The sequence below is a fragment of the Paraburkholderia sp. A1RI_3L genome, from assembly GCF_048957895.1.
GTDB classification, from domain to species: Bacteria; Pseudomonadota; Gammaproteobacteria; order Burkholderiales; family Burkholderiaceae; genus Paraburkholderia; species Paraburkholderia kururiensis.
This window is the reverse complement of record NZ_JARCHA010000004.1, coordinates 287155-344825: the sequence shown is the minus strand read 5'-3', so window position 1 is coordinate 344825 and position 57671 is coordinate 287155. Positions and strand designations below refer to the sequence as shown.

42 protein-coding genes (2 of these 42 only partly in view) are annotated in these 57671 nt (G+C 65.2%); 17 read left to right on the top strand and 25 right to left on the bottom strand.

Annotated features, from left to right (window positions below; all coding sequences use genetic code 11):
• Window positions 1-198, bottom strand: partial view of a glycolate oxidase subunit GlcE gene (glcE, locus tag PXJ20_RS14215; protein ID WP_421031360.1) — the start only. Its footprint begins 909 nt before the window's first position; 198 of the gene's 1107 nt are visible here — the first part of the coding sequence; its start codon is at window positions 196-198; its stop codon lies beyond the left edge, outside the window.
• Complete coding sequence (gene glcD / locus PXJ20_RS14210) at window positions 198-1697, bottom strand: glycolate oxidase subunit GlcD (RefSeq protein ID WP_421031361.1); 1500 nt, start codon at window positions 1695-1697, stop codon at window positions 198-200. The genes glcE and glcD overlap by 1 nt, the downstream gene beginning before the upstream one ends.
• Window positions 1698-1918: 221 nt before the next feature.
• Here glcD and glcC point away from each other — a divergent pair, with 221 nt between their 5' ends.
• Window positions 1919-2689: a transcriptional regulator GlcC gene (gene glcC, locus PXJ20_RS14205; protein ID WP_126876055.1), complete on the top strand. Its 771-nt coding sequence runs from the start codon at window positions 1919-1921 to the stop codon at window positions 2687-2689.
• Window positions 2690-2774: 85 nt separating this feature from the next.
• Here the strand turns inward: glcC and PXJ20_RS14200 are convergent, their stop codons facing one another.
• From PXJ20_RS14200 to PXJ20_RS14190, 3 genes are all read right to left on the bottom strand, one after another.
• Window positions 2775-3353: a hypothetical protein gene (locus tag PXJ20_RS14200; protein WP_421031362.1), complete on the bottom strand. Its 579-nt coding sequence runs from the start codon at window positions 3351-3353 to the stop codon at window positions 2775-2777.
• A gap of 113 nt (window positions 3354-3466) precedes the next feature.
• Window positions 3467-4198: a transporter substrate-binding domain-containing protein gene (locus tag PXJ20_RS14195; RefSeq protein WP_421032608.1), complete on the bottom strand. Its 732-nt coding sequence runs from the start codon at window positions 4196-4198 to the stop codon at window positions 3467-3469.
• Window positions 4199-4252: 54 nt separating this feature from the next.
• The gene (locus PXJ20_RS14190; protein WP_421031363.1) at window positions 4253-5218 is read right to left on the bottom strand and encodes a LysR family transcriptional regulator; all 966 of its coding nucleotides are present in this window, start codon (window positions 5216-5218) and stop codon (window positions 4253-4255) included.
• A gap of 106 nt (window positions 5219-5324) precedes the next feature.
• Here PXJ20_RS14190 and PXJ20_RS14185 point away from each other — a divergent pair, with 106 nt between their 5' ends.
• The 3 genes from PXJ20_RS14185 to PXJ20_RS14175 are packed head-to-tail and all read left to right on the top strand — an operon-like array spanning window position 5325 to window position 7465.
• Entirely contained in the window at window positions 5325-6059 is a 735-nt protein-coding gene (locus PXJ20_RS14185; RefSeq protein ID WP_199542089.1) for an SDR family NAD(P)-dependent oxidoreductase, read from the top strand.
• 14 nt (window positions 6060-6073) lie between these two features.
• Window positions 6074-6841: an SDR family NAD(P)-dependent oxidoreductase gene (locus tag PXJ20_RS14180; RefSeq protein ID WP_421031364.1), complete on the top strand. Its 768-nt coding sequence runs from the start codon at window positions 6074-6076 to the stop codon at window positions 6839-6841.
• 27 nt (window positions 6842-6868) lie between these two features.
• Window positions 6869-7465, top strand: coding sequence for an NADPH-dependent F420 reductase (locus tag PXJ20_RS14175; RefSeq protein ID WP_421031365.1), 597 nt, complete (start codon window positions 6869-6871; stop codon window positions 7463-7465).
• Between the two features lie 101 nt (window positions 7466-7566).
• On the opposite strand, the gene PXJ20_RS14170 is transcribed toward PXJ20_RS14175, so the two are convergent.
• Window positions 7567-8295 (bottom strand): FadR/GntR family transcriptional regulator, encoded by a 729-nt coding sequence (locus tag PXJ20_RS14170; protein WP_421031366.1) that lies wholly within the window; start codon window positions 8293-8295, stop codon window positions 7567-7569.
• Between the two features lie 424 nt (window positions 8296-8719).
• On the opposite strand from PXJ20_RS14170, the gene PXJ20_RS14165 reads away from it, so the two are divergent.
• From PXJ20_RS14165 to PXJ20_RS14150, 4 genes are all read left to right on the top strand, one after another.
• Entirely contained in the window at window positions 8720-9847 is a 1128-nt protein-coding gene (locus tag PXJ20_RS14165) for a sugar ABC transporter substrate-binding protein (protein ID WP_026121165.1), read from the top strand.
• A 112-nt stretch (window positions 9848-9959) separates the two neighbouring features.
• On the top strand, window positions 9960-11522 hold the full coding sequence (locus PXJ20_RS14160; protein ID WP_421032609.1) for a sugar ABC transporter ATP-binding protein: 1563 nt from the start codon (window positions 9960-9962) through the stop codon (window positions 11520-11522).
• The gene (locus PXJ20_RS14155; protein ID WP_421031367.1) at window positions 11519-12499 is read left to right on the top strand and encodes an ABC transporter permease; all 981 of its coding nucleotides are present in this window, start codon (window positions 11519-11521) and stop codon (window positions 12497-12499) included. Before PXJ20_RS14160 ends, PXJ20_RS14155 begins: the two co-directional genes overlap by 4 nt.
• Entirely contained in the window at window positions 12496-13482 is a 987-nt protein-coding gene (locus tag PXJ20_RS14150; protein ID WP_126876061.1) for an ABC transporter permease, read from the top strand. The genes PXJ20_RS14155 and PXJ20_RS14150 overlap by 4 nt, the downstream gene beginning before the upstream one ends.
• 14 nt (window positions 13483-13496) lie before the next feature.
• Here PXJ20_RS14150 and PXJ20_RS14145 read toward each other — a convergent pair whose 3' ends face one another.
• From PXJ20_RS14145 to PXJ20_RS14120, 6 genes are all read right to left on the bottom strand, one after another.
• A complete protein-coding gene (locus PXJ20_RS14145; RefSeq protein ID WP_421031368.1) occupies window positions 13497-13838 on the bottom strand; it encodes a DHCW motif cupin fold protein in 342 nt (113 codons plus the stop codon).
• Window positions 13839-14217: 379 nt separating this feature from the next.
• Complete coding sequence (locus tag PXJ20_RS14140; protein WP_017773401.1) at window positions 14218-15366, bottom strand: porin; 1149 nt, start codon at window positions 15364-15366, stop codon at window positions 14218-14220.
• A 215-nt stretch (window positions 15367-15581) separates the two neighbouring features.
• Entirely contained in the window at window positions 15582-17282 is a 1701-nt protein-coding gene (locus PXJ20_RS14135; RefSeq protein WP_421031369.1) for a tannase/feruloyl esterase family alpha/beta hydrolase, read from the bottom strand.
• A 229-nt stretch (window positions 17283-17511) separates the two neighbouring features.
• Window positions 17512-19023: an aldehyde dehydrogenase gene (locus PXJ20_RS14130; protein WP_421031370.1), complete on the bottom strand. Its 1512-nt coding sequence runs from the start codon at window positions 19021-19023 to the stop codon at window positions 17512-17514.
• 22 nt (window positions 19024-19045) lie between these two features.
• A complete protein-coding gene (locus PXJ20_RS14125) occupies window positions 19046-20446 on the bottom strand; it encodes an MFS transporter (RefSeq protein ID WP_277599181.1) in 1401 nt (466 codons plus the stop codon).
• 91 nt (window positions 20447-20537) lie between these two features.
• Window positions 20538-21269: an enoyl-CoA hydratase/isomerase family protein gene (locus PXJ20_RS14120; protein WP_421031371.1), complete on the bottom strand. Its 732-nt coding sequence runs from the start codon at window positions 21267-21269 to the stop codon at window positions 20538-20540.
• 56 nt (window positions 21270-21325) lie between these two features.
• On the opposite strand from PXJ20_RS14120, the gene PXJ20_RS14115 reads away from it, so the two are divergent.
• Window positions 21326-22150, top strand: a complete 825-nt coding sequence (locus PXJ20_RS14115) for a GntR family transcriptional regulator (protein ID WP_421031372.1) — start codon at window positions 21326-21328, stop codon at window positions 22148-22150.
• Window positions 22151-22177: 27 nt separating this feature from the next.
• Here the strand turns inward: PXJ20_RS14115 and PXJ20_RS14110 are convergent, their stop codons facing one another.
• Window positions 22178-23095 carry a DMT family transporter gene (locus PXJ20_RS14110; RefSeq protein WP_421032610.1) on the bottom strand — a complete coding sequence of 306 codons (918 nt, stop codon included), beginning with the start codon at window positions 23093-23095 and terminating at the stop codon, window positions 22178-22180.
• Between the two features lie 84 nt (window positions 23096-23179).
• Between PXJ20_RS14110 and PXJ20_RS14105 the strand changes: the two genes are divergently transcribed.
• The 6 genes from PXJ20_RS14105 to PXJ20_RS14080 are packed head-to-tail and all read left to right on the top strand — an operon-like array spanning window position 23180 to window position 29303.
• Complete coding sequence (locus tag PXJ20_RS14105; protein WP_421031373.1) at window positions 23180-24049, top strand: LysR family transcriptional regulator; 870 nt, start codon at window positions 23180-23182, stop codon at window positions 24047-24049.
• Between the two features lie 44 nt (window positions 24050-24093).
• Window positions 24094-25098, top strand: coding sequence for an HlyD family secretion protein (locus tag PXJ20_RS14100; protein ID WP_421031374.1), 1005 nt, complete (start codon window positions 24094-24096; stop codon window positions 25096-25098).
• Window positions 25095-26033 (top strand): ABC transporter ATP-binding protein, encoded by a 939-nt coding sequence (locus tag PXJ20_RS14095; protein WP_421031375.1) that lies wholly within the window; start codon window positions 25095-25097, stop codon window positions 26031-26033. The genes PXJ20_RS14100 and PXJ20_RS14095 overlap by 4 nt, the downstream gene beginning before the upstream one ends.
• Window positions 26030-27025 (top strand): ABC transporter ATP-binding protein, encoded by a 996-nt coding sequence (locus PXJ20_RS14090; protein ID WP_277599176.1) that lies wholly within the window; start codon window positions 26030-26032, stop codon window positions 27023-27025. Before PXJ20_RS14095 ends, PXJ20_RS14090 begins: the two co-directional genes overlap by 4 nt.
• Window positions 27022-28158, top strand: coding sequence for an ABC transporter permease (locus PXJ20_RS14085; protein WP_199542074.1), 1137 nt, complete (start codon window positions 27022-27024; stop codon window positions 28156-28158). The genes PXJ20_RS14090 and PXJ20_RS14085 overlap by 4 nt, the downstream gene beginning before the upstream one ends.
• Window positions 28159-28172: 14 nt before the next feature.
• On the top strand, window positions 28173-29303 hold the full coding sequence (locus PXJ20_RS14080; RefSeq protein WP_421031376.1) for an ABC transporter permease: 1131 nt from the start codon (window positions 28173-28175) through the stop codon (window positions 29301-29303).
• A 144-nt stretch (window positions 29304-29447) separates the two neighbouring features.
• Here the strand turns inward: PXJ20_RS14080 and PXJ20_RS14075 are convergent, their stop codons facing one another.
• The 5 genes from PXJ20_RS14075 to PXJ20_RS14055 all read right to left on the bottom strand — a co-directional run bounded on the left by PXJ20_RS14075 (window position 29448) and on the right by PXJ20_RS14055 (window position 33614).
• Window positions 29448-30080: a hypothetical protein gene (locus tag PXJ20_RS14075; protein WP_017773389.1), complete on the bottom strand. Its 633-nt coding sequence runs from the start codon at window positions 30078-30080 to the stop codon at window positions 29448-29450.
• Between the two features lie 26 nt (window positions 30081-30106).
• On the bottom strand, window positions 30107-31501 hold the full coding sequence (locus PXJ20_RS14070; protein ID WP_421031377.1) for a selenium-binding family protein: 1395 nt from the start codon (window positions 31499-31501) through the stop codon (window positions 30107-30109).
• Window positions 31502-31592: 91 nt separating this feature from the next.
• The gene (locus tag PXJ20_RS14065) at window positions 31593-31787 is read right to left on the bottom strand and encodes a hypothetical protein (RefSeq protein WP_421031378.1); all 195 of its coding nucleotides are present in this window, start codon (window positions 31785-31787) and stop codon (window positions 31593-31595) included.
• Window positions 31788-31800: 13 nt separating this feature from the next.
• The gene (locus PXJ20_RS14060; RefSeq protein WP_199542220.1) at window positions 31801-32370 is read right to left on the bottom strand and encodes a YdeI/OmpD-associated family protein; all 570 of its coding nucleotides are present in this window, start codon (window positions 32368-32370) and stop codon (window positions 31801-31803) included.
• Window positions 32371-32576: 206 nt separating this feature from the next.
• The gene (locus tag PXJ20_RS14055) at window positions 32577-33614 is read right to left on the bottom strand and encodes an SDR family oxidoreductase (RefSeq protein WP_421032611.1); all 1038 of its coding nucleotides are present in this window, start codon (window positions 33612-33614) and stop codon (window positions 32577-32579) included.
• Window positions 33615-33718: 104 nt separating this feature from the next.
• Between PXJ20_RS14055 and PXJ20_RS14050 the strand changes: the two genes are divergently transcribed.
• Window positions 33719-34726 carry an AraC family transcriptional regulator gene (locus tag PXJ20_RS14050; RefSeq protein WP_421031379.1) on the top strand — a complete coding sequence of 336 codons (1008 nt, stop codon included), beginning with the start codon at window positions 33719-33721 and terminating at the stop codon, window positions 34724-34726.
• A 350-nt stretch (window positions 34727-35076) separates the two neighbouring features.
• On the opposite strand, the gene PXJ20_RS14045 is transcribed toward PXJ20_RS14050, so the two are convergent.
• Entirely contained in the window at window positions 35077-35781 is a 705-nt protein-coding gene (locus PXJ20_RS14045) for an SDR family oxidoreductase (protein ID WP_421031380.1), read from the bottom strand.
• Window positions 35782-35912: 131 nt separating this feature from the next.
• Here PXJ20_RS14045 and gcvA point away from each other — a divergent pair, with 131 nt between their 5' ends.
• Complete coding sequence (gene gcvA / locus PXJ20_RS14040) at window positions 35913-36842, top strand: transcriptional regulator GcvA (RefSeq protein WP_421031381.1); 930 nt, start codon at window positions 35913-35915, stop codon at window positions 36840-36842.
• Between the two features lie 84 nt (window positions 36843-36926).
• On the opposite strand, the gene PXJ20_RS14035 is transcribed toward gcvA, so the two are convergent.
• The 6 genes from PXJ20_RS14035 to PXJ20_RS14010 all read right to left on the bottom strand — a co-directional run.
• Entirely contained in the window at window positions 36927-37880 is a 954-nt protein-coding gene (locus tag PXJ20_RS14035) for a 4'-phosphopantetheinyl transferase superfamily protein (protein WP_421031382.1), read from the bottom strand.
• 77 nt (window positions 37881-37957) lie between these two features.
• A complete protein-coding gene (gene fhuB / locus PXJ20_RS14030; RefSeq protein ID WP_421031383.1) occupies window positions 37958-39952 on the bottom strand; it encodes a Fe(3+)-hydroxamate ABC transporter permease FhuB in 1995 nt (664 codons plus the stop codon).
• The gene (locus PXJ20_RS14025; protein WP_421057424.1) at window positions 39949-40917 is read right to left on the bottom strand and encodes an ABC transporter substrate-binding protein; all 969 of its coding nucleotides are present in this window, start codon (window positions 40915-40917) and stop codon (window positions 39949-39951) included. The genes fhuB and PXJ20_RS14025 overlap by 4 nt, the downstream gene beginning before the upstream one ends.
• A gap of 23 nt (window positions 40918-40940) precedes the next feature.
• Window positions 40941-43058 (bottom strand): TonB-dependent siderophore receptor, encoded by a 2118-nt coding sequence (locus PXJ20_RS14020; RefSeq protein ID WP_421031385.1) that lies wholly within the window; start codon window positions 43056-43058, stop codon window positions 40941-40943.
• Window positions 43059-43314: 256 nt separating this feature from the next.
• Window positions 43315-49008, bottom strand: a complete 5694-nt coding sequence (locus PXJ20_RS14015; RefSeq protein ID WP_421031386.1) for an amino acid adenylation domain-containing protein — start codon at window positions 49006-49008, stop codon at window positions 43315-43317.
• Window positions 48995-57671, bottom strand: the 3' portion of a protein-coding gene (locus PXJ20_RS14010; protein ID WP_421031387.1) for an amino acid adenylation domain-containing protein. It continues 7538 nt past the right edge of the window; the window shows 8677 of its 16215 coding nt (coding positions 7539-16215); its start codon lies off the right edge, out of view — the gene reads right to left on this strand; its stop codon occupies window positions 48995-48997. Before PXJ20_RS14010 ends, PXJ20_RS14015 begins: the two co-directional genes overlap by 14 nt.

Sequence of the window (57671 nt, the reverse complement as noted above, 5' to 3'; positions counted from 1 at the left end):
GACGATGCCGCGATGGCCGCGCGTGTCGATCTCGCGCACTTCATGCACGTGCGACGCGTCCGGCGCACTGACCGTGCGCCCGAGCCATGCCTTGCTGTTGCCGCCACGAATGCGCACCGGCGTGCGGGCGGCAAGCGCCGCTTCCACCTGGGCGATCAGCGCGGCGCTGTTGTCCATCGAATCCAGTTCGCGCCGCATCAGAACCGCTCCAGTTCGGGAAAGGGCAGGCCGCCGCGGTGCACGTGCATGGCGCCGAATTCGGCACAGCGGTGCAGCGTGGGGATGTTCTTGCCGGGATTGAGCAGGCCTGACGGATCGAACGCTGCCTTCACGGCGTGGAAATATTCGATCTCGTCGCGCTTGAACTGCACGCACATCTGGTTGATCTTCTCGCGGCCCACGCCGTGTTCGCCCGTGATGCTGCCGCCCACTTCGACGCACAGCTCGAGAATGCGGCCGCCCAGCGCCTCGGCGCGGTCCATTTCGCCGGGCTGGTTCGCATCGAACAGGATCAGCGGATGCATGTTGCCGTCGCCCGCATGAAACACGTTCGCGACCTTGAGCCCGTAGTGCTCCGACAATGCGGCGATGCCCTTGAGCACGCGTGGCAGTTCGCGCCGCGGGATGGTGCCGTCCATGCAGTAGTAGTCCGGCGAGATGCGCCCCACCGCCGGGAACGCGTTCTTGCGGCCGGCCCAGAAGCGCTGCCGCTCGGCCTCGTCGCGCGCCACGCGCAGGTCGCTCGCGCCGGCCTCGCGCAGCAGCGCGCCCACCAGTTCGGCGTCTTCCGCCACGTCGTCGCACGCGCCGTCGAGTTCGCACAGCAGGATCGCCTCGGCGTCCACGGGATAGTCCGCGTGAATGAAGTCTTCGGCCGCGCGGATGGCGAGGTTGTCCATCATCTCGAGGCCGCCCGGGATCACCCCCGCGCCGATGATCTTCGCCACCGCGCCGCCCGCGCGTTCGACATCGTCGAAACTGGCCATCAAGACCTTCACGCTCTGCGGCTTCGGCAACAGCTTCACGGTGACTTCCACCACCACGCCGAGCATGCCCTCCGAGCCGGTGAAGAGCGCGAGCAGGTCGAAGCCGGGGCTGTCGAGCGCCTCGGAGCCGAGTGTGACCAGTTCGCCGTCGATGGTCAGCACGTCGACCTTCAGGATGTTGTGGACCGTGAGACCGTATTTGAGGCAGTGCACGCCGCCGGCGTTCTCGGCGACGTTGCCGCCGATCGAGCAGGCAATCTGCGACGACGGATCGGGCGCGTAGTAGAGGCCATGCGGCGCGGCGGCCTGCGAGATGGCGAGATTGCGCACGCCCGGCTGCACGCGCGCGGTGCCCGCGTCGGGGTCGATGTCCAGAATGCGGTTGAACTTCGCCATCACGAGCAGGATGCCTTTTTCGAGCGGCATCGCGCCGCCCGAAAGCCCGGTGCCCGCGCCGCGCGCCACCACGGGCACGCCGCGCGCCGTGGCCTCCATGAGCACCGCGCGCACTTCCTCGATGGTGGACGGCAGCGCGACGAGCAGCGGCACCGTCCGATAGGCGGCAAGGCCGTCGCATTCGAAGGGCCGCAGATCTTCGCGGTCAGTCAGGATTTCCAGCGCGGGCGCGCGGACGCGCAGCGCCGCGGCGAGTTCGGCGCGGTCCACCGTCGGCAGCGGGCCGTCGATCGCCTCGTCGTAGGTAAAGCTCATTGCATTGTCTCCATCGCGGGTGCCTCCCCTTGCCGCACCCCGGCGTCTCGAATGCCCGCGATTCTTGGGGCTGGGCGCGCCGCTGTCTACCCCCTTCCGTACTGGTCACACCAGTTCTTTTTCAAGCGCCCTTGCAGGGGCTCCATGATTTCCATCTATTCCAATAAATTCATGCACTTATGAGATAATCAGGCTATCCCTTAAAAAGTGGTCATACCAGCATGAATAGCAAGGAACAGACGGCCGGTGCCCGGCGCGTTGCCGACGTGGTGGCCGAGCGCATCGAGAAACTGATCGTCGACGGCGTGCTCAAGGTGGGCCAGGCGCTGCCCTCGGAGCGCCGCCTCACGGAAAAGCTGGGGGTCTCGCGCACCGCGCTGCGCGAAGGCATGAAGGTGCTGCGCGCACGCGGCATCATCGAAACGCAGCACGGCAAGGGGTCGTTCGTCGCCAACCTCACGCCGCAGGAGCACATCACGCCGATGATGCATCTGCTCGCGTCGCAGCCACGCACGCTCTACGACCTGTTCGAGGTGCGCGGCATGCTGGAGGCCGAAGCCGCCAGACTGGCGGCGCTGCGCGGCACGGAAGCGGACTTCATCCTCATCACGAGGCGCTATGAGGAAATGAACGCGCCTGAGGCTCAGAATCTACCGCCCGCCGAACGGGCCAGGCTCGATCACGCGTTTCACCGGGCGATCTACGAGGCGTCGCACAACCCCGTTCTCGTCAATACGTTGCAGTCGCTTACCGACCTGCTGCTGAGTTCGGTGTTCGCGTCGGTCAACAACCTCTACCACCGGGAGCCGCTGAAGAAGCAGATCGACCGTCAACACGCGCGCTTCTATAACGCCGTAACAGGACGGTTGCCCGAGCAGGCTCGCCGGGCGGCGAGCGAGCACATCCGCAACGTCGTTGATTATCTTCACGAGATTGAGAACGAAGAGCAGAGGCTCGTGCGGGCAACGCTGCGGCTCGAGGGGTGGACTTGAGGGGTGGTGGGTCTTGTCGCGAGGCCGGTCGTTTTGGGAGTGCTGCGCGTTCCGAAGTAAACAATCTGCGCTCACACCCCCGGATTCAACGTACGCCCCTCGCCGCATCCCATAGATCTCGATCGCCCAGGCTCGCATGCCATGTTTCAAACTGGGAGCGCCATTGTTCAAAGGGAGCCGTAAGTGGGCGCCGCGGGTCGCCGCTCAAGGAGTACGCCATGCCTTCGATCAGCCACCTTGGCCTGGTTGCGACGGCCAGATTTCCCATTGATTCCACTTGCCGGTAGTGGATCAGCTCGTGCGCAAGATAAAACGCCTTCCAGCCACGAGGCGCGATAACCAGTCCCAAATTCCCTACGGCTTCTGCCGCGCGCTGCCCCAGTCCAAATAAATCGGCACAGGATGAGGTCGTACAAAACACGACCTGGGGCACCTGCCGAAACGGACCGACCGCAGCCGCTGCCGTAGAGATTCCGCTTTCGTACAGTCGTTGCGCGTCTTCAAGTCGAGCGACGCTGTCGGTGCAGATGTTCGGACGCGGACACGATATCCCCGGCATGAGCGATGGCACGACAACGCGAAGTGGTTTCACAAAAGCGAGAGCAGCAAGCGGCAGCATCAGCACTGCAAGCATCGACACAAGAAACACGCGTTTCAGATTCATCTCGTTTGCCGTCCTGGTTGAATCATTGAATAGCCTTTCCAGCCATCACCACGCATCGGACGCGTAAGCGTCACCCATGAGACCGCCCGAAGTTGGCCAAACCCGCCCCACACTCACCCGGCGAGAACGGGATCGATCTCATTGCGTGTCAAACCGAATTTCGACATGCGCGCGCGATGGTCCGGCGAACCCAGATATACCCGAAGCTGCGCGTTTACCGCATTGAGCAAATCGCTGTTTCCTCGATTAAACGAGAACGCGCCGAACGGAAGCGCCCGTTGCGTGCCATTCGTGCCCGGCTCATGCTCCACGGCCTCGAGCATCGAACTGCCCATACGCTGCGCCACGATGCGATTTCCCAGGGCTGTGCTCGCATACGCGTCGATCTCCCCCGAGCGAACGGCAGCAATAGCATCGGCCTGATGCTCGAAGACGACTATCTGATCTTCGCTTACACCCGACGCTCTCGCCGAGTCATGCTGCACCTGTCCCGAAATGATGCCCAGGCGCGCATCGTCGCGTTGGGCGAGTGACGCATAGCTGTCGAGCGCTTTCGGATTTCCCGCCCGAACCAGAAACCCGTCCCCTATCGCCCATACCGGCACGCTGAAGGCGACCAGATTGGCACGTTCGGGTGTCACAAACAGCGGAACATTCATATCCCAGCGGCCGGCTTCAACGCCGGGCAACAGTTCACTGAACGTCGTCAGGCGATGCTCTATGCGGGTCACTCCGATTGCCCGAAGAATCACTTCGGCCAGGTCAATGTCCGCGCCCGTTGCAGCACGGTCTGCTTTCGTCCAACCGAACGGCGGTTCTTCGATATACGCAATCGTTACCTTCATCGCTGTTTCTCGCGAAATGGAAGCGGCCATCACATCAGCCGATGGTCGACAATTTTATTTGCCTGCGCGGGCATCGCTTTTCCTGCCTTTGCCAGAGACGGCGCGCCGGCTGGCATCCTTCACCAAGCGCTGAGGATTGGCAAGCAGTTCGACCAGCCGTGTCTCGCATCCAGAAAACGAGTACCCACGCCGCTGCGAGACCATGAATGTGAGCGCGCGCATGTGCCATGCACGCCGTCGGAGTTCGACAAGTGTTCCACTCGCAAGGTCGTCCGCAACCATATGACGCGGCATGTGCCCCCAGCACAAGCCGCCCCTGAGCAGATCGTGCTTCGCGCCGAGATCATTCACCCACCACTGGCGTTCGCTGGCGACCCCTTGTTGTGTCTTTTCCGCATCGGGCTGATTGTCGGTGACGACGAGCTGGATGTGCCGGCCAAATTCCTCCCGTGGGATGGGCCCCGCGATTGCGGCCAGCGGATGCGATGGCGCGCAGACGGTCACCATTTGCGCGTCACATAAATGCTGCCGTTCCATGGTGCCTGGGCTCAGTTCCGGCACGTCCATGATTGTCACCGCCAATGCACACGTGCCTTCGAGAACCAGACGCTCGCCGCCCTGCATGGTCGTCATGCGCAGATTGATGGCAACTGTCGGAAAGTCCGCCTGCACGGTGCGCAGGCATTCAATCAGGTGTGCGCGCGGGAAATAGGTATCCACGGCAATGGAGACCTGGGGGACGCCGGCTTCGGCAATCGCCACCGCGCGCATCTTCATTTCCTCGGTGCGTGAGATCACCCCGCGAGCATCGGGCAGGAGACTGCGGCCCGCAGCCGTAAGCGTCGCTTTGCGCGTGTTGCGCTCGAACAGCATCACATCGAAGGCACGCTCGAGCGCGTTGACCGCGTGACTGATCGCCGACTGCGCTCGCCTCAGTTCCCGCGCAGCCCCCGAAAAGCTTCCCTCATCACACACGGCAACGAAGGCCCGAAGTTGATTGATGGTGACGTTGTCGAGCATGGGTATCCAAAAAGTAGATGGCAGCTATAGATATTTAGTCAATTGGCTTCATGAATCAAGAGCGCCAGAATCGTGTTTCCCGCTGTTGTTTCGAAGGATGCACGACATGAACAGACTGAATGGAAAGACCGCTGTGATCACCGGCGGCGCAACCGGCATCGGCCGCGCCGCAGCAAAGCGCTTCATCGAGGAAGGCGCGTTCGTCTTCATCTTCGGCCGCCGGCAGGACGCGCTCGATGCTGCTGTCGCCGAACTCGGGCCCCATGCCCGCGCGGTGAAAGGCTCGGTCTCCGATCTGGCCGACCTCGACCGGCTCTACGCGGCAGTGAAGGCCGAGCGCGCAACCCTCGACATCGTCTTCGCCAATGCCGGGACGGGAAGCCCGCTTCCGCTCGGCCAGATCACCGCCGAACACATCGACGAGACTTTCGACACCAACGTGAAGGGCACGATCTTCACGGTCCAGAAGGCGCTGCCGCTGATGGGCCAGGGCGGTTCGATCATCCTGACCGGATCGAGTGCGGGCACCACGGGCGCCCCAGGATTCACGGCCTACAGCGCGAGCAAGGCAGCGGTGCGCAACCTCGCGCGAACCTGGGCGGAGGACCTGAAGGGCACCGGTATCCGGGTGAACGTGCTGTCGCCCGGAGCGACGGCGACCGAACTGGCGAAAGAGGCGCTAGGGGAAGAGGGCCAGAAGGCCTACGGTGCAATGACGCCGCTCCAGCGTATGGCCGATCCCGCGGAGATCGGCGCGGTGGCCGCCTTTCTTGCGTCGTCGGACAGCAGCTTCATGACCGCGAGCGAGGTCGCCGTCGACGGTGGCCTGGCACAACTCTGAGGAGACGGAATCAAATGACGCAATCGCTAGAAGGCAAAACAGCGCTCGTTACCGGGGCATCACGGGGCATTGGCCGCGCCATCGCCGAACGTCTTGCAAAAGACGGTGCAATGGTCGCGCTAACCTACAACGCCAGCAGATCCAGCGCAGACGAGGCGATCGCCGCCATAGAGAAAGCGGGAGGCACCGCGTTCGCGATCCATGCGGATCTTGTTGATGCGGCGACCATCCCGGCTTTGTTCGAGACACTCGACGGCGAGTTCACCAGGCGCAACGGCAGCAAAACGCTCGACATTCTGGTCAACAACGCGGGCAATTCCGGCTGGGTGGGCTTCAAGGACGCGACGCCGGAAAGCTGGGATACCCTGATGGCGGTCTACGCCCGCGCGCCCTTCTTCATCATTCAGGCCGCGCTCGATCGTCTCGCCGATGGTGGACGCATCATCAACATTTCTTCCGCTGCCGCCACGAAGCCCGTGACGGCAGCGCCCGTCTACTCGATGGCGAAGGCGGCCATCAACACCCTGACCCATACGCTCGCAATCGAGCTGGGGCCACGTGGCATCACGGCGAACGCCGTAGCGCCAGGCTACACGCGAACGGATGCGAACGCGGAGTTTCGGAAGCGTCCGGAACTCGTCAAAGCGGTCGAGGCGCAAATCGCGCTGGGCCGCTTTGGCGAGCCTTCGGAAATCGCCGCCGTCGTGGCGTTCCTGGCCTCCGATGAAGGCCACTGGGTGACCGGCCAGACGATTGAAGCGAGCGGTGGTTACAAGCTCTGAGCGCGCCGGGAAACGAAGGAGAAACAGATGAGTTACGCAATCGTTGGCTTCGGCAAGATCGGCCACGCACTGGCCAGAGCGTTCGCCCGCAAGGGCATCGAAGTATCCGTTGCAACCACGCGCGACCCGGCAAGTTTTGCGTCCGATGCAGCAGCCATCGGACCTACGATCATTCCCCAAACCCTGGCGCAAGCCGTCAAGGCGGACGTCATCTTTCTGGCAATCCGTTTCGAGTCGCACCCGGAGGTCGCGAAGGCGCTGCCCAGCTGGAAAGAAAAGACCATCATCGACGCGATGAACACGTTCGCGCCGCCAGAGGAACTGGACGGTCTTCCGTCCTCGGCTTTCGTCGCGAAAGCGTTCACTGGAGCGAGGCTCGTGAAGGGCTTCAACCATCTGGGCGCCTCCGTCCTTGCCCAGGATCCAGCCGTACACGGTGGCAGGCGAGTCGTGTTCCTCGCGAGCGACGACGACGGCGCCGCAGCGGAGGTTGGCGCGCTCGCGGAAGACCTGGGTTTCGCGTCGGTCAAGCTTGGCGGGCTGTCGGAAGGTGGACTGCTTGTACACGCGCGCGGAGAGAGCTGGGGGCACCTGATCTTCAAGGACCTGGTCAAGTTCGACTGATGAAGAGACGCATCGACGCCTGGCGCCGCCGGCAGTCGTGACGGGATTCGATGCTCCCAACAACGGCAACGGCGGCACGCGCCCCACCCGCAAGACACCGTCTACCGCCACGCCTGCGTAAATTCTTCGATCACACGTGCCAGATGGGCCTGCATCGCGGTGCGCGCGCCGGTCGCGTCGCGCGCCAGAATGGCCGAGAAAATACGCTGATGGTCGTCCTGCGAAGCCGCGCGCAGCGCAGGCGTATGGAAATGCTCCTCGATCTTTTGCCACAGAGGGTCTGCGCGCGAGTTGTCCCACATCGCCGTCACCACGCCTTGCAGCATGCCGTTGCCCGTCGCCTGCGCAATCGCGAGATGGAACTCGCGATCCGCAGCCTCGTTCGCGGCCTTGTCGTCCATGTTCTCGCGCATTGCCCGCATGGCGGCGAAGAGCCGGTCCAGATCGGCATCCCTGCGCTCGGTGGCGGCGAGCGCCGCGATTTCGCTTTCGATCACCGCGCGTGCTCGCAGCGTCTCTATGGGACCCGATCCACGCGGCAGTTCGAACCCGATCGATCGCGCTTGCGCCGCCTCGGCCACGTAGATGCCCGAGCCCACGCGCACCTCGACCACGCCCTGCACTTCCAGCGCGATGATCGCTTCGCGCACCTGCGTGCGGCTCACGCCGAAGCGCTCGGCCAGCGTGCGCTCAGAAGGCAGACGCGCACGCGGCCCCACGTCGCCGGCCACGATCAGATCGTAGATCTGGCTCGCCAGTCCGACGTACGAACGGTCGGCCGCTTCCGCATCGGCGACGCGGCCGTTTGGCGTTTGCGAAACATCGGCCATCCAGTCTTCCCGTAGTCATGGGTGCCGCCAGGCCGGCAGCACAAGTTCGTCAAAATGGTATACCACTTCCCACGGCACGCCGAGTCCGTCAGCCCGCGCGGCGGCGATCCGCAAGGCATGGCATCACCGCGCGGACAGCGGCCCGAAAGGAGGCGCCGGGCGCCGTGGTAAACCACTATCGCGCCTGGATTGGTATGCCAGTGACAATCCGTTGTGTCAGATGGGGAGGCGTTTGCGCAGGCCCTTCTAGTCGCTTCGAGGGAACGCCTTTGAAGAATCCTTTTCGCCGGTTCGGTGCATCCGATCCGGTCCCGCTGTAGCACTTCCGCAAGATTCCCTGCATCACGCACACCGTCCCGGCCATCCGGGCAAGCCGTGCGCCCGCAACCGGTCAACAGGTTCAATCCAACAAACTGGAGACAACATGCTTTCAGGAATCCACGTGCTACGCGCGGCAGCGACCGCGGCATTGGCGCTGTACGCAGGCGCGTCTTTCGCGCAGGCATCCATCGTGTCCGGGCCGTCCAGCGACCCCACCTGCATGGTCCCCTGGAAGAGCGACACGAAGTTCGTCAAATATCCGAAGAAGAACGGGCCCTACCGGGTCGCGCTGGTGAACGGCTATATCGCGAACACCTGGCGTATCCAGATGATCAAGACGGCGAAGGCCTATACGGCGCAACCGGCCGTCGCCTCGAAGCTCAAGGAGTTCAAGGTCGTGTCGACCGGCGAGGACGTGCCCGCGCAGATCTCGGCGGTCAATAACTTCATCGACGCCGGCTACGACGCGATCATCGTGGACGCGCAGAATCCTGCCTCGTTCGGCCCGGCGATCCGCCGCGCGAAGAAAGCGGGCGTCGTGCTGGTCGCCTTCGACAACACGCTCGACAGCGAAGACGCGATCAACGTGGACGTCGATCAGTACGGCCTCGGCGTGCTGTGGGCGAAGTGGCTCGCCGGGCACCTGCCGAACGGCGGCAAGGTGCTCGAAGTGCGCGGCGTGGCGGGCACCTCCGTGGACACCGACCGGCACAACGGCTTCCAGAAAACGCTCGACGCCACCGGCAAGAAGTGGAACGTGGTGCAGGTCTACGGCAAATGGGACGACGGTGTCGCGCAGAAAGCCACCGCCGACGCGATTGCCGTGCAGGGCCATTTCGACGGCATTTCGGCGCAGGGCGGCGACACGGGCGTCGTGCGCGCGATGATCGACGCGAAGCATCCGTTCGTGCCGTTCGGCGGTGAAACGGAGAACGGCTTTCGCAAGTTCTGCGCGCAATACGGCGCCCAGGGGCTGAAGTGCACGTCCGCCGGCAGCGGTCCCGCGCAGGTCGCGGTGGCAATCAAGACGGCGCTCGCCGCGCTCGACGGCCAGACCATTCCCGTGGCAATCAAGCTGCCGCTCGACGTGACCGACGACTCGAAGCTCAAGGCGGGCGTCAACTATTTCCCGAACGAGTCCGACAACTTCTTCGTCGGCAATTCGTTTCCCACGTGCGGCATCAATTTCTCCGCACAGGAAATCATGAAGCAGAGCCAGGGCAACCAGTAATCCGGTCGGCCCACGACATGACGGGAGACGCAGCATGCCGCAGGATGCGCAGCAGCGGGAGCGACTGGAACGACAGGAACAATCGGAGCAACCCGAGCAGCTGCTCTTTCAGATGTCGGGCGTATCGAAGAGCTACGGCGGCGCCGTTGCGCTGGACCATGCGCAACTCGCCGTGCGTCGCGGACGCATCCACGCGATTCTCGGCGAGAACGGCGCGGGCAAGTCCACGCTGCTGAAGGTGATGTCCGGCGTCGTGCAGCCGGACGAAGGCACCATGCGGCTCGACGGCCGCGAAGTCGCGTTCGGCTCGCCTGCCGAGGCGAACGCGGCCGGCATCGTCTGCGTGTATCAGGAGCTTTCGCTGATTCCCGACCTGAGCGTGGCGGACAACATCTTCGCGTCGAACCCGCCGCGCCGCTTCGGCATGATCGACCGCAAGGCTCAACGTCGCCAGGCCGAGGCCGCGCTCGCGCGTGCCGGCGCGCCGGACATCAACCCGCTCGCCAAAGTGCGCGACCTGCCGCTCTCGCGCCAGCAGATGGTCGAACTCGCGAAAGGGCTCGCGCACGAGCCGCGCATCCTGATTCTCGACGAGGCCACGTCCGCGCTGACCGCCGCCGACGTGGCGCGCGTGATCGAAGTGCTCAAACGCCTGCGTGACGAAGGGCTCGCGCTGCTCTTCATCTCGCACCGCATGCACGAGGTGAAGGCGCTCGCGGACGAATGCACGGTCTATCGCAACGGTCGTCACGTGATGAGCTTCGAAGCCGGCACGCGCACCGACAACGAGGTTGTCGAAATGATGATCGGCAGGACGTATCAGCATGCTTTCCCGGCGAAACCCGCGGATCACGCTGGCGGTGAAGCCGCCGACGAACCAGCGGAGCCTGGACAGCGCCAAACCGCGGCCCCGGTGCTGGCCTGCCGCGACCTCTCGTGGAGCGACACGCTGCGAGGCATCAGCTTCTCGCTCACGCGCGGCGAAATTCTGGGTCTGGGCGGCCTCGACGGACAAGGCCAGCGCGAACTGCTGCTCGCGCTGTTCGGCGTATTGCGCGGTTGCGCCGGCACGATCGAGATCGACGGCAAGGCCGTGTCGATCGGCAGCCCGATGGCCGCGCGCGCGAAAGGCATCGGCATGGCGCTGATTCCCGAAGACCGCAAGACCGAAGGCCTGATGCTGCCCATGTCGGTGCGCGAAAATCTGTCGTTCGCCGCGCTCGACCGCATGTCCATCGCGGGCGTGATCGACCGCGAGCGCCAGCAGGCGCTGGTCGACCAGATGACCACGCTGCTCGCCATCAAGTCGGCAAGCGTCGACGCGGCTGTGGGGTCGCTCTCGGGCGGCAACCAGCAGAAAGTGGTGATCGCCAAGTGGCTCGCGCGCAAGCCACGCATCCTGCTGCTGAGCGACCCCACGCGCGGCATCGACGTCGGCACCAAGCAGGAAATCTATCAACTGCTGCGGCGCCTTGCCGACGAAGGCGCGGCCATCCTGTTCTATTCGACCGACTACGACGAGCTGATCGGCTGCTGCGACCGCGTGCTCGTGCTGTACGAAGGCCGCATCAAGAAAGAACTCGTCGGGACGGAGATCACCGAGCAGAACCTGATCGCGAGCGCGCTCGACCTGCCGGTCGGGCAGCTCTCGCCTTCCACGGGAGTTGCATCATGAGCGGTCTGCGTTACTGGTATGCGGAAAATCGCGGCACGAGCTTCGCGTTCGGCCTGTTCGTGCTGATGTTCGCGATCTATCTGTTCAACTATCCGTCCGCGCTTTCGGCGAACGTGTTCCAGACGGCGGCGAACAAGGCCGTGCTGCTCGCGCTCGTTTCGATGGCCCAGGCGCTCGTGGTGCTGACGGCCGGCATCGATCTTTCCGTGGGCATGATTCTGGTGCTGACGAACTGCATCGGCTCGTGGCTCGTCGTGGGCGACGCGTTGCACAGCGCGCTCGGCATTGCCGGCGTGCTTGCGGCCGGCGCACTGTGCGGCGCGCTCAACGGCGTGATCATCATCTTCGGCCGGCTGCAGCCCATCGTCACGACCATCGCGACGGGCGCGCTGTACTACGGCTTCGCGCTGCTGCTGCGCCCGGTTCCAGGCGGCACGATCAACGACGATCTAGGCGACGCGCTGACCGGCAAGGTAGCCGCCGTGATGCCGGCGAGCCTGCTGATTCTGCTCGCCGCGGTGATCATCATCTGGATTCCTTTCAAACGCTCGACCATCGGACGTGCAGCGTATGCGACCGGCTCGTCCGAAGCCGCGGCTTTCCTCTCCGGCATGCCGATTCGCCGCGCGAAATTCGCGAGCTATACGCTTGCTGGCCTGCTCGCCGCGATCGGCGGACTCTTCCTCACCTTCTTCACGGACACCGGCGAAGCAAGCCTTGGCAGTGCCAACTCGTACACGCTGTTCTCGATCGCCGCCGTGGTGATCGGCGGCGTGTCGCTGCTCGGCGGCAAGGGCAGCGCGATCGGCGCGATCTTCGGCGCGTTCGCGTTCCGCTCGATCGGCGACCTGCTCTTCGTATTCAATGTCGACGCGCTGTGGCAACCGCTGTTCCAGGGCGTGATCCTGTTGCTCGCCGTCGCGATCGGGGCATGCGGGCTGTTCAGGGTGCGCAATCGTCTGGAGTGGTTCCAATGACCGACGTTTCCGCAAGCAGCCGGGCCACGCTGGTGTCGAAGCTCACGCGCAGGGTCGACAAGCCGATCCTCATCTCGTTCGCATGCATCGTCGCGCTGTTGCTCGTGGGCGGCATGTTCTCGCGCAGCTTCACGTCACCCGAATACATCCTGCTGCAATTGAAGGTGGGCGCGTTCCTCGGCATCATCGCGACCGGTCTGATGATGGTGATTCTGCTCGGTCACATCGACCTCTCGCTGCCGTGGACCATCACCGTCGGCGCGATGATGGCGTGTGCCGTCGCGGGGCATGGCGAACTGGGGCGCGTGCTCGCCATTCCGGCAGGAATCGGCTGCGGCGTGCTGATCGGCGTGGTCAACGGCATTCTCGTCGCGCTGCTGCGCATTCCCTCGATGATCGCGACGCTCGCGACCAACGCAGTCGCGCAGGGCATCATGATCGTCTACACGGGCGGCTCGTCGCCGCAGGACTCCGCGCCGGAAGTGATGCGCTGGCTTGCGGCGGGCTGGCTCGTGCCGGGCGTGCCGAACGCGGTCGCACTCTGGGTGGTGATCGGCGGCGCCACGATATTCCTGCTGTCGCGCACGACCTTCGGCCGCACGCTGTACGCGATCGGCAACACCGAGCGCGCGGCGTATCTCTCGGGTATCAACACGCGGCTCGTGACCGTGGCGGCGTTCGCGGTGTGCAGCGCGTTCGCCGCGTTCGGCGGCGTGTTGCTTGCCGGTTACGCATCGAAGGCGGCGCAGTCAATGGGCGACGCCTACCTGCTGCCGGCGATTGCGGCAGTCGTGCTGGGCGGCACGTCGATCCTGGGCGGCCGGGGTTCGTACCTCGGCACCGTGGCCGGCGCGATCCTGATCACGCTGCTGCAGTCGATTCTCTCCGTTGCGCAAATGCCGGAGGCGGGGCGGCAGATCATCTACGGCGTGGTGATCGCCGCCATGCTGCTGCTTTACGGGCGAAGCAAGCGGGAGCGCTAGGTCGCGACCTGTTCTCAGTCGACAATGAACAGCTTCGCACCGGTCCTGGTGTAAGACTGGTGCGGCTCCGCGTTGTCGCCCACCTGGTAGCTCATGCCGGCCGTCAAAACGAACTTGCGCCCGTCTTCAAGCGTCGTTTCCAGTTCGCCTTCCAGGCAAAAAAGAATATGGCCTTTCTGGCACCAGTGATCGGCGAGGTAACCGGGCGTGTATTCGACCATCCGCACGCGGATTTGATTCGACGTCTCACCAAAAAACCGGGTGCGCCAATAAGCCATGCCGGTTTCACCCCGGTGCTCCGTTCTTTCAACCTCTGCCCAGTGGGTCGTGCCGAAGGCGAATGCGTCCATTTTCATTCTGTCTCTTCCTCTATGAGTTCCCTTTGCGTCCGCGCAGCGGGGGATGTTCGAACGGTCTCGCTTGTCAGTGTCCTCAACGGGACACGATATAGCCTGCAGAGCGGCATTGCCCGGGTCGCGAGAATTTTCCCGTTGAGAAACAGAGGTAGTTTGGGCTGATGCTGCCTGGCACGGAAGGCAACTGGTTATTCCGGTATGGCTTGTAACAGGCTTCGCCGCGCTCGGCGGCGAGGGCAATTTCGGCCGCCCACTATCGCATCGGCTACGCAGTTTGCAGAACAGACTCGCGCCGCCGTCCAGCCGCGCAGCGGTACGAGCCGTCGTCGCACGCGCATCGTTCGCGGAGCCATGCGGCATCCGCGAACGTACGTGGGGATTAGAAGTGATGCAGCAGGGCGAGACGCACGACGTACTGATTCGGGCCCGATGAGATATCCGCCCCGCCCGGAACGTACGCGTAGTCAAAGTCGGTTCCGGTGTGCGCGTTTATTGCATGCTGATACACGCCTTCCAGGAACACCGACGTGCGTTTCGACATGTCGTAATTGAACTTCGTGCTCAGTTGGTGCCACTTGGGATTGAACGCACCGACTGTAGAAGACACGCGCGCCTGCGTGTACGTGTACGCGGCACCCACGTAAAACGCAGGCGTGAGGTGATAGAGCCCGTTCACCTCGAAGTTGTCGAACTTCCACGCTTTCCATGTGCCGCCAGCCGGTTGCGTTGTTCCGGTGAAGTACGCATTCGCCGTAGGATCGTAGACGTCGACATGCGAATACGCGAAGCCGATGAGGGCATTCGCGAACGCGTAATTCACGCCGATGCCGATGTTCTGCTGCGACGACGCGTCGAACGTGTTGTCGCCGGTAATCGCGCCAGTGGAACCGGCATTGCGTGCGTTGTTGATCTTCACATACGACGCGCCTACGGTCAGCCCACCCTGCTGGTATTGCAGCGCCGCGCTATACAGGCGGTTGTTCGCGAAGCCGCCCGCCTGGTTGCTGAATGCGTACATGGCCTCTGCGGTCACGCCGTGCCACACCGGCGAAACGTACTTCACCGAGTTGTTCACGCGGAACGAGTAGTCGGTGTTGTCGTTGTCATACGGATGCGCGAACAGATAGCCGGTCCAGTTCCCGTTTGCGGTGAGCGGGGAGAAGATGTCGACGCTCGGATCGTACTGGCGTCCGATCGTGAACGTACCGTAACGATCGGACGCGATGCCAATGAACGCCTGGCGGCCGAACTCCCGACCGCCCTGGCTCATCTTTCCGTTGTTGACGTCGAAGCCGCTCTCGAGGGCGAAAATCGTCTGGTAACCTCCGCCCAGATCCTCGGCGCCTTTGATGCCCCAGCGGCTGCCGTAATCGTAGCCGCTTTGCAGTTGCACGGTGCCGTGGCCGCGTGCATTGCTCGTGTAGTTGATGCCGTCTTCAATCTTGCCGTACAGCGTCACGCTGCTTTGCGCATGCGCGGCGGCAGCAAGCATGGCCGCCGGCACGACGATCCCCCAACGCTTGTTCATTACGATTTCCCCCAAGCCGTTCGTTTTCCGGTCGCAGCGCGTGCGCGCTGCGTATATGTGTCGCGCGTGCCGCGTCGAGGTTTCCCAGCGATGCGACCGGGGGGAGTGTAATGAGCCGATTTTCTGCTTTTAGTCCCTCTCAGTGAAAAGGTGCTCTCTAAAATCCGGGCTATTTACCGGGCCAGGAAACGGATAGCAACCATGCTTGCCCTCACTCATTCCACACACCTGAAAGAAGCTGCCCGATCCACGTCGCCACCTTCATAGCGAGGCCACTTCGGGTAATCGCATAGCGGCCTCGTACGTCCTGGGACGCCAGCGGTGTCCGTAGTCACCTGGCCGACCGGCGCCCGTCCTTGCTCGCGCCACTGCTCGAGCGCCGACAACGAATCCCATGTCGCGTTGAAGGTGCTGCTTGCGGCATGCCCCATGCCGGGAATTTCATAGAACCGCACGAACGAATTGACCTGATCCACGCCGAACTGTGCTTGCAGCCGCCGATAGTATTGTTCCGTCGCGCGCGTGCTGACCAGAACATCGACCAGGCCGTGAACGAGCAGCAGTTTCCCGCCGCGTGCCTTGAACGCAGAGATGTCGGTGCTGGCGTCGAGTTGCGAACTCAGTTCGCTGATGCGGTTGGCCCAGACACCCGGCTGCTCCGGATCGAGCGACAGGGAATCGAAGTGGGGGTCGCGCGTGACCGAGTACTTGATCCACTGGTCGGTCAGGACGCTGATGTACGGTGCCGTCGAGGGCATCGGATTCGCCGGCTGGGAAGTGCCGAACGCGAGGAACGTGACGATGGGCTCCACCGGCGAGGTGCGGCTCGTGATACCCAGATCGGCACCCCACACGTTGTAACCCGGATACTGCGTCTCGCCACTCGCCAGCCGGAAGCGAAAGTGCGATGACGTATTGATCGTCTTCAACGCTTCAATCTGTGCGTCCGACAGGCAACTGTCCCCGGTGTCCGCGCCCTTCGCGCAGCGCAACGGCGCGCCGTTCAACGTGGCCGTGGACGGATCGAATCGCGCATTGCATTGCCGCTGATCGCTGATCAGGCCGTCCACCACGCCGTCGAGCGCGTCGCAGGCCTGCATCGCCGCGTCGTACACGGCTTTCCGTTTTCCGACCGAAAGATAGGCGTCAGGCCTCGCGAGCGCACGGTTCATGCGGTGACCGCCGAGCAGCGCAGCCGCATCGTCCCATGCCGGATACCAGGCGATTGCGCCGTCCCAATCGGACGGCCAGCGCTGGATCGCGGTGACGGCTTCGCGTCCGCCTGTCGAGCCGCCGGCGAAATACGCCTTGCGTGGCAAGTGCGCATAGCGGGCCTCGATGATGGCGAGCACAGCGTCGTGCGTTTTCTTCAACGCGTCTCCGCCGAAGTTCCTTACCGCCTCGTCGTTGAGCCCGAAGCGCCCGTCCTGAGAGGCGAGCGCGTTAGCCTGGTGGCCGGAGTCGCTCGCGAACGTCGCATAGCCGCGGCCAAGCGGTACGGGTTTGTCGATGGGTCCATTCGGTACATTGCCCGTCACATCGGGAATGGTGCCGTCGAAACCTCCGCCGCCGAACATGACGACTTTATCGTTCCATTGCGCGGGTAGCGCGGCCTTGAACTGGATGTCGGGTGCCGATCTGTCGACGGGGGCAATCTTGCCCGTAATCGCGCAGTAGCCGGGTAGCGCGCTGGTCCCGCTCCCGCTCGCAGCAATCGGCTTCGCCGCGGTGACAATTGCGCCGGATGTGGGCAATGCGATCTCCGAAGCGGGCACGATGAAACCCTGGAGGCGCTCGCACGCGGCCACGTGTGCAGCAGGCAACGTCGCGGCGAGGCCGGATGCGCAGACTGCCGAAGTGGTGAGGAGGATGATCGCGCGTACAACGCCGAACCTGCGGGGGTGAGCTGGTTTCATGATGTCTCCGTTATGACCGACCTTTGCATCGCGCGATTCGCTCGCGTCTTCTGGCGCATTTCGTCAGGCACCCGTCTCTTGCCTCACTGATCACTGATATTAGTGAGGCAAGAGACGCGATGTAAGGTCATTAACGGACAAGCTGGTGTCCCCGCAGAACACCGTCACCGGCGGCACATATGGCGCGCTCAATGCTTCCCGCCGGCTCGACTTCAATCAGGTTGGCTGCCTAGTTCAGCCGCTTGAGTTCGCCGTCGTCCGCGTACCAGTCGACCGTCTTGCCCGTCGTGTTGATGGTGACTGCACGTGGTTCGCTGAACTGATCGAACGACTCGATGCCCGTTTCGCGCCCTACCCCGCTGTTCTTGAATCCTCCCCAGGGCGACGCCGGGTCCAGACGATGGTGGTCGTTCACCCACACCATGCCGAATTCCAGCTTGCCCGCCACCCGATGCGCACGCGCAACGTCCTGCGTCCAGATGGAAGCGGCGAGGCCAAACTGCGTGCCGTTGGCAATGCGGATCGCGTCCGCTTCGTCTTCGAACGGCATGACGACCGTCACGGGTCCGAACACTTCGTCCTGGCCAATCTCCGAATGCGGATCGGCGTCATAGATCACGGTCGGTTCGAGAAAGTAGCCCGACGTCAATGCAGGCGGCACGCGCCCGCCTGTCAGCACTTTCGCGCCCGCCGCCTGCGCGCGTTCGAGCATGGCGAGAATGCGCTGCCGCGAGCGATCGGAAATCACAGGACCAAGCTGAGTCTTTGCATCGGTCGGGTCGCCCACGCGAATACGCTCGGCCTTCGCGCGGAAACGTTCGAGGAACGCCGCATACATCGACTTCTGCACGAGGATGCGCGCGCCGCACACGCAGGTTTGCCCGGCTCCGATGAAAGCGGCGAACGCCGCGCCATTCACCGCACGCTCCATATCGAAGTCGTCGAACAGGATCACCGCGCCTTTGCCGCCCAGTTCCAGCGTAGTCAGCGCGAAATTGCGCGCGGCGGCTTCGCCGATCGAGCGGCCCACCTCGGTGCCGCCCGTGAATACGACCTTGCGGATTAGCGGATGCCGCGCGAGTGCCGCGCCCGCTTCGCGCCCTTCTCCGTTCACGACGTTGACCACGCCTCTGGGCACGCCCGCTTCCTGCAGCAGTTTCACGAGCCGCACGGTGGTGAGCGGCGTCTGCTCCGATGCCTTGATGACCACGCTGTTGCCCGTTGCGAGCGCAGGCGCGAGGCTCTTCGAAAGAATCATCAACGGATGATTGAACGACGTCATCAACGCGACCACGCCAAGCGGCACGCGCTGCGTGTAGCAGAGGTAAGGCCCTTCAATCGGAATCACGTCGCTGCGGCGCGTGAGCGCAAGCGCCGCGAAGTAGCGGTAGAACTGCGGCAGCCGCGAAATTTGCGCGCGCGTCTCCGAAATGGGACGGCCGTTGTTCAGCGTTTCCAGCTTGTAGAACTGTTCGAGATCCGCTTCGAACAGATCGGCGAAGCGATTCATGATGCGTGCGCGTTGCTGGATCGACATATCGCGCCACGCCCCGCCTTCGAATGCGCGATGTCCCGCTTGCACCGCGCGATCCACATCGCTGGCCGAAGCCGATGCGAGTGCGCCAATCACTTCGCCCGTCGCCGGATTCAGAATATCGAGCGTGCGGCCTTCTTCAGCATCGGTCCATTCGCCGTCGATCAACAACGGTGCGTCGTAGTGCTGTGTGTTGGTTGTGTCCATTGCGTTGTTCCTGTCGGTTCATCTACTTGAGAGGCGAAGCGTGCGCATCGGCATGAAGCGCGTCGCGCGCAAGCGTGTCTTCCGGCTGAAGGTCTTCGAGTCGCTGTCCCGACGGCTCGACGCCCAGCCATGCAACCACGACGATCTGCACGGCGAGCAAGCCGATCATCATCGCGAGCACGCCGACGATGCCGTATTGCGCGAAAAGCGATACCACGATGAAAGGCGTGACGATGGTGGCGCCGCGTCCCAGCGTGTTGCAGACGCCGGAGGCGCGCAGCCGCACTTCGGTCGGAAAGAGTTCGGGCACATACACGGCGAACAGCAGCGCGACCAGCACGTAGATGGGAACGGTCAGCAGCAGTCCGACGACAGGCAGAATCACGGGGCTCGAGATGAACGGATACATCGCACCGAACACGATCGCAGCAAACGACGAGCCAATGATGGTCCGCTTGCGTCCCCACACGTCGGCCGTGAGCGCGCCGATGGCGGAACCGATAGGCGCGCCCAGCGACATCACGAGCGCAAAGCCGAACGACTTCGCAATGCTGAAGCCCTGATGCACGAAGAACGTGGGTAGCCAGGTCACGAACCCATACAGCAGCGTGTTGATGACGACGAGCGTCACGCAGCCGACGATCATCCGTTGCAGCATCGCGCCGCTGAACAGCGAACCGAACGACAGCGTCTGCGGCGCCGCCGCGCCGGGTTTCGTGGACGCGGGCGCAGGCAGCGGCTTGCCGCCTCGCGCAGCCGTGACTTCGGTTTCGATCCGGCTCAGAATCGCGTCGGCTTCCTCATGCCGTCCGACGGAATCGAGCCAGCGCGGCGACTCCGGCAACGACTTGCGCGCATACCAGACGCCGAGTGCACCCACGCCACCGAGCACGAACATCGCTCGCCAGCCGAACGACGGGATCAGCAGCAGTCCGATCAATCCCGCGACAGGCAAACCCGAGACCACGAAAACCGCCATTAACCCTTGCAGCCTGCCGCGCTTTTGCGGCGGCACGAATTCAGTCAGCGTCGAGTAGCCGACCACGTTTTCCGCGCCGAGGCCGAGTCCCATGACGAACCGGCACGCAATCAGCACGCTCATGTTCGGCGCGAGTGCGGCACCGAGCGACGCCAGACCGAACACGGCCAGATTCGCCTGATACGTGAAGCGGCGGCCGAAGCGGTCGCCGAGAAAACCGGTGCCGAGCGAGCCGAGCATCATGCCGAGAAAAGTCAGCGACACGAAGAGCGCGTTCTGCCCAAGCGTGGAGAAGCCCGATTTCAGCGTCGCACCGAGCACCGTCGACGCGACGTAGATATCGAAACCATCGAAAAACATGCCAATGCCGATCAACCACATGATGCGCCGGTGAAATCCCGACATCGGCAAGCGGTCGAGCCTGGGCCCTGCGTTGACGTTCATGTCTGTCTCCTGTCGACGCGGCGGTGCGTAGCGTTCAACGCTTATCGGCGCGCACGTCGTGTTGTATCGAGCTAGCGAAGCACGGCAACGCTCAGCGGGCCTGCATCAATCGCAATGCGTTGACGGTCAGCATGTCGGTCGCGGCGCGGAAGTTCTGTTCGACGCTGCCTTCCTGCGCCGCGAGAAAGAACGCCTTGCACTGCTTCGCGCCGGCTTCGTCGAGCGAGAGAATGCGTGCGGCAAGCGCCTCCGCTTCGGCGTGCAGGCTCGCGGGCTCGCATACGCGCGTGACGAGCCCGGCCTGCAAGGCTGCTTCCGGCGCAATGACGTCGCCGAACAGGACCATCGGGAACACGGCTTTGGGCAACGCGTAGCCGCCCAGATAAGCCATGATCGCGGCGGGCGGCAAACCTGCCCGCATCTCCGGGAACGCAACCCGCGCCGACGACGCGACGAGCGTGAAGTCGCACAGAATCGCGAGCCCGAAGCCGAAGCCGAACGCATCGCCCTGCACCTGTGCAATCGAGATCAACGACGTGCTGCGTACGAGCCGCTTGAGCTCGATCAGACGCGCAACTTCCGCGCGAATCGAGACGGCGTCCCGCCCCGCGCGTTCGCGGCCTGTGCAGAACACGTCGCCATTCGCGCGGATGCGCAGCACGCGTGCTCGCGGCTGCACGGCTTCGCTGCGTAACGCGTCCGACATCGCGTCGAACATCGCGCCCGACACCTCGTTGCCGGCCTCCGGGCAGTTCAGCGTGAAGGCGAGCGTGTCGCCGGTATGTTCGATCAGAACGGGGGCCTGCAATGGACTGCGATCCATGTCGTCTCCTGTTGTATAATCTGTATACAGCGTATTCATAGAATTTCGAGGTGTCAATGCCCGCCGTAAAAACTGCTTCCTCAAAGGCCACGACGAGCCAACCGCGCGAGGCGCCCAGCCTGGAATCGATCGCCACGCGATATCACGCGCAACTGCGCACGCTGGACTCCACGGGCGATTCGTTGAGCGACGGCGTCGTCGTGCCCGCGTTGCGCGAGGCGATCGTGGAGGGCGTGCTCGCGCCGGGTAGCCGTTTATCCGAGGTCCAGGTCGCGAAACAGCTGAACGTCAGTCGCACGCCCATGCGTGAGGCGTTCGCGCAACTCGAGCGCGAAGGGCTGGTGACCATCCTGCCGCGGGTGGGCGCCTACGTGCGGTCAGTCACACTGCGCGACGTGGAAGAGATTTATACGGTGCGTGCCGCGCTCGAATGTCTCGCGGTGCAGCTCGCATCCGAGCGCATGACTGCGCTCGGTACTGCGCAACTGGACGACGTGATCGAGGCGATGCGGACAAGCGTCGATGCGAACGACGTGGCAGCCTATGTCGATGCATTGGACCGCTTTTATACGATCGTCATGACGATTGCCGACAACCGCACGTTGCAGCAGAGCCATGCGTCGCTCATCGGCCCCGTGCGTCGACTGCGCCGCATCGCGATGGCGCGAGGCGGACGCATGCGCGCGTCGTTCGAACAGGCCGTGCGAATTCGCGATGCCATCGTCAACGGCACGAAAGACGTGCAGCAACTGATGCGGGAACAGCTTCAGGGCGCGTGCGCCGCCGCAGTCGATGTACTGAAAAATGCCGGGAAATTGGCAGAGAGACAGAGAGACAGAGGCAGGCAGGCGCCACATTCACGCACCCTGCCTGCGCCATGAAGCCCGGCGTGAAACAGCGCGCTGCCGCTACCGTCGGGGCGTACGTTCAGCAAACCAGATTGCGATCGACATGACGGCGATGCCGGTCAGTTGCAGGTAGCTCAAATGCTGACCGAGAAATAGCCGGTCGATCAGGATCGCGACCGCCGGATACACGAACTGGAACAACGCGATGCGGCTGGTGTTCAGGCGCGCCATGCCCCTGTATATCAACGTGTAGGCCAGACCGGTGTGAATGGTGCCGAGCCCGGCAAGCCACAGCCACGACGTGCCCAGCGCAGGCCAGCCGTGCTGTGCCGGCCAGATCCACACTGTCAGCGTGCCGATCGCGCATTGCCACCACGCGAGGATGCCCGCAGGCAGGTTGCGCAGACGCTTCGCGATGATCGTGACGCATGCCATGCAGAACGCCCCGACGAGGCACAGCACGACACCGAGCCAGTAACCTTGCCCAACGTCGCCCGTTGCCGGACGTTCGGCCATTCCCGTCGCCAGCACGAGGCCAGACATCGCCAACGAGACCGCGCCAATGCGCCGCCTGCCGATCGATTCCTTCAGGCACAGGGCACCCAGCACCAGCACCCACATCGGCTGAACGTGAAAGAGCACGATGGCGACCCCGGTCGGCATTCGCGCGATGGCGGTGAAGAACAATGCCCAGCTCAAGACCATCAGGGAGCCGGCGGTAAGCACCCACGGGCCGGTGGTTCGCGTCAGTCGCAAGAATCGCGTCTGGCGACGCAACGCCACCCAGAGCGTGAGACCGATCAGGCCGAGCGCACAGCGGAACCACGTTGCCGTCAGCGGATCGGCGTGCGCTTCCCTCACAAAGATGCCGATCGTGCCGAGCAGCGCGCAACCGAGAACAAATGGCCATACGCCGGTGGAAGGGCCGGCCGCGGCCAGGCCGGCGGGCGCGTCGCGAAGGTGCGGGTTCGTATTCATGCGCCCAGTGTGGATTTCCTTCACTCGAACGAAAAGCGCATAATTCGAAGCCTATCCATTCGAAATTCGAAAGCGGCGAAAACCATGAAACAGCGCGACGTACAGACAGACTGGCTGAGATGCTTCGTCGCCGTGGTCGATGCCGGATCGCTGTCGAGTGCGGCAGGCGAAGTGCATCGGTCACAGTCGGCGGTGAGCATGCAGCTCAAGAAGCTTGAAAGCGCGCTGGGGCTGCGGCTCGTCGAGCGCGGGCCACGCTCGCTCGAACTCACGCACGACGGCCAGACACTGCTCGGCTACGCCCGCCGAATCCTGGACCTGCATGCGCAAGCGCAGATTGCGCTGAAAGGCGAGCAGCTTACCGGCCGCGTGCGGCTCGGCGTGCCCGACGACTATGCCGCGAAATACCTGACGCCGGTGCTCAAACGGTTCGCGCCGTGGCATAGCGGCGTCGAAATCGAACTGATCTGCGAGCAATCGACATCGCTCATTCCACGCGTGGCGAACGGTGAACTGGACATCGCGCTGGTGTCGCGCGATCACGCGCGGCGCGGCACGCTCCTGTTTCACGAACCGATGGTCTGGGTTGGCGCAGCGCAGTTCGAGTTGTGGCGACGCGATCCGATTCCCATCGCCGTCTACGAGAGCGAGAGTCTCGCCCGACGCAGTGCGATCCATTCACTGGCGCAGCAAGGGCGGCGCTACAAGGTGGTCTACAACAGTTCCAGTCTTGCCGGGCAGATCGCGGCAGCCGAAAGCGGGTTGGCTGTGGCGGCGCTGACGCAATGTAGCGCGCCCGAACATCTGCGCATTCTTGGCCCCGACGAGGGTTTGGGTCCGCTCGAACCGATGGAGGTGGCCGTCTACCGAAGCCGCGATTCGCGCGGCTCGAAAGCCGTGGACACGCTGCACGGCTTGCTGGTCAAGACGCTACGCCAGTCGGCTTCGGCTTGATACGTATCAAACGGTCGCCACCGGACGCTCCGTACATTGGCGGCATGGCGAACGAACGACGAACCGGACGGTGGGGCTTGCTGGCCCTCGCACTTGCCGCGGCCGCATTGGCGGCGGGCGGCTATGCGCTGCTGCGCTGGCCCGCGTTGTTCGGCCGCGGCAACGCGCCTTCCCAAATCGTGGTGTCGGGCAATATCGAGGCGCACGAGAGCGTTCTGAGCGTCACGCAGGTGCAGGCGCCCATCGTTTTCCTCCCGTTCGACGAGGGCGCACGGGTGCCTCGCGGCACCGTGCTTGCGCGCGTGGACGATCATCTCTACCGGCGCCAGGTGGAGATCGATCGCGCCAACCTCGACGTGCAGACGGCACAAGTGGCCGCCAACCGCAGCACGCTCGACGCCGCCCAGCAAAGCGTGTCGAGCGACCGGTTCGACCTTGCCGAGAAGAAGCACGACTACGAGCGCGCAGAGACGCTCGCCAGTCACGCGGCGGTGTCGCAGCAGGCCCGCGACCTGGCGCTGACGGCGTTCAGGCAGTCGGCCGCCACGCTCGCCCACGACGAAGCGCTCGTCGCCGCCGCGCGCAATAACGTCGCGCTTGCGACCGCCAATGTGGAGGCCGCGCAGGCACGGCTCAAACTCGACGAAACGACGCTTGCCTACACGGAATTGCGCGCGCCGTTCGACGGCGTCATCGCGGTGCGCGAAGCCGAACTGGGCCAGCTTGCGGGCCCCGGCGTGGCCGTCGTCACGCTCGATGAACTCGACCACGTGTGGCTGCGCGCGTACGTGAACGAGCCCGACATCGGCAAGATTCGGCTGGGCGAGGCGGTCACCGTCCGTACCGACGCCTACCCGGCGAGAGACTATCGCGGCCGCATCAGCTTCATCTCGCCGCAAGCCGAGTTCACGCCGAAGACGGTGGAAACGCACGCGCAACGCGTCACGCTCGTCTACCGCATTCGCATCGACATCGACAACCCGACGCACGAGTTGCTGCCCGGCATGCCGGCCGACGCGACGATTCCCACGCGCGCGAGCGGACAATGAGCACGCCGGCAGGCACGCCCCCCATCGTGGTGGAAAACCTGTTGCGGCGCTTCGATGCGAACGAAGCCGTGCGAGGCGTTTCGTTGCAGGTGGAGCGCGGCGAAGTCTTCGGGCTCGTCGGCCCCGACGGCGCCGGCAAGACCACGCTGATGCGCATGCTGGCTGGCGTGCTGCGTCCCGACGCGGGCCGCGTGGTGGTCGAAGGCATCGACGTCGCTGCCGACCCCGAGCGTGCAAAGACCGTGCTGAGCTACATGCCGCAGCGTTTCGGTCTTTACGAAGACCTGACGGTCAACGAGAACATCTTCTTTTACGGCGAACTGTTCGAGGTGCCGCGCGCCGAATACCGGCCGCGCGTGGACGAACTGCTTCACGCCGCCGGTCTCGGCCCGTTCAGGCGGCGGCTGGCGGGTCAGCTTTCGGGCGGCATGAAGCAGAAACTCGGGCTGATCTGCGCCCTCGTGCACCGTCCCGCCGTCGTGCTGCTCGACGAGCCCACGACGGGCGTGGACCCGGTCTCGCGACGCGACTTCTGGGCCATCCTCTACCGGCTGCGCGAGGAAGGCGTGACGATCGTGATGTCCACCGCCTACATGGACGAAGCCCAGCGCTGCTCGCGGCTCGCGTTGCTCCATGCCGGGGAGGTGCGCCGTTGCGATACGCCCGAACGCCTGAAGCAGACCATGGCCGGCGCGCTGCTTTCCATTGCTAGCGACGATCCGCGTGCGCTGGAGGCGCAGATCGAGGGCGCACCAGGCGTGCTGGGCGTGCTGCTGATGGGCGACCGGATTCACGTGCGCGTGGATGACGGCGCACGGCGCGCGCCGGAACTCGAAGCGCGGCTTGCCGCGTGCGGACTGTCGCACGCGCCGGTCGAAGCGGTCGAGCCCGGCATAGAAGACGTGTTCGTCGCGCTCGTGGGAGACACGGCATGACGGCGCCCGAGGCCGAGGCCGCGCCAGCGGGCGCCGCACCGCCCATCGTGCTTGCGCGCGGGCTCACGAAACGCTTCGGCAAGTTCACCGCCGTGGACGCGCTCGATCTTTCGATCGCGAAAGGCGAAGTAGTCGGATTCATTGGCCCGAACGGCGCCGGCAAGTCAACGACGATCCGCATGCTCTGCGGCCTGCTGACCCCGAGCGGCGGCAACGCCTGGGTGGCGGGCTTCGACGTGGGCCGCGACCCCGAATCCGTGCGCGCCCACATCGGCTATATGTCGCAGAAGTTCTCGCTCTACGCCGACCTGACCTGTCGCGAAAATCTGCGCTTCTTCGCCGGCATCTATCGCGTGCCGCGGGCGGTGCTCGACGAGCGCTTGCGCTTTGCGATCGAGATGGCCGGCATCGTGGGCCGCGAAGACATGCTCGTGCGCACGCTCGCAGGCGGCTGGCGCCAGCGGCTCGCGCTCGGTTGCGCGATCCTTCACCGGCCGCCGGTGCTTTTCCTCGACGAACCGACTTCGGGCGTCGAACCGCAGGCCCGCCGGCAGTTCTGGAATCTCATCCACCGGTTTGCGGCGGACGGGGTCGCTGTGCTCGTATCCACGCACTACATGGACGAGGCCGAATACTGCAATCGCATCGCCCTCATCGACGCGGGGCGGCTCGCGACGGTCGGCAGCCCGGGCGCGTTGCGGGAGAAAGCACTCGGCGGCACGCTCTTCGAGCTGGCCGCCGCTTCGCTGGGCGAAGCCGTGCAGACACTGCGCGCGACGCCCGGCGTGCTCGACGCGGCGATCTTCGGCGACAAGCTGCACGTGCTCGTCTGCGACACGCCCGGCGCACCGGCTGCGGCCCTCGCCGCCGGCCTGCCGGCGCGGCTGGCGGCGGCCGGCATCGCCGCATCGGCGCCGCGAGCGATCCGGCCGAGCCTCGAAGACGTATTCGTGCGGCTCGTGGAACGCCCCGCGCAGCAGGAGGCGTCATGAGGCCGCGCCGCCTCTTCGCCATCGCCTTCAAGGAGACGCTGCAGATATGGCGCGATCCGCGCAGCCTCGCCATTGCGCTCTTGATGCCGTTCATGCAGATGCTGCTGCTCGGCTACGGCGTGAGTCTCGACATCCGCCACGTGCCGCTTTGCGTGCACGACGAAGCGCGCACGCAGACGAGCCGCGAGCTCGTTGAACGTTTCGTGTCGTCCGGCTGGTTCTCGGCGGTTCATACGCTCGACAGCGAGCGCGCCGTGCGCGAGGCGATCGATCGCGGCCAATGCAGCGGCGCCGTGACGATTCCCGTGGACTTCACGCGCACGCTGACCACGACCGGCGTCGCGCCCGTGCAAACCGTGTTCGATGCGACGGACACCAACACGACCAACATCGCCACGGGTTACGCACAGGGTGTGGTGGCGCAGATCACGACGGCCTTTGCTGCGCGCTGGGCATCGGACCACGGGCTGCGAACGTCGACGGTCGGCACGGTGGATCTCGAATCGCGCGTTTGGTACAACGAGGGGCTCGACAGCCGCAACTTCATCATTCCCGGCGTGGTGGCCGTCATCCTCGCGCTGGTGGGCGCGCAACTCACCTCGCTCACCATTGCGCGCGAGTGGGAACGCGGCACGATGGAGCAACTCATCTCCACGCCCGTCACGCCGCTCGAAGTGCTGGTGGGCAAGCTCATGCCGTACTTCGCCGTCGGGTTCGTCGATGCGGTCTTCTGTCTCGTGGGCGCCGTCTTCTGGTTTCACGTGCCGTTTCGCGGCAGCCTGCTCACGCTCGCCACCACCACCGCGCTCTTTACGCTCGTCGTGCTCGGCATCGGTTATCTGGTCTCGGTGCGCATTCGCAGTCAGCTTGGCGCAAGTCAGGTGGCGCTGCTGCTGACGATGCTGCCCACCACGATGCTGTCGGGCTACACGTTCGCCATCGAGCAGATGCCGGCCCCGGTTCGCGCCGTGACCTATATCGTCTATGCGCGCTACTACGTGGCGATTCTGCGCGCCGTGTTCCTGAAGGGCAGCACGCTGGCCGAACTCGCCGCGCCGCTCGCGGCGCTCACGTTGTATGCCTTCGTGATCGGCTGGTTCAGCGTGCGCGCGTTTCGCAAGCATCTGGACTGAAGCGGGGCGACACCATGTTCGAACGCATCACCGCGATGCTCGTCAAGGAGTTCCTGGAACTGAAGCGCGACCGCTGGGCGCTCTTCCGGATCGTTGTGCCGCTGATCGTGCAGGTGATCGTCTACGGCTATGCGGCAACGTTTACGGTCAACCACGTCGCGACGGCCGTGCTCGATCTCGACGGCAGCGAGGCGAGCCGCGACCTCACTTCCCGCTTCGTCGCCACAGGCCGCTTCGACATTGTCGACGTCGCCCACACGCAGAAGGACATCACGCACGACCTCGACAGCGGCCGCGCCGATCTCGCACTCGTCATGCAGGCGGGCTTCGGGCAGCATCTGCTGGATGGGCAACGCGCGCCGCTGCAAATCCTCGTAGACGGGACAAACTCGAACACCGCGCTCATTGCCCTTGGCTACGCCAGCCAGATCGTGGCCGCGTTTCAAGCCGACTCGCAGCGCGCGGCCTGGCCGACGTCCGCGGGCGCGGCACAGTCATCGGTTTCCGTCGCGCTCGTCGCGCGCCCCTGGTTCAACGAAGGACTGGAGGACCGCTGGTTCTTCATTCCCGGCGTGGTTGCCACGCTCACGCTGCTGCAGGTCATGACCTTGACCGCATTTGCGGTCGTACGCGAACGCGAGGTGGGCACGCTCGAGCAGATCATGGTGAGCCCCATCCGGCCCGTCGAATTCATTCTCGGCAAGACGGTGCCGGCGTTCCTGATCGGGCTCGCCGACGTGGCGATCGTGACCACGCTCGGCATTGCCTGGTTCGACGTGCCCTTCGTGGGCAGCTGGCTCGTCATGCTGGTAGGTGTCGTGCTGTTTCTGTTTGCCGTGCTCGGCATGGGCCTGCTCATGTCGACGTTCTCGCGCACGCAGCAGCAAGCGTTCGCGTTGAACTTCTTTTTCGTCAATCCGCTGTTCATCCTCTCGGGATTCGCGTTTCCGATCTCGGCCATGCCGCCGGTGCTTCAATGGCTGACGTTTCTCAATCCGCTGCGTTATTTCCTCGTCGTGCTGCGCGCCGTGTTCCTCAAAGGCGCGGGAATGGGCGTGCTCTGGCCGCAGTTCGCGGCCATGGCCGCACTCGGCGTCGTGATGCTGACGTTCAGCGTGCTGCGTTTCAGTAAATCGCTCGATTGAATTCGCGCTTGGCGCGTGGCCCTTCGCCTTTGCCCTTCGCCGTTGCCGTGAACAATCGGACACAACGCACGCGCGGACCCGGGCGCTGGCATGAACGCGGGTCAGGTTCCTGCCGAGGCGTCAGTATTTCGTCCGCGAGCGGCTTCAGCCTGCCGCGATCACGAACGTACCGGCCGCCACGAGCGCACCACGCCAGAGCCAGTCGAAGTTGATCCAGCCACGACGCAATAGCTCGAGCCCCAGATACTCGTAGGCGGCGAGCGCGATAAGCGCGGTCGCGCCAAGCGTCGCGAGCGTATGAAGCACCGTGAACTGCAGCGAAACTTCGAGCGGATCGAGCACGCCGTGAAGCGCACCGCATGTCGGCAGCAACGCCGGCATCAACATGAGCCCCGCGCCATGCAGTGTCGCCATCAGCGCCGACCACGCCACGAGCCCGACGAAGCCAGCCGTCATGCCGACGCGCACGCGATGCCGGTGGCCGTACACCTGCTGCCACGCCGCCCAGCCGATCAGCACGGCACCGAGCATCCAGTGCAGGCGGGAAAGCGGTAGCCACGCATCGAGCACGGCCGCCGAACTCGTGAACAGCAGGATCGAGGCTGCATGGCCCAGTGCGATGGGCGGCAGCGCCATGAGCAACGCACGACGACTGCCGCGCTGCAGCCCCAGCGCCGTCGCGAAGAGCCACCCCATCGCGGGATTCACGCCATGAAAGACCCCGCTGCCTATCACGGCAGCCCAGATGGTCCAGTTCGCGTCGAACAGGCCGCTCATCGCGCACCCCGCACGTTCACAGCGGTTCAGGGGTAGCAGTACGAATCGGACGAACAGTCACCGCCCTCCAGCCGGATCTGGTGCGGCCGGTGCGACTTCGGCCACTCGAGCAGGAAGCGCTCGTCGAACGCGATGCCGCCGTCGGCTGCCGCGTCGAGCTTGACCATCCAGCCGTCGATGCCGTCGGGATAGAACTGTTCGTCGATCGCGCCGTAGAGCGAATTCGTGAAGTACACGCGACGGCCGTCGCGGCTCACTTCGATCATCTGCGGGCCGCCGTTGAGCGCACGGTCCCGCGCACGCGGATGCGCCGCGCGCGAAACAATGCCACCGACACGCACACTACCCGTGAGGCGCGCATTTTCGGGATCGGACACATCGTACTGGCGCAGGTCGCCGGTGCCCCAGCACGCGACATACAGGAAGCGGTCGTCGAGCGAAAGGGCGATATCCGTGACGAGAGGCGGCACGGCCGCAAAACTCTTGAGCATGGGCGGAAGCCGTTCAGGGTCGGCGGGCTCGGCGGGGATCTCGATGATCTTGCGCGCCGCCCAGCGATCGCCGTCCAGATACCACTGCCAGATCGACGCAGAGAGGTCCTTCAAACTGATGACGGAGTTCACGAAGCCATAGGGCCGCGTGGGGTTGTGCGCGGGACGCAGTTCGAAGACAAGCTGGTTTTCCGCGCCGAAATCGAGCACCTGCTTGTGCTGCCGCGTATGCAGATCCCAGAAATGCAGGCGGTGGCCGTACTGGCCGCCGAGCAGCACCTCGGGAACAAGACCGTTTTCGAAGCTCGCCGGCAGACCCCATTCGCTCGACACGAGCGTGTCGTAGCCAAGGTGCCACCAGCCATCATAGGCAAGCTGTTGCGATCCACGATCGATTTCCCACTGGCCCAGGATGTCGAAGCTCTCGTGGTCCATCAGGAAGATGCCGCCCGGCGCGTCCCCGTTCGCATTCGCGAGCGCGGTGACATAGATGCCCTCTGGGCCGCAATGCACGGTGTGCGGCCGCGTGTAACCCGCGCGTTGCGCAACGGTGTCGGGTTCATGCACGCGCACGATTTGGGGCCGCCGCGGATCGGGCTTCGTATCGACGATATGAATGCGCGACGAACGCAGCCCCGGCACGACGAGATAACGCCGCTCCGAATGCGGATGTGGCGCGTTGGGGCACAGACACGAACTGCAGGCGTTCCAGCCGAAGTGATGGAGTTCGTCGCCGACGTTGGGCATCGGCAGTCTATGCACGATCTGTGCGAACTGTGCCGAGCCGGGGTCGAGATCGACCACGTCGAGCGTGTCGGGTACGGTGCGCGTGGGATCGAAACTTGCGACGTACGCGAGTGTTTCCTTTGGAGCGTCGCCTGCCATGCGGGCGGATGGATAGAACGTCGGGTCCGGCTTCCAGGTTGCCATGTCTGCCCCCTCCTCAGTGAGCCCTCATGATGCACCCGCATGCGGCACAATGCCATGGACTCGCCCCTTATTCCGCGCAGCGAAATGCATATCAGCGAAGGTGGAAGTACGCGGTGCGAGTACAGGCGTGACATCGCCCCTCCATTTCATGCTGGCCCGCGGTTCGTGTTCCTGCATTCAACCAACGCACCACCATCACTGCGCCCTGCGGCTCGACACCACCACGCTGGAAGTCCGCCGAATTCAACTTCACACCTACGCCGAAGCCTGGTGCGATGTCGGCCATCGAACTTCGTGATCTAGGGATGAATGGTTTCGCCGCGATTCAGCATGCCGATGAACTCCGCGATCTTGCGCGCCCGTGTTGCCGGCTTTTTGGCGTTTTGTATCCGGAACAGAATGGCGTAGCGGTTTCGGCTATTCAGCGTCGCAAAGAACGCGCTGGCCTTGGGATTGGCATCCAGCGCGGCCTGCAGGTCGTCTGGTACGACCGAGTTGCTGGCTGACGTATAGGCGGCCTCCCAGCGGCCATCCTCTTTGGCTTTCCCGATTTCCCGCATGCCCGAAGGAAGCATTCGGCCTGCGGCGATCAGCGCTTCGGCCCGGTCTCTGTTGAGCCGAGACCAGATGCTTTTCGCGGAGCGCCGGGTGAAGCGTTGCAGCCAGTATTCTTCGCTTTCCGCCTGTTTCTGACCGTCGATCCAGCCATGACAAAGCGCACTCTCCAGCGCCTGTTCGTAAGTCAAGGCAGGCTGCCCGGCACCCTTTTTGGCGAGGCGCAGCCATATCCCGGTCGAGGTACTGCCGTTTTGCGTCAACCAGTTTTCCCATTCATTCTGATCGAGGAATGTCAGCCGAGGCTCAGTCATGGAAGATCCCAAGGTTGCATTCAGGCAGCGAGGCTTTTCGTTCACCGAAACCTCGCAGATTACCGATTTGTGCAGATTTGAGAATACCCGAGTCATCGAGCCGTCAGCGCATATCCATCGGAATGATTCGCTCAGGCACGCGAATGCCGACGACATTCGGAATGAAAGCAATCGTTCAGTCGCAGTCGACCTCTCAAGCTTCGCGCTTAGCTGCCTGAGAGCCGCATGAGGCTTTCAGCCGTGGCAACGATGGCCTCTTCCCGCGGGCGGGGCGACCAGCCCAGCAGACGTATGGCCTTTTCGCTAGTGGCATTCAGATTCAAGCCCAGCAGCGGCAGCGATCCTCTCAACGCTGGATCCCTAAGTGCGCCAAGGCGCACCAGCCAGTTAGGCAGCACCCGTGTGGATACCTTGCCGGCAGCCGGCCCCATGCGCGCTTTCAGCACTTTAGCCACGTCCGCGAGCCACATGCTTTCGCCGGCAATGGCAAGAAAGCGCTCGCCGCGGGCGGCTTCATGAGTCATGGCTCGCAGATGCAGATCCGCAACGTCCCGCACATCGACAAAACCCGAATTGATTTTCGGGTTTCCCGGCTGGCCGTCCAGCATGTTCTTGATCAACCGGATGGAGTGCGAATAGTCGGCGCCAAGCACAGGTCCGAGCACCGTGACGGGGTTAATGGCAGACAACTCCAGACCCCGCCCTTCCCGGGCGATAAAGTCCCAGGCCGCGCGTTCCGACAGCGTCTTCGACTTCTGATAGGGCCAGACATTCGTGCTCGTCAGGTCGCTCCAGTCGGTCTCATTGAAAGGCCGCGTCATGGGTCCATGTCCCGCACAAATCGCCCCGAAAGCGGAGGTCAGCACCACGCGCCGGGCACCAGCATCGCGCGCGGCGCGCAGCACCCGCAAATTGCCATCGACCGCGGGCCGGATCCAGTCCTCTTCGCTTGCCTGAGTGCCGGTGGGTGTCGGTGACGCCCCGTGTATCACGTAGGCACAGCCGGCTGCAGCTTCTGTCCAGCCTTCGTCCGAACACAGATCGGCAGCGACGAACGACAGGCGATCGCCAGGTTCGGCCCCGCCTCGGCCGAGGTTTTCGCGCACCTCGGCTTCGCGCGTCAGCGAACGAACCGTGGTCCGCACGCGATAACCCTCGTTCAGCAGCGCCAGAATGCAGTGCTGCGCAATGAATCCGGTTCCTCCCGTGACGAGAACCCCTGTGTCGTTGCTTTTGCTGGTCATGTGGATTTCCATGATGGCCGTCCGCCGGCAGGCGTTTGATGGCATCGCCTTGAATGTCCCGGGACGAAGAACCGGAAGATTAAGGCGCAACCTCCGCACTGTTAATGCTCTATAGTCCGACTTGCTTGCGCGACAGTACGATCATGAGTGCCGATCCCTTCTCCGACATCCTCAAATTCACGAACGCCGAATCGCTGGTGACAGGTGGCTTCACGGCCGGCGGCACCTGGGCCATCCGTTTTCCGGTACCGGAAAAGATCAAGTTCTTCGCCGTGGTGAAGGGTGCCTGCTGGGTTTGCATCGACGGCGAGACGGAGCCCATTCGCTTCGGAACCGGGGACGTCGGCCTGCTGACGGCGAAGCGCGCTTTCGTGCTCGCCAGTGACCCGGGCCTCGCGCCCATCGACGCGATGAGCGTGTTTTCCGGTGCGGGAAGATCGACCGCCACGCTGGGCGACGGCAGCGACTTCGCCTACATCGGCGGCCATGTTCTGCTTGACCCGGCAAGCGGGCAGTTGCTGTCGGACGTCCTGCCGCCGTGGATTCACGTGCCGGCGGCTTCACCGCAGGCCACGACCTTCCGGTGGCTTCTCGACCAGCTCGTGGAGGAACGTGCGGGCGACCTGCCTGGCGCAGCGCTCGTCTCGGCGCAACTCTCGCAACTGCTCTTCATCCAGATTCTGCGCGCCCACCTGAAAACATCTGCGCCCATGTCGGGGTGGCTGCGCGCGTTGGGCAACCCGCGCATCGCGCCCGCGCTCCGCTTGATGCACGACGACCCTGCGCGCTCGTGGCATCTCGATGAGCTGGCAAGCGCATGCGCGATGTCCCGCACCACGTTCGCTTTCCACTTCAGGACGAGCGCCGGTGTCGCGCCGCTGACCTATCTCGCGCAGTGGCGCATGCGCCTTGCCGAACGCACGCTGCGCGACGAGAACACGCCGGTGGCCGTGGTTGCGCAGTCGCTCGGTTACTCGTCCGAAAGTGCCTTCAGCAACGCCTTCAAGCGCATGACCGGCCATTCGCCGAAGGCGTACCGCCATCTCGCGCGGGCTGCCGCTTCCCGCACCGCTGAAAGCGGGACCCGCGGCGCTCGCGAGGAAGAAGCCTGAACCACGCCCCATGTGTTGAACCGGCTGGCGCAAGGTCACGCGCCTGCGCCGCTGCGTCCAATTCAGCATCCACTACAGCCTGTCGAAACGCACCGACATCTATATCTTCGACACGTTCCAACGGAAATCCGGGCCCCATGCCGTTGCCGACGTGTACCTGTATGCGCCGTTCACCAGCAGCACGCAGAACGTCGTAGTCGCCGGAATCAGGCACCGCTTGAAATGGGACGACCGCGAGACGACGTTCTGGCGGTCCTGTCATCGAGCACAGAGGGCATCAATGACGATGCGCACGCGAGGCCGGGCGCGACAGGCGCGGCACCGACACGAAGCATGGCGTCCCGCAACAATTACAGCGCGCGCACGATCCCGCCATCCACACGGATGTTCTGGCCGGTGATGTAGCCGGCGCCCTCAGACAGCAGGAATGCGACGGTCTTTGCGATTTCCCCGGTCTTGCCGAAACGGCCGGCCGGGATTCGCGCAACGATTTCGGGCGTCTCCGGCCAGCTATCGATGAAACCGGGCAGCACGGAGTTGATACGAATGTTCTCCTTCGCGTAACGATCCGCATACAGGCGCGTGAACGAACTGAGTGCCGCACGAAGCGCGGACGATACCGGCATCGCCTGCTCGGGCGCATCCGCCGCGAAGCTGGAAATATTGACCACCGCCCCGCCGCCTTGCGCCTGAAAGACCGGGGTCACGCGGCGCAGCACACGTGCCACGTTAAGCACGATCAGATCGAGGCCGGCGTGCCACTGCTCGTCTTCGATGGATAGCAGGTCGCCCTTGGGCGGATGGCCCGTGTTGTTCACGACCGCATCGATACGTCCATACTTCTCGAGCGTTTCGCGCACCAGACGGTCAATATCGGCCACCTCGGTCACCGACCCCGACATTCCGAAACCACCCAGTTCCCTTGCCAGTTCGACAGCGCTACCCGACGGCGACATCAGCGCGACCCTATAGCCGGTGGCTGCAAGTTCCCTTGCTATCGCCGCGCCCATGCCCTTGCCTGCTGCCGTCACGATCGCTACTTTTTCTACAGCCATGATGTTCTCCGGATGGATGGCCCGACCACTGGAAGCAGGCGCCTTTTTGCTGCGTTTCGCCGCAATATAGGACGATACAATGCCAATGTCGAATGATGATTTCTCCGGTCTGCCAGTAGATTTTCTGCACCATGGATACGCGAAAAACACCCGCCTTACCTCCGCTCAATGCCCTGCGCGCATTCGAGGCGGCGGCACGCAATCTCAATTTCAGGCTGGCCGCCGAAGAAATCGGCGTCACCCAAGGGGCCGTCGCACAGCAGGTTCGCCATCTCGAAAATGTTTTGTCGCTTCGGCTTTTCGAACGGCTGCCGCGAGGGCTCGGGCTTACAACGGAAGGCCATGCGTATTTTTCCGCGGTCCAACGCGCGCTGAACATCATCCAGGACGCTACGGCAGCGCTCAATCGCCGGTCATCGTCGCTCACGATCAGCACGCCCCCGTCTTTCGCGTCGAAATGGCTTATTCCCAGACTGTCCGAATTCAGCGAATCCCATCCGGCAGTCGAAGTGCGCATCATCGCCGACGAAAAACTATGCACGTTCAAGGCCGACGGCGTCGACATCGCCATTCGCCTCGGCAAGCCTCCTTTCGGCAAAGGGCTTGTCGGCGAATTGCTGTTTCCTCTCGAGATTTTCGCGGTAGGCAGCCCGTCGCTGCTCGACGGTCCCAAGCCGCTGACCAAACCATCGGATTTGGCGAGGCACGTGCTGCTCCACGACGCACACGACTTATGGCCGGAATTTATCGCGGCGCTGAAGCAGGGAAGTCGAGTCGACCCCACCAAGGGACCACGCTTCAATCAATCGGCACTCGCCATCGATGCAGCCGCCGCCGGCCAGGGCATCGCATTGACCAGCGAACCCCTCGTCGAGCGCGACATTGCGGCAGGCAGGCTGCGCCGGATTTTCGATTTTTCGCTCGCTCTTTCGCTCGGCTACTACGTCGTGTATCCGGAAGGTTTATCGGATTCGGGCGCAAAGCGAGCCATGCGGGATTGGCTCCTGGCGCAGCGAAACAAGGACGGACAACACAGCGCCCTCAACTCGCTTCACGTCTGATCAACTGTTCACTGCGCGGGCCGAATGCGTGAAGCGCGCGACACCGACGCGGCGGCACGTCTTCGTTCACGAGCATCAGGCGCATCACGTACGGAGCACGTCGCCTTGTCCCCGTCGGCTGCCGAAACCGGTAAAGAAAGCCTCGGCGTTCGCCGCGAGCGTCTCGATGTGATAGCCGCCTTCCTGCACGATCACCGATGGCGTCGAGCCAGCGGATCGGCTGTTCGGCAAGTCGCAACTGGCGATGGAAGATCTGCTCGCAGAAAACTTCGTGTCGCTCACCCTGCCCACCCTCACCACCACGGTCGCCTGAACGCATGGCGCTTGCGCCAGCGCGGCGGTTGCCTGCCCGTCATTCAAGGGCAGATCGATCACACGTAATGGCGCCGGGTCGCTGAGCAGCGGTGCGTCCTGATCCAGGCGCACGTCGATACGTTGCAGATCATCCGCGAGCCCCACGCCGGTGGCTTTCAAAATCGCTTCCTTGCGAGTCCAGCAGCGTTGGAACAAAGGCAGCCGCTCATGCAGCATCGCCTCGCCGATGCATCGTCGTTCGGCCGGGTGGGCCACCGCAGGCAGCAGATCCCGGTAATCGCCGAGGCGCGTGAATGTTTCGAGATCGATGCCCACAGGATCGTGCCGGCTTACGGCACACGCAATCCATCGGCCGGAGTGCGAAAGACTGAAGGCAGGGGCGTTGGGCAAGAACGGCTTCCCATAGGGGCCGAGACGGAACGCGTCGGGTGTAGAGGCACCACGGGAGCGCACCAGGTGATGAACCATCGTGCGCCCCAGCACGAAGTTGTGGCGATCCGAAGGCTGATGGAAGCGTGCGGACCGCTGGCGGTCTTCGTCCATCAGCAGGCTGTCATCGCCGAAAGCCTCAGCCCCGTTCAGGACGAGCACGAAGGTGAAGCCGCGCGCCAGTGCGTCGTCACAGGCATGGCGAGCGTCGTGCCATAACGCTGCCGCTGTGGCGTGCAGCACCGTCACGGAGTGGCTTGCACGCGGCACCTTCGATTCGTCTCGCCCGGTCATGCCAACTCCCGTGAGTCTCGCCATTTCTGACTGGCGTCGTACTACGCGACCGGCGAGACCGCCTGGTCAGCGTCGAGTCAATTGCGCCGCAACAGCCACATCAGGTACGGACCGCCAATAAGCGTCGCGATAATGCCGGCCGGCATCTGCTGCGGAAACACGACGTTGCGGCCCAGCCAGTCGGAAAGCACCATCAGCAGCGCGCCAACCAACCCTGCCACGAGCATCTGCGAGCGCGCCCGTGAGAACCCCATCAGCCGCGCAAGGTGCGGCGCCATCAAGCCGACGAACGACATCGGCCCGATCACCACTGTCGCGCCTGCCGTCAGCGCAGCCGCCACCGCAAGCAGCCACAGTCGCACGTGTCGCGTGCGAACGCCGAGCGCGTCCGAAACGGCACTGCCGAGAGGCAGGATGTCGAGCCATCGCACGCTGATCAAGGTTATGGCTGCGCCCGCCACGGCAGCAATCGCCACGGCGATAGCCGTCGCGGGAAGCATCGCGTAAGTGGAGCCGTAAAGCATGGCGCGCAGCACACTCGCGTAAGCACCGCCGCTGGCTGTTGCCAGCACCACGACCGATTGGGACAACGCACTGATTGCAATGCCCGCGAGCAGCAGATGCTCGGGCGCGAAGCCGCTACGTCGCCCGATGGCAACGAGCGCGACAAGACTCGTCAACGCGCCCGCCGATGCCCCCGTCAGCAATGCCGGCGTAGACGGTCCCACCAGGATCGCGGCGGCGAGCATGCCGAGCATCGCGCCTCCGCTTACGCCCAGCAAATCGGGGCTTGCCATCGGATTGCCGGTTACGCGTTGCAGCAACGTGCCCGCGAGCGCGACCATCACGCCGGCACAGAGCGAAGCGACGAGCCGCGGCATCCGCCAGAATTCGACGTCCGCCCATTGCCGTGCGCCGGTCCACGCCCAGCCGTGCACTGACATCGAAAAGCGCAGCGAGACCACGATGGCGATGACGAGCAGCGCGCCCAACAGTAGCGAGGCCCGACGCGCCGAGCCGCGCGAGGGCTCGCCATCTGATAACGCAGGCTGCGGGCCTTGCACGCGCATGCGGTACAGCATCCAGAGCAGAAGCGGCCCGCCGAGCAGTCCCGTCACCGCGCCGGTCGGAAGCATCTCGCCCATCATGCCCGGCAGACTTTGCACCGCCTGGTCGGCAAGCGTGAGCAACATCCCGCCGGCGAGCGGCGCCCACAGCATCTGCTCCTGAGGCCGGCGCGCGCCCATTGCTCGCGCGAGTGCCGGGCCACCCAGTCCAATGAAACCGATGACGCCCACCGCGCTGGTGACAAACGCGCTCAGCAACACGGCGATACCGAGCGCCGCGAAGCGTGCCCACGCAACGGAAAGGCCCAGTTGCCGCGCGCCGCGATCGTCGAGCGAAAAGAGCGTGAGCGGCCGCACGAGCAGCGCGGCGCCGACCGCGCACAGGACGACACGTGGTGCGAGCCAGGTTGCGGTTGCCCATCCGCCTTGCACGAGCGAGCTGCCGCCCCAGATGAACACGGACGTGAGCGAACGCTCGTAGACAATCGTGAGCAATACGGAAAGCGCGCCGCAATAGAGATTCACGATCATGCCGGCCAGCACGACGGAAACTGCGGCGAAACCCTTGCGCCACGTGAGCGCCATCGTCGCGAGCATGGCGAGCGCGGAGCCCGCGAACGCAATGGAGAAGCGCCCATCCAGCGCGAGTGACGGCACCACGATGGACGCCACCGTCAACGCGAAATACGCCCCTGCGGAGACGCCGAGGGTCAACGGCTCTGCGAGTGGGTTACGCAAGACCTGCTGGAAGACGACGCCCGCGAGCGACAGGGCGGCACCCGCCATCAACGAAACGACTAGACGCGGCAGCCAGGCGTAGTGCGCCACGATCTGCGGCAATGACGCATCGGCGCTTATTGATACGATCCCGGGCCATTGCGCGACGGGCAATTGCGTCGCGAGCGTGCGGGCTCCTAGCGCAACCGTCGCGAGAATCAGAAACGTGGCGAGATACCACGCGCGCGGCGTACTGTCGGCGTGTGTGGCGTTCGTAAGGCGATTCAAGTGCCCGCTCCCTCAAGCGCCTGCGCAAGGGCGCTCGCAAAACGCATGGACGTCGTCAACCCGCCGAGTGCCGGCAACGATGCAATCGACTGCACACGATCCTGCTGAACGAAGGGCAGCGCGCGCCACACGGGACTCTTTTGCAGTTGCATCGCCGCGCCGGGCGGCACGCCGATAACGACTGCTTGCGCGTCCACGTCATGCGCGAGTGCCGCAAGATCCGCTTGCGTCGTACCTTGGGCGTCGGTCGGCCCGCGCCACGCGTTGTCGATGCCAAGTTGCGCCATCACGCCGCCGAACAGGCTGTTTTTGCCGAACACAGATAGGTGGCGATCATCGATGGGATGCAGCAGATAGACACGCCGCCGCGTCGCGCGAAAGTGTGCCAGTCGTTGCGATGCGTTTTTCAGCGCCGCGTCGGCGCGTGCGAACAGTGCATCGGCCGCGGCAGTGCGGTCCAGCCGTTGCGCCAGTTCGCGTGTCGCCGCGCACACAGCCGGATAGACCTCGATGCCGGGTCCGAAAAGCGGCACCACCTGGGTGGGCGCGATTCGTTGCAGCAGGCTCATGAGCGGCGCATGCCACGGCGTCACCACGATCAGGTCGGGCTTCAGCGCGCCAATCACTTCGAAGTTCGGCTGATAGAGCAGCCCCGTATCGACAACCGACGCCGGCAACGGCGGGTCGCCATCGAGCATGCGGTACCACGGCGGCCGCGAAACGCCGACGGGCACCACGCCGATCGACAACACGATCTCGGTCAGTGGCCAATCGAGCACGACGATCCGCGGCGTGGACGCCGTGGTAGTGGCAACCGCTGCCTGAGCCCACGCGAAGCCTGCCGGCAAGGCGAACGCCGCAGTCGCCGCTGCCAGCCGCAAGAGCGCACTTCGCCTTCCATGACGAAAACCGGCATCGGCGACGACACAGGCAGCGCGCTTCGCGTCTGAATCACTATCTGGCATCGGCATAGGATTCCGAACGATTCTCACCACTGATACCGCGCCGTGCCGAGCACCGTGCGCGTGGCGCCCCAGTAGCACACCGCCGACGACGTGCAGTACGAGATGTACTCGCGATTGAAAACGTTCGACACGTTGAGCGCGAGACGCCAGTTCTGAATGTCGTAATGCGCGCCGACATCGACGAGCACGCGACCCGGCACAGTGAACGTGTTGGCGGCATCGCCCGCCGAACTGCTCATGTAGCGCACGCCGGAACCCACGCCGAAGTTGCGCAGCGGCCCGTGGTGGAACGTGTAGTCCGCCCAGAGCGAAGCCGTGTTGCGCGGCGCGATGGTGGGGCGCTTGCCATAGTTGCCCGTCGAGCGGGTGCTCTCGGTCACGATCTGATTGACGAACGCGTACGACGCAATGAGCTTGAGTTCCTCGGTGACGTTCGCATGCGCCTCGACCTCGATGCCGCGTGAACGGATCTGGCCGGTCTGGATGGTGAAGCCGGCATGCGAAGGATCGACGACAGAGACATTGTTCTGCGTGAGATTGAACGCAGCCACCGAGAAGTAGCCGTCGAAGCCGCGCGGCTGGTAGCGCACGCCCGCTTCCACCTGCTTGCCCGTGGTCGGCGCAAACGGCGCACCGGCATACGTGGCACCGAGCACCGGCTGGAACGACTTTGCATAGCTGACGTACGGCGCGATACCGCTATCGAACTCATAGGCCAGGCCCGCGCGCCACGTGAAGGCATGGTTGTTCACGTGGTAAGTGGTGGCACTGCCGGTGGTCAACGACGTGGTTTGCTGATTGCCGCCCGCCCAGTCTTCGCGCACGCCAAAGGTCAGCACCCATTTGCGCCAGCGCGCCTCGTCCTGTGCATAGACGCCCACCTGGCTCAGCGAGTAGTCAAGCCGCGTATTCGCCTGCTGCGTGGGTAGCGACGAGAAATTCGGGTTGTAGAGGTCCACGGTGCCCACCACGCCGTTGCCTTCCGTGTCGCCGAGCATCGAGCGCTGGTAGTCCACGCCGAAGAGCACCGTGTGCGCAACGCTTCCCGTCGTAAATTTCGCCTGAGCGTGGGTGTCGACTTCGAATTGCGAGTAGTGCTCGTTGTCGACGTTCGCCCACATCGAGACGGTGCGCTTGTTCGCCGCGAGGGCACTGGTGACCGACGTCTGATAGTAGTGGTCGTCGATGTGCAGGTAGCGAACGTTTTGCGACACGCTGAACGTGTCGTTGAACGCGTGCTCGAACTGGTAGCCGAACCAGTACTGCGTGCGGTGCATGCCGTCCCGGTTCGGGTCGCCGAAATACTGGTCCGGCCCAAGACGACCATTTGGATTACTGAACAGCGTGGCACCCGCCGGCACGGGATTGAACAGGCCACCGTTCGGGTCGCGCTGGAAGCTGCCCTGCAGCGTGAGGGTCGTGTTGCGGTCAGGCCGGATCGTCACCGAAGGCTGGATCGCAATGCGCTGGTCCTTGATGTCGCTCACCTGCGTTTCCGCGGTGCGGCCAAGGCCGGTGATCCGGTAAAGGACGGTGCCGTCCTTGTCCACCGGACCGCTGAAGTCGAAACCGAGCTGGTAATTGTTGTGGTTGCCGATCTGCATCATCACTTCGTGATAAGGCGTTTCGGTCGGCAGCTTGCTCACGTAGCTCACGAGGCCGCCGGGGCTACCCTGTCCGTAAAGCACCGAGGCGGGACCGTGGAGCACCTCCATGCGCTCGATGAAATATGGATCGATACGCGGCGTTGCAAAGCGCGGCGATTGATAGAGATGAAGTCCGTCAAGATACGAGTCCAGCGTGAAGCCGCGGCCGTACAGCTGGTCGAAGCGGACGTCGGTGCCGTCCTGCGTGTAGACGCCCGCGGTGTAGCGCAATGCCTGGTCCACCGTCTGCGCGCCCTGGTCGTCCATCTGCTGGCGCGTGATGACGGAGATGCTCTGCGGGTTCGTGAGCAGCGCAGAGTCTGTCTTGGTACCGGTCTTCGAGCGCGTGGCGACATAGCCCACACCCGGGCCGTCCGGCGCCTGAGCCGATTGCCCGCGAACGTTGACCACCGGCAACACCTGCGCGTCCGATGCTGCGGCGGCTGCGGCGGGTGCGCTTTCCTCACCCACTGCGTGTGCGCTGACGGCCAGCATGGCCGACGTCAAGGCGGCACACAGAGGCCGCAGGCGCAATCCGCGATGCTGCCCGCGTGCGGCCGATATCCGTGAAATTTTCTTGTGTCTTCCCGTTCTCATTGTCGCTTTACCCCGTTCGATGCCGATCTTGATGTCGCGAAATATTCTCAAAATTCGCTATGAATGTAAACGCAAATCACTCTCATTACGTAAAACGCTTGTGTTGTTGGCAGTTTGTAGGGGCATCCGCCCCTTCGCCATCCCTCGCCTCCAGTCAGGTAGTCACGGTCTGAAGCGCTTCCAGAAGCTGCCCCGCCAGCGCCGGGTGATGGACGATGCTCGTGTGAGTGGCATCCAGTTCCCGCCAGTGCACCTGCCCCGCGGTCCATTGCGCCCAATCCATCCGGCGTCGCGGGTCGGCGGTGCGCAACGCACGCCAGACGTGCAGGTCGGCGTCGATGCGCGGCAACGTGTGGCGCGCCATCAGCGCGGCATGCATCGCGTCGACGGCGAATGCTTCGCCTAGCAGCGTCCGCTCGCCGCGCGTCACAACGGTTTTGTCGAACGATGCGGCGTGCTGCTCGTCCGAGGCCAACGGGTCCGGGCCGTCTTCGCGATGCGTGGCCGTATCCACGATGCCGACGAACGACATGCGTCTGCCGCGCCGCGCCAGTACGTCGGCGATTGCAACGGCGAGCCGCCCTCCGAACGACCATCCGAGCAGCGCGCACGGCCCTTCGGGCTGAAGCGCTTCGATACAGGCGGCGTAGTGGGCGGCCAATGCCTCGAACGTCTCGCCACGCCACGGTGCGCCTCGCAGGGCCGGCGCCTGCAATGCGATGACGGACACGCGGCCATTCAGCGCCTGCGCCAGCGTGCAGTATTCGCCCACCATGCCGTAGCCCGGATGCAGGGCGAAGAGCATCGTGGACGCGCCGAGCGCATTCAGCGGCACGGCCGGAAGCCGCGCATCGTGTGGCGGCGATGCGTCCGACGATGCGTCCAGGGCGCGCGTGCGCTCGATCGTCTGCCCGCTTTTGCGGCGGCGTGCGAGCCAGTCCGACAACGCGTGCGCCGGCGGCACCGGCAAAGCGGACTCGTAGACCGCGCGCGCCACCCAGCTCGCGGCCACGTCGTCGTGACGTGCCCGGGCCTGAAGCGCTGCCGGAGCCGGCGGCAATGGCGACAAGAGCGACAAGAGCGACGACATGGGCGACGGCCGTGGCGACGCCACCCGCTCGCGGCCCGACGATGGGGCCACACGCAGGTGCTCGATCAATTCGCCGAGCGTCGTTTCGAAAGACGCCACGATCTGTCGGGCAACGGCCTCGCTGACGAATTGCGGCGCGTAGCCCCAGCTCAGCGAAAGCGAATCGCCGGCAATCCAGGCATTGACGTCGAGCGCGCGATCCGGCGTGCGTGCGCGAGCCGCCATCGCAGCCCCCGACGACTCGCTCGCAAAGCCGAACCGATCTCCTGCACGGAACGTCTGTTCGAAGCGGCCCAGATAGTTGAACGCAATCTCCGGAACCGGCAGTACCGTCAACGTGGCCCTGGCGCTTTCGTCCGCACATCGCGTGAGCAGCCCCCAGCCGAAACCGCGCCGAGGCACCGCGCCGAGCCGTTCGTGTACGCGCAGCAACGCGTCTTCAGGCGCCACGGACGCGCCCGGCAACGCCAGCGGATACTGCGTCGTGAACCAGCCGACGGTGCGACTCAGGTCCACGCCCTCGATCACATCTTCGCGGCCATGGCCTTCCAGCTCGACGAGCACCTCGTCTCGCGACGTTACTTCGCATATCGAACGAGATAGTGCCGCGAGCAATACCTCGTCCACACGCAGCCGATACGCGCGCGGCGCCTCGCGCAATAGCAACGCGGTGAGGTCGGCGGAGAGTTGTGTTCGCAGCGTTTTTTGCGGCTGCGCGTGCGGCGCGCGCTCGGGAAAGAGGCGACCGGCACGTAACGCAGGCGCATCGAGCGCGACTTGCCACCATGCCAGCTCGTGCATGAGTTCCGCGGATCTCGCATAGCGAAGCAGATGACGCACCCACGTACGCCACGATGTCGATGGCGCCGGCAACGTGATGGGCTCGCCGCGCTCAGCCTGCCCGTACGCCGTCTGCAGTTCGTCGAGCAGCACACGCCACGACACACCGTCCACCGACAGATGGTGGATTGCGACCAGCAGCCGCGTCTCCCCTTCCGGCATCTCGAAGCACCCCAGCCGCCACACCGGTCCGCCTTCGATATCCAGGCCCGCCTGGATACGCCCGCACGCCACCTCCAGTTCCCCCAGTGACGCCAGCGGTCCGCTGCGCACCAGGTCGTCGTCGATCTCATGCACCGCGACCTGCTTCCAGCCCTCTTCCCGCTTCACGAACCGCAGCCGCAGCGCGTCGTGCCGCTGCGCCAGGGCCCTCGCGGCACGCTCCAGCGCAGGCACGTCCAGACGGCCCCGCACCTTCAGCAGCACCGCCTGGTTCCAGTGCGATTCGCCCTGCGGATAGCGTTCGAAGAACAGCCGCTGGATCGGGGTCAGCGCGAGCGGCCCATCGTCTTCGACCAGGTTCGCGGTGGCCTGCTCATCGAGCCGCTCCACGCGCTGCGCGAGCGCGGCCACCGTCGGATGCTCGAACACCTGCCGCGGCGTGAGCTTCAGCCCCGCCTGTCTCGCCTTCGCGATGATCTGCAGGCTCTGGATCGAATCGCCCCCCGCCTCGAAGAAGTTCTCCGTCACGCCCAGGTCCTCGCGGCCCAGCACCGCGCACCAGACCGACAGCAGCAGCGCCTCGGTCTCGTTCGACGGTCCCACCCGCCCGCGCGGTACCTCCTGCGGCGGCGGCAGCGCGGCCCGGTCCAGCTTGCCGCTGGGCATCCACGGCAGACGCTCCAGCACCGTCACCGACGACGGCACCATGTAGCCCGGCAGCTTCTGCTCCAGCGTCCGCTGCAGGGTATCGGGCTGCGCTTCGCCCGATACACAGCCGGACACATACGCCGCCAGCCTGCGCCTGTCCCCCTCGCCCGTCACCACCACCGCCGCCTCGCGCACGCCCGGGCACTGCCGCAGCACCGCCTCGATCTCCCCCGGCTCGATGCGCTGCCCGCGCAGCTTCACCTGCTGGTCCAGGCGCCCGAGGAATTCCACCGTGCCGTCTGCACGCATGCGGCACAGGTCGCCGCTGCGGTACTGGCGTGCACCGGGTCCGCCGTACGGGTCCGGCACGAAGCGCTCCGCCGTGAGCGCGGCACGCCCCAGGTACCCGCGTGCCACCGTCGGGCCGCCGATGCACAGTTCGCCCAGACCGCCCACCGGGGCCCCGTCGCCGAACGCGTCCAGCACGCGGGCCGTGCGGCCCGGATAGGGCCGGCCGATCGGCACCGTCACCTCGTTCCCGTCTTCGGCACATGTCCGGCGGTACAGCGCCGCTACCGTGGTCTCCGTGGGGCCGTAGAGGTTGTCCAGCCGGATGTCGCCGAGCGGTCCTTCGCGCCAGTGCGCGAGCGCATCGCCCGGCAGTGCCTCGCCGCCCACCGTCACCTGCCGCAGACGCAGGGCCTCGCGCGCGGGCGCATGGCGCTGCCACTGCTGCCACAGCGCCGTCGGAATGCGCGCGAAGGTCACGCCGCGGCTCACCAGCCGCTCGCCCAGCCCCTGCAGGTCCCACGGCTGCTCGCCGCGCATCTCCACGGTCGCGCCCGTGAGCAGCGCCGGCAGCGTCTCGTGCAGCGCCACGTCGAAGTTGACCGTCGACGAGTGCAGCACCGTGTCGGCCGGACTGATGCCGTAGGTCGCGAGGAAGTCCTGCAGGTGCGTCCACAGCGCGCCGTGGCTCACCGCCACGCCCTTGGGGCGGCCCGTGGAGCCCGAGGTGTACAGCACGTAGGCAAGCTGGTCGGGATGCAGCGTTGCAGTGAAGCCGCAGGCCGGTACTTCATCGTGCTGCCCGACATCAATCACCTCGCAGCCCGCCAGCACACCGGCCATGCGCTGCGCGCTCACCGCGTCGGCCACCACGCGCGTGATGCTGGCGTCCTCCATCATCTGCGTCAGGCGTGCGGCCGGGTACTCCGGGTCCAGCGGCACGAAGGCCGCCCCCGAGCGGATGATGCCCACCAGCGCTGCGATCAGCGCCGGGCCGCGCCGCACGCACAGTCCCACGCGATGTTCGGCGCCTGCGCCGCGTTCCATGAGTTGCCGGGCGACCGCCGCCGACCACGCATCGAGTTCGCCGTAGCCCAGCGATTCGTCCTCGCAGCGCACCGCCACGGCTGAGGGCGTGCGCTGCGCCTGCGCCACCAGCGCCGCCCCCAACGACATGAACGGATAGCGCGTCAACGTAGCCTCACCGGAACCACGCGTCAGTAGCTCAAGCTCGCCAACACGCCGCGCAGAGTCCTCCGCCAGCTGCCGCAGCACTGTTTCGTAGTGCGCCGCCACCCGCTCTACCGTCGTCCGATTGAACACATCGACCGCGTAATTGAACATCAGCCTCAGCGCGTGCCCGTCATCGACCACGTTCAGCGCGAGATCGAACCGCGCCGTGCCCGTTCCGCTTTCCTCGGCCTGCACGACGAGACCCGGCATCGCCACCGACGCCTCGCTCGTCGCCTGTTCGAGGTTGAACATCACCTGAAAGAGCGGCGCGCGGCCAAGGTCGCGCTCGAGATGAAGCGAATCGAGCACGCGGCCGAACGATGCGTCCTGGTGCTCCTGTGCCTCCAGCACACGTGCATGCAGGCCCGCAAGCAGCGCATCGAACGGCATGGCGCCAGAAACGTCGGCCTCGATGACGAGCGTATTCACGAAATAACCGATCAGCGCCTCCGTTTCGCGTCGTCGCCTGCCTGCCGACGGCACGCCTATGCGTATGCACGTCTGTCCGCCATATCGGTACAGCAGCGCCGCATAGGCGCCGAGCAGCACCGTGAACAGCGTCGTACCGTGTCGGCGCGCGAGGTCACGCAACGGCCGCGCGAGTTCGGCGTTCACGTCCACGCGGCAGCGCCCGCCATCCACGCTGCGCACCGCGGGTCGCGCACGATCGAGCGGCAATTCGAGCGCAGGCCGCTCCACGCCGAGCCGGGCAATCCAGTAAGCGAGGTCGTCGTCGGGCGCACCGTCGCGCCATTCTTCCTGCCACGCGGCGACGTCGCCAAAATGAATGCCGGGCTGCGGCAACGACCGCGCAATATCGCTTCCTTCGCTCTCTTCGCGCCCATCACTTCTAATCGCGGCACCGTACAGTGCCGCCAGTTCGCGAACGAGCAACGCCTGCGACCAGCCATCCGAAACGATGTGATGGGTCACGACGAGCAAAACGTGGCAGTCCGTATCAAGCGCAATCAGATCGACTCGCAGCATCGGCCCCGCTCGCAGATCGAACGGCTCGCGCGCCGCTTCGCGCAACGTCTTGCTCAATGCAGCCGGCTCATCGAGCACACGCTCTCGCCACGCGTAGCCTGCTGCGTCAGGAATCCGCTGAAGCGCCATGCCATCCCGCTCGATGAAGGTTGCGCGCAGCGCACCATGCCGTGCAACGAGCGCATCGAACGCGCGACGCAGCGCGCGAACGTCGAGCGCGCCCGTCAGCCTCATCGCACGCGAAAGGTTGTAGGCAGGGCTCGACGGATCGACGTTCCACAGAAACCAGAGCCGCTGCTGCGACGCGGACAGTGGATAACAATGGCCGTCGTCGTCCGCCTCGGACGAATCGCGCGAAAGCGGCACGACAGGCAAGTGCGCCGGATCGATGCCCTGCTCGCGCACCCTCTCGCGAAAGCGACGCCGCTGTTGCACCGGCAGCGCCGCGTATTTGCGCGAGATGGCGAGCGCCTGGCTCGTAGTGTCCTGACCGTCCTGAAAACCGGATGCGGTGTGCGCCACCGCATGAGCCTCGCCGCGCACAGTCGGTTCGTTGGTCGCCGTAGTCGACATATCGTGGAGCGCCTCAATCGAGTTCATCGAACAGTCCGTCGAGTGCCTGCAATGCGGCGGCTTGCGCTCGCGGTGCGTCGGCTGTAGCGGCATCAGTGGTATCGGCGGCAAGTGCCGCAGCGAGTCGCGCGGGCGTGGAGGCGTCGAACAGCATCGCGAGCGCCACCTTTCGGCCCAGCCCTTCAGAAAGCCGCGCAATCACGCGCACCGCCGCGAGAGAATGGCCGCCCAGTGCGAAGAAGTCGTCATCCGCGCCAACGCGCGCAATGCCCAGCACCTCGCCGAATGCCTGCGCGATCAGCGTCTGTACTTCGCCCACGGGTTCGGCCCACGACGCGTCGTCCGCACCCCGATCGCCGAAGCGCGCGAGTGCATTGCGATCGAGCTTGCCGTTCGCGGTGCGCGGCAGCGCGTCGATTGCATGGATCGCGGCCGGCACCATGTAGGCCGGCAAGCGCGCACGCAGCGTTGCCCGCCACTCCTGCGGCAACGCCCGACCCTCGTTCACCACGACATAGCCGATCAACCGCGGCTCCGCAGTGCCCACGCCCGGCACGAGCGCAACGGCCGCGTCGCTTACGCCATCGAACTCGCGCAGCGCCGCTTCGATCTCACCAGGCTCGATGCGATATCCGCGCAGCTTCACCTGCTGGTCGATGCGACCCAGGCATTCGATGTCGCCCTCGCGCCGCTCGCGTGCAAGGTCGCCCGTGCGGTACATCCGCGCGCCGGGCGGTCCCCACGGATCGGGCACGAAGCGTTCAGCCGTGAGCGCAGCGCGACCGAGATAACCGCGCGCCAGGTTGTCGCCGCCGATGCAAAGCTCGCCGATGCCGCCTTGCAGTGTCAGCGCCCCACTCGCATCGACGATGCGCAGCGTGTTCGCATGCAGCGCGCGACCGATCGTGACGGTCCCGCGAGGCACGACGCGCGCGCACGTGGACCAGATCGTCGTTTCAGTCGGCCCGTACAGGTTCCAGAGCGAGACGCCGCGCGCCATCAATTGCGCGGCAAGGTCGGGCGCCAGCACTTCGCCTCCCGAGAGGGCTGCGAAGCCACGCCCGTCTGCTGGGCCACGCCAGCCTGCTTCCACCAGCAAGCGCCAGCCGCTTGGCGTGGCCTGCATGGCCGTGGCGCCGCTCGTCTCGATCAGCGCGGCGAGCGCTTCGCCATTGCCGGCCGTTTGCGCATCGGCAAGCTCGATGCACGCGCCCTTCGTGAGGGGCAAGCAGAATTCGAGCAACGAGATATCGAACGAGGACGTCGTGACCGAAAGCAGCACGTCGTGTTCGGAAAGGCCTGGCGCGATACCCACGCTCGCGATGAGCCTCGCCAGTGCGCCGTGCGAAACCGCGACGCCCTTCGGACGGCCTGTCGATCCCGACGTGTAGATGACGTAGGCAAGCTGATCGGCAGGAACGGGCCGTGCCGGCAGCGGCCCTGCACTTTCCGCGTTCGCAGGCAGATCCGCGTCGATCACGATGCGCCCATCAAGCCCATTTTCAAGTCGTTCGATTCCTTCGGTATCCGCAATGACTCGGGTAATGCCGGCGTCATCAAGCATGAAACGCAAACGGTCGACCGGGAACGACGGATCGAGCGGCACGTACGCCGCGCCGCTGCGCCACACACCGAGCATGCTCGCGATGAGAGCCGGCGATCGGCGCATACAGACGGCGACGCGTTCTTCGCGAGCCACGCCGCTTGCGCGCAGTCGTGCGTCGATTGCCGCGGCCCAGCGCGCCAGCGTCGCATAGTCCACGGCGGCGCCGTGCTGACGCACCGCGATGCGCGCCGGCACACGCGCGGCCTCGGCGGCGAAGCGCTCGTGGCACGCAAGCCACGCTGTTTCGGGCAACGCTTCGGCATGAGGCGCACCGCGCTGCACGACTACGTCGCCGATAAAACGCGCCGCGTGCTCGCCTTCCTCGGCCAGCGCATCGAGCAGCAGCAGATAGTGCCGCTGCAACGCAGCGATCTGCGCCTGATCGAGCCGCCGGCTGTCCCAGCCCCAATGCAGTTCGAGCTGCTTTGCCGGCAGGATGGTCAGCGTCAACGGATAGTGTGTGCGCTCGACGGCATCCACACGCTCCACGCGCAAGCGGCTCGCGTCGCTGCCCGTCACGCGTTCCGCACGCGCGGCAACGGGATAGTTTTCGAAGACGATGAGGCTGTCGAACAGCGCATCGCCGCTTCGCCCCGCCCATTGCTGCAACGAAGCCAGCGGCGTGTGCTCCACTTCGCGCATCTCCACGTTCCAGCGCTGCACCTCGGCCAGCCAGTCCGACACCGCTGCCTCGCCGGGTACACGTACGAACACGGGCAAGCTGTTGATGAAGAGACCGAACATCTCCTCCGCGCCTGCAAGCGTGGCCGGGCGACCCGACACCGTGACGCCGAATGCGATGGTGGACTTGCCGCTCAGCCGCGCGAGCAGCACGGCCCACGCGCCTTGCATCAGCGTGTTGAGCGTCACGCGATAACGCTGTGCCGCGCGGCGCACGCGCTGGTCGAGCGCGGCGCCGATCCGCGTCACAGCCTTTTGTGTCACGCCCTTTTGCGTCACAACTTCTGTCGGCGCGCGCTCAGAGCTCTCACGCGGCGCGGCAAGGCTCGCCGTCAGCGTGCCTGGATCGTCGAGCGCCGCGAGCCTCTCGAGCCACCAGTCCCGCGGATCGGGCTGCTTAGCAAGCCACTCCACATAGCGGCGGTACGGCAGCGGCACCGTCGCCACGCGTGCCGCTTCATGCCGTGCACCGAGCGCGCGTTCGTAGTCGTCGAAGACTTCGTTCAGGAGCCGCGCACCGCTCCAGCCGTCGGTGAGCACGTGATGGTGAGTGCGCACGAGATCGAAACGGCCGTCCGGACGCAGGAACACGTTGACGCGCATGAGCGGCGCCTGCGATGCATCGATGCCCGCCGCGAGATCGGCCGCTCGCCACGTAGCAAGGCGAGTGTCGTAGTCCGAGGCGTGGGCATTGCCGATATCGCGCCAATCGTGCACCACGAACGGCAACGCCGCCTCGCGCTCCACTACCTGCATCAACATACCGTCAGGATGCCGTACGAACCGCGTACGCAATGCGTCGTGACGCGCGACGGCGGCCTGCCACGCGGCGCGTAGCGCGTTGGCGTCGAAGGGACCAGCAAGCGTCAGCTGAAGCTGGTTCACGTAGACGCCCTGGCCATGCGCAAGCTCGCTGTGATAGAGCAACCCCTGTTGCAGCGGCGTGGCGGGGTAAATGTCTGCAACGCTGCCCAGCCGCAGACCGAGCGCGCGCAACTGCGCGTCGTCAAGGCCCGAGAGCGGGAAGTCGGATGCGCTTGCGCCGGGCGGCGCAACCATGCAGTGCGCGATGAGCGAGACGACTTCGAAATCGAAGTCGGCTACAAGACGCTCCACCGTTTCGCGATCGATCCTCGCCGGATCGAAACGCCAGCGCAGCAGCAGCGTGTCGCCTGTGACGATGCCGTTGAGGTCCAGCGCGTAGTCGAGCCGCGCGCCGTCGCCGTGCGTGGCGCCCGCAGGCTCGGCGCTGAACGTGAAGCGCGAGTCGGCATCGAGCGACTGATCGAAGCGGCCCAGATAGTTGAAGCTCACCGCTGGACGCCGGCGCTCGCGACTCGCATCGAGCAAACCCCAATGCAGTCCCTTGTGCGGCACGGCGCGCACGCGCGTCTTCACCGCGACGAGCGCGTCGCCGGGCGCGACGTGCGCAGCGGGCAACGCGACGGGAAAACGCGTGGTGAACCAGCCGACAGTGCGACTCAGGTCCACGCCGTCGATCACATCTTCGCGGCCATGGCCTTCGAGTTCGACGGCGACCTCCTTCGCGCCGCTCCATTTTCCGAGTGCACGCGCCAGCGCCGCGAGCAGCAATTCATCGACTCGCGTGCGGTATGCACGCGACGCGTTTTGCAGCAGATCGCGCGTGCGTGCCGCATCAAGCGTCCAGTCGAGGGTCGCGCTGTGCGCCATACGCGTGCCCGCGGCGGGGCGGAACGGCAGATCGGCCGCGGCGTCGAGCGCGGAGAGTGCCTGCTGCCACCACGATGCTTCGGACTGCACCGGCTCTGTTTGCGCATAGCGAAGCAGATGACGCACCCACGAGCGCCACGATGTCGATGGCGCCGGCAACGTGATGGGCTCACCGCGTTCAGCCTGCCCGTACGCCGTCTGCAGTTCGTCGAGCAGCACGCGCCACGACACACCATCCACCGAGAGATGGTGGATCGCCACCAGCAGCCGCGCTTCCCCTTCCGGCGTCTCGAAGTACCCCAGCCGCCACACCGGTCCACGTTCGATATCCAGGCTCGCCTGGATACGCCCGCACGCCGCCTCCAGTTCCCCCAGTGACGCCAGCTGTCTGCTGCGCACCAGGTCTTCACCGATCTCATGCGCCGCGACCTGCTTCCACGCACCGTCCCGCTTCACGAACCGCAGCCGCAGCGCGTCGTGACGCTGCGCCAGGGCCCTCGCGGCACGCTCCAGCGCGGGCACGTCCAGACGGCCCCGCACCTTCAGCAGCACCGCCTGGTTCCAGTGCGATTCCCCCTGCGGATAGCGTTCGAAGAACAGCCGCTGGATCGGCGTGAGCGCGAGCGGCTCATCGTCTTCGACCAGGTTCGCGGTGGACTGCGCTTCGAGCCGCTCCACGCGCTGCGCGAGCGCGGCCACCGTCGGATGCTCGAACACCTGCCGCGGCGTGAGCTTCAGCCCCACCTGTCTCGCCTTCGCGATGATCTGCAGGCTCTGGATCGAATCGCCCCCCGCCTCGAAGAAGTTCTCCGTCACGCCAAGGTCGTCGCGGCCCAGCACCGCGCACCAGACCGACAGCAGTAGCGCCTCGGTCTCGTTCGACGCTTCCACCCGCCCGCGCGGTACCTCCTGCGGCGGCGGCAGCGCGGCCCGGTCCAGCTTGCCGCTGGGCATCCACGGCAGACGCTCCAGCACCGTCACCGACGACGGCACCATGTAGCCCGGCAGCTTCTGCTCCAGCGCCCGCTGCAGGGTATCGGGCCGTGTGTCCCCGGACACATACGCCGCCAGCCTGCGCTTCTCCCCCTCGCCCGTCACCACCACCGCCGCCTCGCGCACGCCCGGGCACTGCCGCAGCACCGCCTCGATCTCCCCCGGCTCGATGCGCTGCCCGCGCAGCTTCACCTGCTGGTCCAGCCGCCCGAGGAATTCCACCGTGCCATCCTCGCGCATGCGGCACAGGTCGCCGCTGCGGTACTGGCGTGCACCGGGGCCGCCGTACGGGTCCGGCACGAAGCGCTCCGCCGTGAGCGCCGCACGCCCCAGGTACCCGCGTGCCACCGTCGGGCCGCCGATGCACAGTTCGCCCAGACCGCCCACCGGGGCCCCGTCGCCGAATGCATCCAGTACGCGGGCCGTGCGGCCCGGATAGGGGCGGCCGATCGGCACTGTCACCTCGCCCGTGTCTTCGTCCTGTGTCCGGCGGTACAGCGCCGCTACCGTGGTCTCCGTGGGGCCGTAGAGGTTGTCCAGCCGGATGTCGCCGAGCGGTCCTTCGCGCCAGTGCGCGAGCGCATCGCCCGGCAGCGCCTCGCCGCCCACCGTCACCTGCCGCAGACGCAGGGCCCCGCGCGGCGGCGCATGGCGCTGCCACTGCTGCCACAGCGCCGTCGGAATGCGCGCGAAGGTCACGCCGCGGCTCACCAGCCGCTCGCCCAGCCCCTGCAGGTCCCACGGCTGCTCGCCGCGCATCTCCACGGTCGCGCCCGTGAGCAGCGCCGGCAGCGTCTCGTGCAGCGCCACGTCGAAGTTGACCGTCGACGAGTGCAGCACCGTGTCGGCCGGGCTGATGCCGTAGGTCGCGAGGAAGTCCTGCAGGTGCGTCCACAGCGCGCCGTGGCTCACCGCCACGCCCTTGGGGCGGCCCGTCGAGCCGGAGGTGTACAGCACGTAGGCAAGCTGGTCGGGATGCAGCGTTGCAGTGAAGCCGCCGGCCGGCACTTCATCGTGCAGCCCGACATCAATCACCTCGCAGCCCGCCAGCACACCGGCCATGCGCTGCGCGCTCACCGCGTCGGCCACCACGCGCGTGATGCCCGCGTCCTGCATCATCTGCGTCAGGCGTGCGGCCGGGTACTCCGGGTCCAGCGGCACGAAGGCCGCCCCCGAGCGGATGATGCCCACCAGCGCCGCGATCAGCGCCGGGCCGCGTCGCACGCACAGTCCCACGCGATGTTCGGCGCCTGCGCCGCGTTCCATGAGTTGCCGGGCGACCGCCGCCGACCACGCATCGAGTTGGCCGTAGCCCAGCGATTCGTCCTCGCAGCGCACCGCCACGGCTGAGGGCGTGCGCTGCGCCTGCGCCACCAGCGCTGCCCCCAACGACATGAACGGATAGCGTGTCAACGCTGCTTCACCGGAACCACGCGGCAACAGTTCAAGCGCTCCGACACGCCGTGCAGAGTCCTCCGCCAGCTGCCGCAGCACCGTCTCGTAGTGCGTCGCCAGACGCTCCACCGTCGTGCGATCAATCCGCGCCCCATCCCACGACCATTCGAGCGCCAAGCCCTGCGCTCGCGGAATGATCGCGAGTGCCAGCGGGTAGTGCGTCGGGTCCACCGATTCAACGGCGCCAATTTCGAGGTCGCCGTCGCCATCGCGCGCAACGTCCACGGGATAGTTCTCGAACACCACGAGGCTGTCGAACAGCGCATCACCGCTGCGCCCCGCCCACTGCTGCACCTGCGCGAGCGGTGTGTGCTCGTACTGCCGCAGCGTCGCAAACGCCTGCTGCAAGTCGCGCAGCCACACGCCCACGTCCGCGTCCGCCTTCACCTCCACCCACACGGGTAGCGTGTTGATGAAAAGGCCCAGCATGCGGTCGATGCCCGGCACATGCGCGGGGCGCCCCGAAAACGTCGTGCCATACGCAACGCTGCGCCGATGTCCGTAGCGCGCAAGCACCACGGCCCACGCTCCCTGCATCAGCGTATTGAGCGTGACTTCGTAGCGGCGCGCCGCAGCCTGAAGTTGCGAAGCAAGCGTGGCATCGATCCGTTGCCTGCGCGCATGCGTGCCCGCTTCCTGCACGCGTGGCGCAGGAAGACTCGCGGTGAGCGTCGCGGGGTCGTCCTCACAGAAGGCCTGCGCGATGCGCTCACGCCACCAGGCCTGCGTCTCAGCGTCACTCGCCGCCGCGCGAATCCATTCGACATACTGACGATATGGCGCAGCGGATTCAAAGACGACGGACGTGCCCGCCACACGCGCCCGATAGTCCCGCAAAATTTCCCCAACCAGACTCGCCACGCTCCAGCCATCGAGCAGCACATGGTGGTGCGTCCAGACCAGATCGACCGTGCGTGCGTCACGCACGAACAGCGCAACGCGCATCAATGGCGCAGCATCGAGCGCCATGCCCGCAGCGAGATCGCGCTCGCGCCAGGCAGCAAGACGCGCATCGTAGTCGCCGGCAGCAGACCAGTCGTGCATGTCGAACGGCAACGTGAGCCGCCGATGGACGATCTGCATCGCCTCACCGCCGTGCGACCACGCAAAGCACGTGCGCAGAACGGCGTGACGTTCGAGCGCGGCCTGCCACGCCGCGCGCATCGCGTCTCCGTCAATCGTGCCCGTGAGCGTGACGCGCATCTGGTTCAGGTACGCCGTCTGCCCCGGCTCCGCAGCAAGCGAGTGATAGAGCAGCCCGCTTTGCAGCGGCGTGGCCGGATAGACGTCTTCGATGTGCTCGGGCGCGAGACCGAGTGCGCGCCAGAGATCGGTCGAATACGACGTGCCGGTACCCGCGGACTGCGCGTCGCCGCGTGCATGCTGCGGCGACGCGGCCCGCGCCGCACGTGCCAGGCTCTCGACAGTCGGCGCCTCGAACACCATGCGCGGCGTCAGATGCAGCCCGGCATCGCGCGCCTTCGCGACGATCTGCAAGCTCAGGATCGAATCGCCGCCAACGACGAAGAAGTTGTCGGTCACGCCGATATCGTCGCGACGCAATACGTTGCGCCAGACCGCGAGCAACGCTTCTTCGTCCGGGCTCGACGGTGCCACCGCGCGTGTCGTGCTCGTCGCTTCGGGCGCGGGCAACGCCCGGCGATCCAGCTTGCCGTTCGGCGTAAGCGGCAAACGTTCGAGTTCCACGTACGACGTGGGCACCATATGCGACGGCAGACGCGCACTGAGCCATGTCTGCCAGCGTGCAACGTCGGTTCCGCTCTCGCTGTTTTCCGGCACCACGTAGGCCACCAGACGCTTTTCCATCCCCTCGCCGCCTGCGACCACCACCGCCGCCTCGCGCACCGCTTCGTGTGCCAGCAGCGCCGCCTCGATCTCTCCCGGTTCGATGCGGAAGCCGCGCAGCTTCACCTGGGAGTCGTTGCGCCCCAGGTACTCCAGGTCCCCATCGGGCAGGCGACGCGCAACGTCGCCTGAGCGGTACAGGCGTGCACCCGGCTCGCCGTACGGATCAGGCACGAAGCGTTCCGCCGTGAGCCCTGGTCTTCCCAGATAGCCGCGCGCGAGACCCGCGCCACCCACATACAGTTCGCCCACTGCGCCTACCGGCACGCGGTTCAGGTCCGCGTCCAGAACCTGCAGCGTGAGGTCATCCAGCGGCGCGCCGATCACACTGCGCCCCGCCTTCAGTGCCGCGTCATCGAGCAGACGGTAAGTGACGTGAACCGTGGTCTCGGTGATG

Bases quoted from the DNA above. Each gene is read 5' to 3' on its own strand.
- PXJ20_RS14065 (WP_421031378.1), bottom strand. From the start codon at position 31,787: ATGGCCGACATCGCACCAGGCTTCGGCGTAGGTGTGAAGTTGAATTCG.
- PXJ20_RS14165 (WP_026121165.1), top strand. From the start codon at position 8,720: ATGCTTTCAGGAATCCACGTGCTACGCGCGGCAGCGACCGCGGCATTG.
- PXJ20_RS14175 (WP_421031365.1), top strand. From the start codon at position 6,869: ATGAGTTACGCAATCGTTGGCTTCGGCAAGATCGGCCACGCACTGGCC.
- PXJ20_RS14070 (WP_421031377.1), bottom strand. From the start codon at position 31,501: ATGGCAACCTGGAAGCCGGACCCGACGTTCTATCCATCCGCCCGCATG.
- PXJ20_RS14130 (WP_421031370.1), bottom strand. From the start codon at position 19,023: ATGGACACAACCAACACACAGCACTACGACGCACCGTTGTTGATCGAC.
- PXJ20_RS14090 (WP_277599176.1), top strand. From the start codon at position 26,030: ATGACGGCGCCCGAGGCCGAGGCCGCGCCAGCGGGCGCCGCACCGCCC.
- PXJ20_RS14110 (WP_421032610.1), bottom strand. From the start codon at position 23,095: ATGAATACGAACCCGCACCTTCGCGACGCGCCCGCCGGCCTGGCCGCG.
- PXJ20_RS14100 (WP_421031374.1), top strand. From the start codon at position 24,094: ATGGCGAACGAACGACGAACCGGACGGTGGGGCTTGCTGGCCCTCGCA.
- glcC (WP_126876055.1), top strand. From the start codon at position 1,919: ATGAATAGCAAGGAACAGACGGCCGGTGCCCGGCGCGTTGCCGACGTG.
- PXJ20_RS14085 (WP_199542074.1), top strand. From the start codon at position 27,022: ATGAGGCCGCGCCGCCTCTTCGCCATCGCCTTCAAGGAGACGCTGCAG.
- PXJ20_RS14120 (WP_421031371.1), bottom strand. From the start codon at position 21,269: ATGGATCGCAGTCCATTGCAGGCCCCCGTTCTGATCGAACATACCGGC.
- glcD (WP_421031361.1), bottom strand. From the start codon at position 1,697: ATGAGCTTTACCTACGACGAGGCGATCGACGGCCCGCTGCCGACGGTG.
- PXJ20_RS14180 (WP_421031364.1), top strand. From the start codon at position 6,074: ATGACGCAATCGCTAGAAGGCAAAACAGCGCTCGTTACCGGGGCATCA.
- PXJ20_RS14055 (WP_421032611.1), bottom strand. From the start codon at position 33,614: ATGACCAGCAAAAGCAACGACACAGGGGTTCTCGTCACGGGAGGAACC.
- PXJ20_RS14035 (WP_421031382.1), bottom strand. From the start codon at position 37,880: ATGACCGGGCGAGACGAATCGAAGGTGCCGCGTGCAAGCCACTCCGTG.
- PXJ20_RS14125 (WP_277599181.1), bottom strand. From the start codon at position 20,446: ATGAACGTCAACGCAGGGCCCAGGCTCGACCGCTTGCCGATGTCGGGA.
- PXJ20_RS14025 (WP_421057424.1), bottom strand. From the start codon at position 40,917: ATGCCAGATAGTGATTCAGACGCGAAGCGCGCTGCCTGTGTCGTCGCC.
- PXJ20_RS14155 (WP_421031367.1), top strand. From the start codon at position 11,519: ATGAGCGGTCTGCGTTACTGGTATGCGGAAAATCGCGGCACGAGCTTC.
- PXJ20_RS14150 (WP_126876061.1), top strand. From the start codon at position 12,496: ATGACCGACGTTTCCGCAAGCAGCCGGGCCACGCTGGTGTCGAAGCTC.
- PXJ20_RS14195 (WP_421032608.1), bottom strand. From the start codon at position 4,198: ATGAAGGTAACGATTGCGTATATCGAAGAACCGCCGTTCGGTTGGACG.
- PXJ20_RS14050 (WP_421031379.1), top strand. From the start codon at position 33,719: ATGCTCTATAGTCCGACTTGCTTGCGCGACAGTACGATCATGAGTGCC.
- PXJ20_RS14015 (WP_421031386.1), bottom strand. From the start codon at position 49,008: ATGAACTCGATTGAGGCGCTCCACGATATGTCGACTACGGCGACCAAC.
- PXJ20_RS14020 (WP_421031385.1), bottom strand. From the start codon at position 43,058: ATGCTGGCCGTCAGCGCACACGCAGTGGGTGAGGAAAGCGCACCCGCC.
- PXJ20_RS14185 (WP_199542089.1), top strand. From the start codon at position 5,325: ATGAACAGACTGAATGGAAAGACCGCTGTGATCACCGGCGGCGCAACC.
- PXJ20_RS14075 (WP_017773389.1), bottom strand. From the start codon at position 30,080: ATGAGCGGCCTGTTCGACGCGAACTGGACCATCTGGGCTGCCGTGATA.
- PXJ20_RS14160 (WP_421032609.1), top strand. From the start codon at position 9,960: ATGTCGGGCGTATCGAAGAGCTACGGCGGCGCCGTTGCGCTGGACCAT.
- PXJ20_RS14190 (WP_421031363.1), bottom strand. From the start codon at position 5,218: ATGCTCGACAACGTCACCATCAATCAACTTCGGGCCTTCGTTGCCGTG.
- PXJ20_RS14145 (WP_421031368.1), bottom strand. From the start codon at position 13,838: ATGAAAATGGACGCATTCGCCTTCGGCACGACCCACTGGGCAGAGGTT.
- PXJ20_RS14095 (WP_421031375.1), top strand. From the start codon at position 25,095: ATGAGCACGCCGGCAGGCACGCCCCCCATCGTGGTGGAAAACCTGTTG.
- PXJ20_RS14105 (WP_421031373.1), top strand. From the start codon at position 23,180: ATGAAACAGCGCGACGTACAGACAGACTGGCTGAGATGCTTCGTCGCC.
- PXJ20_RS14045 (WP_421031380.1), bottom strand. From the start codon at position 35,781: ATGGCTGTAGAAAAAGTAGCGATCGTGACGGCAGCAGGCAAGGGCATG.
- PXJ20_RS14060 (WP_199542220.1), bottom strand. From the start codon at position 32,370: ATGACTGAGCCTCGGCTGACATTCCTCGATCAGAATGAATGGGAAAAC.
- PXJ20_RS14080 (WP_421031376.1), top strand. From the start codon at position 28,173: ATGTTCGAACGCATCACCGCGATGCTCGTCAAGGAGTTCCTGGAACTG.
- PXJ20_RS14135 (WP_421031369.1), bottom strand. From the start codon at position 17,282: ATGAAACCAGCTCACCCCCGCAGGTTCGGCGTTGTACGCGCGATCATC.
- PXJ20_RS14115 (WP_421031372.1), top strand. From the start codon at position 21,326: ATGCCCGCCGTAAAAACTGCTTCCTCAAAGGCCACGACGAGCCAACCG.
- PXJ20_RS14200 (WP_421031362.1), bottom strand. From the start codon at position 3,353: ATGAATCTGAAACGCGTGTTTCTTGTGTCGATGCTTGCAGTGCTGATG.
- gcvA (WP_421031381.1), top strand. From the start codon at position 35,913: ATGGATACGCGAAAAACACCCGCCTTACCTCCGCTCAATGCCCTGCGC.
- PXJ20_RS14140 (WP_017773401.1), bottom strand. From the start codon at position 15,366: ATGAACAAGCGTTGGGGGATCGTCGTGCCGGCGGCCATGCTTGCTGCC.
- PXJ20_RS14170 (WP_421031366.1), bottom strand. From the start codon at position 8,295: ATGGCCGATGTTTCGCAAACGCCAAACGGCCGCGTCGCCGATGCGGAA.